53 protein-coding genes (1 of these 53 cut by a window edge) are annotated in these 56209 nt (G+C 51.3%); 32 read left to right on the top strand and 21 right to left on the bottom strand.

Going from position 1 to position 56209, the window contains the following annotated elements; genetic code table 11:
• Window positions 1-35 precede the first annotated feature (35 nt).
• Together radC and AADEFJLK_RS25820 are read right to left on the bottom strand one after the other, a co-directional pair.
• Window positions 36-710 carry a RadC family protein gene (gene radC / locus AADEFJLK_RS04310; protein WP_103973403.1) on the bottom strand — a complete coding sequence of 225 codons (675 nt, stop codon included), beginning with the start codon at window positions 708-710 and terminating at the stop codon, window positions 36-38.
• Window positions 711-929: 219 nt separating this feature from the next.
• On the bottom strand, window positions 930-3260 hold the full coding sequence (locus tag AADEFJLK_RS25820; protein WP_282957351.1) for a DNA translocase FtsK: 2331 nt from the start codon (window positions 3258-3260) through the stop codon (window positions 930-932).
• Window positions 3261-3458: 198 nt separating this feature from the next.
• Between AADEFJLK_RS25820 and trxB the strand changes: the two genes are divergently transcribed.
• The 4 genes from trxB (at window position 3459) to infA (ending at window position 6187) form a co-directional block, all read left to right on the top strand.
• Window positions 3459-4415 carry a thioredoxin-disulfide reductase gene (gene trxB / locus AADEFJLK_RS04300; protein WP_088618485.1) on the top strand — a complete coding sequence of 319 codons (957 nt, stop codon included), beginning with the start codon at window positions 3459-3461 and terminating at the stop codon, window positions 4413-4415.
• 70 nt (window positions 4416-4485) lie between these two features.
• Window positions 4486-5181 (top strand): leucyl/phenylalanyl-tRNA--protein transferase, encoded by a 696-nt coding sequence (aat, locus tag AADEFJLK_RS04295; RefSeq protein WP_088618484.1) that lies wholly within the window; start codon window positions 4486-4488, stop codon window positions 5179-5181.
• A complete protein-coding gene (locus AADEFJLK_RS04290) occupies window positions 5178-5897 on the top strand; it encodes an arginyltransferase (RefSeq protein WP_088618483.1) in 720 nt (239 codons plus the stop codon). The genes aat and AADEFJLK_RS04290 overlap by 4 nt, the downstream gene beginning before the upstream one ends.
• A 71-nt stretch (window positions 5898-5968) precedes the next feature.
• Entirely contained in the window at window positions 5969-6187 is a 219-nt protein-coding gene (gene infA / locus AADEFJLK_RS04285) for a translation initiation factor IF-1 (protein WP_019866271.1), read from the top strand.
• 32 nt (window positions 6188-6219) lie between these two features.
• On the opposite strand, the gene clpA is transcribed toward infA, so the two are convergent.
• Both clpA and clpS read right to left on the bottom strand, forming a co-directional pair.
• Entirely contained in the window at window positions 6220-8490 is a 2271-nt protein-coding gene (gene clpA, locus AADEFJLK_RS04280) for an ATP-dependent Clp protease ATP-binding subunit ClpA (protein WP_103973401.1), read from the bottom strand.
• A 9-nt stretch (window positions 8491-8499) separates the two neighbouring features.
• A complete protein-coding gene (gene clpS / locus AADEFJLK_RS04275; RefSeq protein WP_088618481.1) occupies window positions 8500-8820 on the bottom strand; it encodes an ATP-dependent Clp protease adapter ClpS in 321 nt (106 codons plus the stop codon).
• A gap of 249 nt (window positions 8821-9069) precedes the next feature.
• On the opposite strand from clpS, the gene AADEFJLK_RS04270 reads away from it, so the two are divergent.
• From AADEFJLK_RS04270 to purB, 6 genes are read left to right on the top strand one after another with little or no spacing between them, the layout of a single operon-like run.
• The gene (locus AADEFJLK_RS04270; RefSeq protein WP_103973400.1) at window positions 9070-9531 is read left to right on the top strand and encodes an NUDIX hydrolase; all 462 of its coding nucleotides are present in this window, start codon (window positions 9070-9072) and stop codon (window positions 9529-9531) included.
• Window positions 9524-10624 (top strand): tRNA 2-thiouridine(34) synthase MnmA, encoded by a 1101-nt coding sequence (mnmA, locus tag AADEFJLK_RS04265; protein WP_103973399.1) that lies wholly within the window; start codon window positions 9524-9526, stop codon window positions 10622-10624. Before AADEFJLK_RS04270 ends, mnmA begins: the two co-directional genes overlap by 8 nt.
• Window positions 10614-11036, top strand: a complete 423-nt coding sequence (locus AADEFJLK_RS04260; RefSeq protein ID WP_103973398.1) for an SAM-dependent methyltransferase — start codon at window positions 10614-10616, stop codon at window positions 11034-11036. The genes mnmA and AADEFJLK_RS04260 overlap by 11 nt, the downstream gene beginning before the upstream one ends.
• Window positions 11033-12322, top strand: a complete 1290-nt coding sequence (locus tag AADEFJLK_RS04255; protein WP_103973397.1) for a KGGVGR-motif variant AAA ATPase — start codon at window positions 11033-11035, stop codon at window positions 12320-12322. The genes AADEFJLK_RS04260 and AADEFJLK_RS04255 overlap by 4 nt, the downstream gene beginning before the upstream one ends.
• A 4-nt stretch (window positions 12323-12326) precedes the next feature.
• On the top strand, window positions 12327-13775 hold the full coding sequence (locus AADEFJLK_RS04250) for a hypothetical protein (protein ID WP_103973396.1): 1449 nt from the start codon (window positions 12327-12329) through the stop codon (window positions 13773-13775).
• Between the two features lie 41 nt (window positions 13776-13816).
• Complete coding sequence (gene purB / locus AADEFJLK_RS04245) at window positions 13817-15181, top strand: adenylosuccinate lyase (RefSeq protein ID WP_103973395.1); 1365 nt, start codon at window positions 13817-13819, stop codon at window positions 15179-15181.
• 63 nt (window positions 15182-15244) lie between these two features.
• Here the strand turns inward: purB and AADEFJLK_RS04240 are convergent, their stop codons facing one another.
• Window positions 15245-15859 (bottom strand): thiol:disulfide interchange protein DsbA/DsbL, encoded by a 615-nt coding sequence (locus AADEFJLK_RS04240; RefSeq protein ID WP_103973394.1) that lies wholly within the window; start codon window positions 15857-15859, stop codon window positions 15245-15247.
• 39 nt (window positions 15860-15898) lie between these two features.
• On the bottom strand, window positions 15899-16570 hold the full coding sequence (locus tag AADEFJLK_RS04235; RefSeq protein ID WP_088621514.1) for a c-type cytochrome: 672 nt from the start codon (window positions 16568-16570) through the stop codon (window positions 15899-15901).
• A 179-nt stretch (window positions 16571-16749) separates the two neighbouring features.
• Here AADEFJLK_RS04235 and yihA point away from each other — a divergent pair, with 179 nt between their 5' ends.
• Window positions 16750-17397, top strand: a complete 648-nt coding sequence (gene yihA / locus AADEFJLK_RS04230; protein WP_103973393.1) for a ribosome biogenesis GTP-binding protein YihA/YsxC — start codon at window positions 16750-16752, stop codon at window positions 17395-17397.
• Between the two features lie 348 nt (window positions 17398-17745).
• Entirely contained in the window at window positions 17746-18501 is a 756-nt protein-coding gene (locus AADEFJLK_RS04225) for a hypothetical protein (protein ID WP_088618470.1), read from the top strand.
• Window positions 18502-18531: 30 nt separating this feature from the next.
• Here AADEFJLK_RS04225 and AADEFJLK_RS04220 read toward each other — a convergent pair whose 3' ends face one another.
• From AADEFJLK_RS04220 to ppx, 3 genes are all read right to left on the bottom strand, one after another.
• Window positions 18532-20325 carry an alpha-amylase family glycosyl hydrolase gene (locus AADEFJLK_RS04220; RefSeq protein ID WP_103973392.1) on the bottom strand — a complete coding sequence of 598 codons (1794 nt, stop codon included), beginning with the start codon at window positions 20323-20325 and terminating at the stop codon, window positions 18532-18534.
• 253 nt (window positions 20326-20578) lie between these two features.
• Window positions 20579-21841 carry a YfiM family lipoprotein gene (locus AADEFJLK_RS04215; protein WP_103973391.1) on the bottom strand — a complete coding sequence of 421 codons (1263 nt, stop codon included), beginning with the start codon at window positions 21839-21841 and terminating at the stop codon, window positions 20579-20581.
• A 5-nt stretch (window positions 21842-21846) separates the two neighbouring features.
• Window positions 21847-23367: an exopolyphosphatase gene (gene ppx, locus AADEFJLK_RS04210; RefSeq protein ID WP_088618468.1), complete on the bottom strand. Its 1521-nt coding sequence runs from the start codon at window positions 23365-23367 to the stop codon at window positions 21847-21849.
• Window positions 23368-23647: 280 nt separating this feature from the next.
• Between ppx and AADEFJLK_RS04205 the strand changes: the two genes are divergently transcribed.
• From AADEFJLK_RS04205 to rapA, 9 genes are all read left to right on the top strand, one after another.
• Entirely contained in the window at window positions 23648-24787 is a 1140-nt protein-coding gene (locus AADEFJLK_RS04205; protein ID WP_146054506.1) for a hypothetical protein, read from the top strand.
• On the top strand, window positions 24784-27495 hold the full coding sequence (locus tag AADEFJLK_RS04200) for an ATP-binding protein (protein WP_103973389.1): 2712 nt from the start codon (window positions 24784-24786) through the stop codon (window positions 27493-27495). The genes AADEFJLK_RS04205 and AADEFJLK_RS04200 overlap by 4 nt, the downstream gene beginning before the upstream one ends.
• Window positions 27496-27535: 40 nt before the next feature.
• Window positions 27536-27784 (top strand): hypothetical protein, encoded by a 249-nt coding sequence (locus AADEFJLK_RS04195; RefSeq protein WP_103973388.1) that lies wholly within the window; start codon window positions 27536-27538, stop codon window positions 27782-27784.
• A 109-nt stretch (window positions 27785-27893) separates the two neighbouring features.
• Window positions 27894-29108: a hypothetical protein gene (locus AADEFJLK_RS04190; RefSeq protein ID WP_103973387.1), complete on the top strand. Its 1215-nt coding sequence runs from the start codon at window positions 27894-27896 to the stop codon at window positions 29106-29108.
• Between the two features lie 162 nt (window positions 29109-29270).
• The gene (locus tag AADEFJLK_RS04185; protein WP_103973386.1) at window positions 29271-29474 is read left to right on the top strand and encodes a hypothetical protein; all 204 of its coding nucleotides are present in this window, start codon (window positions 29271-29273) and stop codon (window positions 29472-29474) included.
• An 8-nt stretch (window positions 29475-29482) separates the two neighbouring features.
• Window positions 29483-29869 carry a type II toxin-antitoxin system VapC family toxin gene (locus AADEFJLK_RS04180; RefSeq protein WP_198328549.1) on the top strand — a complete coding sequence of 129 codons (387 nt, stop codon included), beginning with the start codon at window positions 29483-29485 and terminating at the stop codon, window positions 29867-29869.
• Between the two features lie 228 nt (window positions 29870-30097).
• Window positions 30098-31027, top strand: coding sequence for an ABC transporter ATP-binding protein (locus tag AADEFJLK_RS04175; RefSeq protein WP_211299141.1), 930 nt, complete (start codon window positions 30098-30100; stop codon window positions 31025-31027).
• Window positions 31024-31788: an ABC transporter permease gene (locus AADEFJLK_RS04170; RefSeq protein ID WP_103973384.1), complete on the top strand. Its 765-nt coding sequence runs from the start codon at window positions 31024-31026 to the stop codon at window positions 31786-31788. Before AADEFJLK_RS04175 ends, AADEFJLK_RS04170 begins: the two co-directional genes overlap by 4 nt.
• Window positions 31789-31848: 60 nt before the next feature.
• Window positions 31849-34674: an RNA polymerase-associated protein RapA gene (gene rapA / locus AADEFJLK_RS04165; RefSeq protein WP_088619279.1), complete on the top strand. Its 2826-nt coding sequence runs from the start codon at window positions 31849-31851 to the stop codon at window positions 34672-34674.
• Window positions 34675-34743: 69 nt separating this feature from the next.
• Here the strand turns inward: rapA and AADEFJLK_RS04160 are convergent, their stop codons facing one another.
• A complete protein-coding gene (locus tag AADEFJLK_RS04160) occupies window positions 34744-36216 on the bottom strand; it encodes a RimK family ATP-grasp domain-containing protein (protein ID WP_103973383.1) in 1473 nt (490 codons plus the stop codon).
• Between the two features lie 263 nt (window positions 36217-36479).
• Between AADEFJLK_RS04160 and AADEFJLK_RS04155 the strand changes: the two genes are divergently transcribed.
• A complete protein-coding gene (locus tag AADEFJLK_RS04155) occupies window positions 36480-37571 on the top strand; it encodes a DUF2817 domain-containing protein (RefSeq protein ID WP_103973382.1) in 1092 nt (363 codons plus the stop codon).
• Complete coding sequence (locus AADEFJLK_RS04150) at window positions 37568-38713, top strand: GNAT family N-acetyltransferase/peptidase C39 family protein (RefSeq protein ID WP_103973381.1); 1146 nt, start codon at window positions 37568-37570, stop codon at window positions 38711-38713. The genes AADEFJLK_RS04155 and AADEFJLK_RS04150 overlap by 4 nt, the downstream gene beginning before the upstream one ends.
• 146 nt (window positions 38714-38859) lie before the next feature.
• Here the strand turns inward: AADEFJLK_RS04150 and AADEFJLK_RS04145 are convergent, their stop codons facing one another.
• From AADEFJLK_RS04145 to AADEFJLK_RS04115, 6 genes are all read right to left on the bottom strand, one after another.
• Window positions 38860-39462, bottom strand: coding sequence for a hypothetical protein (locus AADEFJLK_RS04145; protein WP_103973380.1), 603 nt, complete (start codon window positions 39460-39462; stop codon window positions 38860-38862).
• A 110-nt stretch (window positions 39463-39572) separates the two neighbouring features.
• A complete protein-coding gene (ald, locus tag AADEFJLK_RS04140) occupies window positions 39573-40670 on the bottom strand; it encodes an alanine dehydrogenase (protein ID WP_103973379.1) in 1098 nt (365 codons plus the stop codon).
• A gap of 265 nt (window positions 40671-40935) precedes the next feature.
• Window positions 40936-41214 (bottom strand): helix-turn-helix domain-containing protein, encoded by a 279-nt coding sequence (locus AADEFJLK_RS04135; protein WP_088619284.1) that lies wholly within the window; start codon window positions 41212-41214, stop codon window positions 40936-40938.
• A 1-nt stretch (window position 41215) separates the two neighbouring features.
• Entirely contained in the window at window positions 41216-42196 is a 981-nt protein-coding gene (gene dusB / locus AADEFJLK_RS04130) for a tRNA dihydrouridine synthase DusB (RefSeq protein WP_103973378.1), read from the bottom strand.
• A 244-nt stretch (window positions 42197-42440) separates the two neighbouring features.
• A complete protein-coding gene (locus AADEFJLK_RS04125; RefSeq protein ID WP_088619286.1) occupies window positions 42441-42986 on the bottom strand; it encodes a hypothetical protein in 546 nt (181 codons plus the stop codon).
• Between the two features lie 228 nt (window positions 42987-43214).
• Complete coding sequence (locus AADEFJLK_RS04115; RefSeq protein ID WP_103973377.1) at window positions 43215-44411, bottom strand: class I SAM-dependent rRNA methyltransferase; 1197 nt, start codon at window positions 44409-44411, stop codon at window positions 43215-43217.
• Window positions 44412-44462: 51 nt separating this feature from the next.
• On the opposite strand from AADEFJLK_RS04115, the gene AADEFJLK_RS25005 reads away from it, so the two are divergent.
• A complete protein-coding gene (locus tag AADEFJLK_RS25005; RefSeq protein ID WP_211299140.1) occupies window positions 44463-44741 on the top strand; it encodes a hypothetical protein in 279 nt (92 codons plus the stop codon).
• Here AADEFJLK_RS25005 and AADEFJLK_RS04105 read toward each other — a convergent pair.
• The 5 genes from AADEFJLK_RS04105 to aroQ all read right to left on the bottom strand — a co-directional run bounded on the left by AADEFJLK_RS04105 (window position 44738) and on the right by aroQ (window position 48835).
• On the bottom strand, window positions 44738-45412 hold the full coding sequence (locus tag AADEFJLK_RS04105) for a DUF3426 domain-containing protein (RefSeq protein WP_103973376.1): 675 nt from the start codon (window positions 45410-45412) through the stop codon (window positions 44738-44740). The genes AADEFJLK_RS25005 and AADEFJLK_RS04105 overlap by 4 nt on opposite strands.
• Before the next feature lie 9 nt (window positions 45413-45421).
• Complete coding sequence (prmA, locus tag AADEFJLK_RS04100) at window positions 45422-46300, bottom strand: 50S ribosomal protein L11 methyltransferase (RefSeq protein WP_103973375.1); 879 nt, start codon at window positions 46298-46300, stop codon at window positions 45422-45424.
• Window positions 46301-46574: 274 nt separating this feature from the next.
• The gene (gene accC, locus AADEFJLK_RS04095; protein WP_088619291.1) at window positions 46575-47918 is read right to left on the bottom strand and encodes an acetyl-CoA carboxylase biotin carboxylase subunit; all 1344 of its coding nucleotides are present in this window, start codon (window positions 47916-47918) and stop codon (window positions 46575-46577) included.
• Window positions 47919-47936: 18 nt separating this feature from the next.
• On the bottom strand, window positions 47937-48383 hold the full coding sequence (gene accB / locus AADEFJLK_RS04090) for an acetyl-CoA carboxylase biotin carboxyl carrier protein (RefSeq protein WP_103973374.1): 447 nt from the start codon (window positions 48381-48383) through the stop codon (window positions 47937-47939).
• A gap of 5 nt (window positions 48384-48388) precedes the next feature.
• Complete coding sequence (gene aroQ, locus AADEFJLK_RS04085; protein ID WP_088619293.1) at window positions 48389-48835, bottom strand: type II 3-dehydroquinate dehydratase; 447 nt, start codon at window positions 48833-48835, stop codon at window positions 48389-48391.
• A 185-nt stretch (window positions 48836-49020) separates the two neighbouring features.
• Between aroQ and ubiG the strand changes: the two genes are divergently transcribed.
• From ubiG to AADEFJLK_RS04045, 8 genes are all read left to right on the top strand, one after another.
• A complete protein-coding gene (ubiG, locus tag AADEFJLK_RS04080; RefSeq protein ID WP_198328553.1) occupies window positions 49021-49728 on the top strand; it encodes a bifunctional 2-polyprenyl-6-hydroxyphenol methylase/3-demethylubiquinol 3-O-methyltransferase UbiG in 708 nt (235 codons plus the stop codon).
• A gap of 6 nt (window positions 49729-49734) precedes the next feature.
• Window positions 49735-50415, top strand: a complete 681-nt coding sequence (locus AADEFJLK_RS04075; RefSeq protein ID WP_088619295.1) for an HAD family hydrolase — start codon at window positions 49735-49737, stop codon at window positions 50413-50415.
• Window positions 50406-51134: an SDR family NAD(P)-dependent oxidoreductase gene (locus AADEFJLK_RS04070; protein ID WP_103973373.1), complete on the top strand. Its 729-nt coding sequence runs from the start codon at window positions 50406-50408 to the stop codon at window positions 51132-51134. Before AADEFJLK_RS04075 ends, AADEFJLK_RS04070 begins: the two co-directional genes overlap by 10 nt.
• Before the next feature lie 25 nt (window positions 51135-51159).
• On the top strand, window positions 51160-51708 hold the full coding sequence (gene sufT, locus AADEFJLK_RS04065; protein WP_088619297.1) for a putative Fe-S cluster assembly protein SufT: 549 nt from the start codon (window positions 51160-51162) through the stop codon (window positions 51706-51708).
• A gap of 245 nt (window positions 51709-51953) precedes the next feature.
• On the top strand, window positions 51954-53705 hold the full coding sequence (locus tag AADEFJLK_RS04060) for a bifunctional diguanylate cyclase/phosphodiesterase (RefSeq protein ID WP_103973372.1): 1752 nt from the start codon (window positions 51954-51956) through the stop codon (window positions 53703-53705).
• A 215-nt stretch (window positions 53706-53920) separates the two neighbouring features.
• Window positions 53921-54940 carry a beta-N-acetylhexosaminidase gene (nagZ, locus tag AADEFJLK_RS04055; RefSeq protein ID WP_232463801.1) on the top strand — a complete coding sequence of 340 codons (1020 nt, stop codon included), beginning with the start codon at window positions 53921-53923 and terminating at the stop codon, window positions 54938-54940.
• Window positions 54941-54949: 9 nt separating this feature from the next.
• Window positions 54950-55501: a hypoxanthine-guanine phosphoribosyltransferase gene (locus AADEFJLK_RS04050; protein ID WP_088619299.1), complete on the top strand. Its 552-nt coding sequence runs from the start codon at window positions 54950-54952 to the stop codon at window positions 55499-55501.
• 4 nt (window positions 55502-55505) lie between these two features.
• Window positions 55506-56209 carry the 5' portion of an S-methyl-5'-thioinosine phosphorylase gene (locus tag AADEFJLK_RS04045; RefSeq protein ID WP_088619300.1) on the top strand. It continues 37 nt past the right edge of the window, so 704 of the gene's 741 nt are visible here — the first part of the coding sequence; its start codon is at window positions 55506-55508; its stop codon lies off the right edge, out of view.

The raw sequence follows: 56209 nt of genomic DNA, 5'->3' as shown, positions 1-56209 counted from the left end.
AAGCCGTGTTTTTGTCGGCGGTGTTGTCTTGATGTTCACAATAAGCCATGTTCGGCAAAGGAATACGGTTGCCCGTCGCCGACAATAAAATGGTCGAGTACGCGGATGTCGAACAGGCTTAAGGCTTGTTTCAGTTTATCGGTGATGTGTTTGTCGGCTTGGCTGGGTTCGGCGATGCCGGAGGGGTGGTTGTGGGCGAAGATAATGGCGGCGGCGTTGTGGTGTAGGGCGCGTTTGGCGACTTCCCTAGGGTAGACGCTGGCCCCGTCGATAGTGCCGCGAAACAGCTCTTCCAGTTGGATGACGCGGTGTTGGTTGTCGAGGAACAGGCAGGCGAAGACTTCGTAATTGTAGCCGCGCAGTTGGGCGCTGAGGTAGGCGCGGGTGATGTCGGGGCTGGTCAGGGCGTTGCCGCGTTGGAGGATTTCTTTAAAATGCCGTTTCGCCATTTCCAACACCGCTTGCAGTTGGGTGTATTTGGCGGGCCCTAGGCCGTTAGCTTGGCAGAACCGCGCTTGGTCGGCATCGAGCAGGGCTTTTAAGGAGCCAAAATCGGCGAGCAGGTCACGCGCTAAGTCTACCGCCGATTTGCCGGGTGTGCCGGTGCGTAGGAAAATGGCCAGCAGTTCGGCATCGGTGAGTGCGCCCGCGCCGCGTTGTAATAGTTTTTCACGGGGGCGGTCTTCTTCGTCCCAGTCTTTAATGGTCATGGTTTTTACCGTCGGTGGTTAAAACCATAAGCATAGAAGAATTTCTTTGGGTTTACTAGAGTGGTTGGTGATAATATTGCGCTTGAACCATGGCATTGCCAGTCGGTAAATTTAGGGTGGGGGTTGGCATCAATGAGGTTGGCCGATTGTTTGGAAAGGGCAGGGCAGGACGCAATATTGGCCTAGCCGTGGTTGGGCTAGGCCAATGTGCCAAGGGCTTTAGTCCCTAATAGGCAGGGGGGCCAACACCACGCGTGAGCCGTTGGATTCGGCGGCGCTGACGACACCGGCGGCTTCCATGTTTTCGATCAGGGTGGCGGCGCGGTTATAGCCGACCTTAAAGCGGCGTTGGACGCTGGAGATGGAGGCTTTGCGCGATTCGGTGACAAATTGCACCGCTTCGTCATAGAGCGGGTCGTTTTCGCCACTGCTGCTGCCGCCGCCGTTGCCCGCACCGCCAAAGCTTTCGTTGCCGTCGCCGACTTCTTTGGTGATGTCTTCTAGGTAGTTGGCGGGGCCGGTTTGTTTGAGGAACTCGACCACCCGATGCACTTCGTGGTCATCAACAAACGCGCCGTGGGCGCGGATGGGGATGCTGGTGCCGGACGGCAAGAACAGCATGTCGCCGTTGCCGAGCAGGGTTTCCGCGCCGCCTTGGTCAAGAATCGTGCGCGAGTCGATGCGCGAGGAGACTTGGAAGGAAATGCGGGTCGGCACGTTGGCTTTGATTAACCCGGTCAGAACATCAACGGACGGGCGTTGGGTGGCGAGGATCAGGTGAATTCCGGCAGCACGGGCTTTTTGCGCGAGGCGGGCGATGAGTTCTTCGACTTTTTTGCCGACGATCATCATCATGTCGGCCAACTCGTCGATGATGATGACGATGCTGGGCAAGGTGCTTAAGACGGGGTATTCGTCGTCATCGGCAAAGGCTTGTAGCGGTTGGTACATCGGGTCTTTGATAAATTCGCCGTGTTCGGCGGCTTCTTCGATCAGTTGGTTAAAGCCCGCCAGGTTTCTTACGCCGACTTTTGACATCAGCTTATAGCGCCGCTCCATTTCCCCGACCGCCCAACGTAGGGCGTTGCTGGCTTCTTTCATGTCGGTGACAACGGGGGTCAGCAGGTGCGGAATGTCGGCGTAAACCGACAGTTCGAGCATTTTCGGGTCGATCATGATCATGCGCACTTGCGCTGGGGTGGCTTTGTACAGCAAGCTTAAGATCATGGTGTTGATGGCGACGGACTTACCCGATCCGGTTGTCCCTGCGACTAGGGCATGGGGCATTTTGCCCAAGTCGGCGACCAAGGGCGCACCGGCGATGTCTTTGCCCATTGCTAAGGTCAATAGGGATTTGGCGTTGGCGAAATTGTTCGCCATTAATAAATCGCGCAGGTTGACCATTTCCCGTTCGCGGTTGGGGATTTCCAGACCCACCACCGATTTGCCGGGAATGATTTCGACGATACGCACGCTGGTGACGAGCAGGGCGCGTGCCAAGTCTTTGGATAAGGTGCTGATGCGGCTGACTTTAACGCCAGCGGCCGGTTGCAGTTCAAAGCGGGTGATGACGGGGCCCGGATGGAAGCCGACCACACTGACGGTGACGTTAAAATCGGCGAGGATTTCTTCGACCCGCCGCGACATGGCTTCCAGATCGCTTTGCGAATAGCTGACGACATGCGATTCGCGCTGGTCGAGCAGATCTAAGGAAGGCAAAATGCCTTCGCTCATGGAATACACCGGAATAGCAGGTTTTTGTACGAACCTGCTGGGTTTTTCTGCTTTAGGCGCGACTTTTTCGACGAGGTTTTCGAATGCTTGCGGTAAAGGTATGACGGTCTTAGCGGCGGTTTTTTCCGGTGCTTTCTTGGTCAATTTTGGCAGTGGCGGCATCAGCATGGCAGCCGTGCCTACCGCGTCAGGGGTAGGGGCTACGGTGGCGGGCTTAGGCTTAAATTGGCTCAGATAGCGGAAGGCCAGCCGCGCCAGCATAAAGGTTTGTTTGCCTATCCAGTCGATTACCGCCAGCCAAGACACTTCGGTGGCTAAGGTGATGCTGGCGAGCAGCAGGACGATCAGGAATAGGGTTGCCCCTGAGTTGCCCAGCAGGCGGTAGGCCAAGTCGCCGATTTCTTCGCCTAGGATGCCGCCCGTGTCGCGCGGCAAGTCAATGTGTACCCGCAGCACATACAGGTGCAGCAAAGCAGTGCCGGAGGTAAGGCCAGCCATCATGCCTAGGGCTTTGATCAGGGTTTTTTCATGGGTGATCTTTTTCGGGCGGAAAAAATGGTAGCTATGCCAGCCCATCAGGAGCGGGAACAGGTAAGCGCTCAGGCCGAAAAAACTCAGGCTAATATCCGCAAGCCAAGCCCCAATCACGCCGCAGGCATTGGCGGGGCGGTTATTGGCGGCGCTGTGTGTCCAGCCGCCGTCTTCCAGGCTAAAAGTCACCAGGGAGATTAAGAAAAACAAGGCGCAGGCAAACAGGCTTAGGATGACGATTTCGCGGAGGCCGCGAAAGGTTTTTTCTTCCATTACAGCAGACATAAGGTTGATTCGATAAGGTGAAATCGGCTAAGGGATGATTATAGTTGAATCGTGTTAAATTTTGCATTAATAACAGTCGGGAATTGTCGGGGCTTTTTGTGGTCTCCCCCAAGTTGGCGTTAGGCAACAATAACATTGTCGAAACGCGCTTTCCCCTGCATAATTTACTGACTATCCTTTTTTTGTAGAGAGTTGTCCATGAGTGATTCCAAACATTGTCGCCTGTTAATTTTAGGTTCCGGCCCTGCGGGGTATACGGCGGCGATTTATGCCGCCCGCGCCAATCTGCAACCAGTGATTATTACGGGTATGCAGCAAGGCGGGCAATTGACCACCACCACCGAGGTTGACAATTGGCCGGGTGATGTGGAAGGTTTGCAAGGGCCGGATCTGATGGAACGGATGCGCTTACATGCCGAGCGTTTTGCGACCGAGATTATTTTTGACCATATCCATACGGCGGATTTGTCGGCGAAACCGTTCACTTTAACAGGTGATACGGGCGTTTATACTTGCGATGCGCTGATTATCGCCACGGGTGCTTCGGCGCGTTATTTGGGGTTGGATTCTGAGGAAGCCTTTAAGGGTAAGGGCGTGTCGGCTTGTGCGACCTGCGACGGGTTTTTCTACCGCAATAAGCCTGTGGCGGTGATAGGCGGCGGGAATACGGCGGTTGAAGAAGCCTTGTATCTTGCCAACATCGCCTCAAAAGTCACGGTGGTGCATCGCCGCGATAAGTTCCGCTCAGAAAAAATCCTCTCTGATAAGTTACTGGAAAAAGCCAAAAATGGCAATGTCGAAATTATCTGGGGGCACACCCTAGATGAGGTGTTGGGCGATGATATGGGCGTGACGGGCTTGCGGGTCAAGTCAGTCGGCGACGGCAGCACCCAAGATGTCGATGTGCATGGGGTGTTTATCGCTATTGGCCATACGCCGAACACCGACATTTTTGCCGGGCAGTTGGAGATGGAGCATGGCTATATTAAAGTCCGTAGCGGCATCCAAGGCAACGCCACCGCGACCAGTGTCGAGGGTGTATTTGCGGCGGGCGATGTGATGGACTCTGTCTATAAGCAGGCGATCACGTCGGCGGGGGCGGGCTGTATGGCGGCCTTGGATGCAGAGAAGTATTTGGATGATCTGTTGGGTTGAATATCCTAGTCGTATTCATGCCGCTGGCACAACCGGTGTTTCTCGTTAGTGTAGATGAGGTGGCAGATCAATGAAGCTGACTATTCTTAATCCGAAAAATCCCGAGCAAGCGTTCCCGTCCGTAAAAAAAGCCTTAAAAGAGCCGGATGGTTTATTGGCGATTGGCGGCTGTTTGTCAAAAAAACGCTTGCTGAATGCCTATCGGCAGGGGATTTTTCCTTGGTATAACCCAGGCGAGCCGATTTTATGGTGGTCGCCTGACCCACGCTTGGTGCTGTTTCCTGATAAGCTGGTCATTTCGCGCAGTTTGCGTAAGACTTTGCGGCAAAATGTCTACACAGTGACCATAGACCGGGCGTTTGCGCAAGTTATGGACTGTTGCGCCCAACCGAGGGCGGGGCAGTCGGGTACTTGGATTACCGTCGACATTAAGCAAGCTTATAATGAGCTGTTCCGCTTAGGTATTGCCCATTCGGTGGAGGCTTGGCTGGACGGCGAGTTGGTCGGCGGCTTGTATGGCGTGGCGTTGGGGCAGGTGTTTTTTGGTGAGTCGATGTTCCATACGCGTACCGATGCCTCAAAGGTGGCTTTTGCGGTGTTGGTGGGCCATCTTAAGTCTTGGCAGTACCGGCTGATCGATTGCCAAGTCCATTCACAGCATTTGGTCAGTTTAGGGGCTGAAGAGATCTCGCGGGATGATTTTGTGCAATGGCTGGGGCGTTATTGTGACGGGGTCGCCAGCCCTTCTGCTTGGAGTGCGGTATGAGAACCTTACCTTTATTTTTGACTGAAGAGCATCCGTGCAGTTATCTGCCGGGGCAACTGGCGCGTTCGGTGTTTGTCCATCCTTCCTGCGCGATGACTGCCGAGATATATGGGCAACTGATGGCGCAAGGGTTCCGGCGTAGCGGCGACGATGTCTATAAGCCCAATTGTCAGCGTTGCGCCCAGTGTTTGTCGGTGCGTTTGCCGGTAGCGGAGTTTGTGCCCAGCCGTAGCCAGAAACGCTGTTGGCAGCGCAATCTGGCGACTCAAGTCAGCGTCAGGCCGGCGGTGTTTGTGCAGGCGCATTATGAATTGTATTTGCGTTATCAGGCGTTGCGCCATACCGAGGGTGATATGGCACGCTCCAGCCCTGAGGAGTATATGGCTTTTTTAGGCAGTTCGTGGTGCGATACCCGTTTTGTCGAGTTTGCTATCAACGGGCAGTTGGTGGCGGTGGCGGTGGTCGACCAGTTAGCATTGGGGTGGTCGGCGGTGTATACGTTTTTTGACCCGGATTTTGCCGAGTACAGCCCCGGCGTTTATGCGGTGTTATGGCAAATAGAACACGCCAAGCAGGCCGGGTTGGCGTTTTTGTACTTGGGGTTTTGGATTAAGGAATGTAAGAAAATGGCCTATAAAAGCCAGTACCAGCCTATGCAGATATTGCTTAATAAACAATGGACGGAGTATGGGGATGTCGGCTTGCTGACGGTTTGATGCGACACATTTTTATTGTTAACCTCCAGCTTATGTTATAATGGGCGTTTTTAAATAGAGAGGTTATAGCCATGGCTAAAGAAGATCAAATCGAAATGGAAGGCAAGGTCATCGACACGCTGCCTAATACCATGTTCCGTGTGCAACTGGAAAACGGTCATATCGTTACTGCACATATTTCCGGCAAAATGCGTAAGCATTACATCCGTATTTTGACGGGTGACAGCGTTAAGGTGGAAATGACCCCTTACGATTTGTCAAAAGGCCGTATTTCCTTCCGTATGCGCTAATCCTGCTTTGGGATCAGCGCATCCTAAGGTTTTTAGCTGTCTTCCGATACCATCAGTTCTTTGCCTTCTATGGCGAAGCCCAGTTGGTTATTTTCCATGTAAATGGTGACATGACCACCGTTCGCCAATTTGCCGAACAGTAAATCATTTGCCAAGGGTTTTTTAATTTTTTCCTGTATCAACCGCGCCATCGGTCTTGCCCCCATTTTGGGGTCGCAGCCATTTTCCGCCAGCCATAAACGCGCCTCGGTCTCTAGGGTCAGGGTGACTTGTTTGTCCGCCAATAAGGCTTCCAGTTCAAAGATAAATTTATCGACCACATGCCCGACGATGGCAATATCCAGCGGCTTGAATTGGATGATGGCATCTAAACGGTTACGGAACTCCGGCGAGAAGCTTTTTTCAATGACTTTTAGGCTATCGGTCGCATGGTCTTGGTGGGTGAAGCCAATGGATGCGCGGCTGCCTTCTTCCGCCCCCGCATTAGTCGTCATGACCAAGATGATGTTGCGGAAATCGGCTTTGCGGCCATTGTTGTCGGTCAGTGAGCCATGATCCATCACTTGCAATAACAGGTTAAACACATCAGGGTGGGCTTTTTCCAGTTCGTCCAGCAACAGCACGGCATGGGGGTGTTTGGTCACTTGCTCGGTCAGCAAACCGCCTTGGTCGAAGCCGATATAGCCCGGAGGTGCGCCGATCAGTCTGGATACGGTGTGCCGTTCCATGTATTCGGACATATCCAAGCGGATAAGCTCTACGCCCAGCACTTTTGCCAGTTGCCGGGTCACTTCAGTTTTGCCTACCCCCGTAGGGCCTGCAAACAGAAACGAACCGATGGTTTTTTGGCTGTCGCGCAAACCGGCGCGTGACAATTTGATGGCCGAGGCCAGGGCGGCAATGGCTTCATCTTGCCCAAACACCAGCATCTTGAGGTTTTTTTCCAAGTTCGCCAGTTTTTCGACATCGTTGGAAGACACCGATTTGGCGGGGACACGGGCGATTTTTGAGACGATTTCTTCAATTTCCGCAACGTCAATCAATTGCTTACGTTCGGCCTCGGCGGTCATCCGCTGTTTGGCTCCCGCTTCGTCAATGACATCAATCGCCTTGTCGGGCAAGTGGCGGTCGGTGATATAGCGGTCGGACAATTCGGCAGCCAGGCGCAGGGCATCGGGTGAATATTTTACGTCGTGATGTTCTTCAAAACGCGATTTCAGGCCTTTGAGGATTAAGATAGTGTCGGCGACCGAAGGTTCGGATACGTCGATTTTTTGGAAACGCCGCGCCAAGGCGTGGTCTTTTTCAAACACGCCGCGATATTCTTGGTAAGTGGTCGAGCCGATGCAACGCAAATGCCCAGCCGCCAACGCGGGCTTGATCAGATTGGAGGCATCCATGACTCCGCCGGATGCAGAACCCGCGCCGATGATGGTATGGATCTCGTCAATGAACAAAATCGAGTTGGGTTCTTTTTTCAGTTGGTTCATCAGTGCTTTCAGGCGTTTTTCAAAGTCGCCGCGATATTTAGTACCCGCCACTAAGGCGCCTAAATCCAGCGAGTAAATGACGCTTTTCAACAGCACGTCGGGCACATCTTCTTCGACAATCTTTTTCGCCAAGCCTTCGGCAATGGCGGTTTTGCCGACTCCCGCTTCGCCCACCAATAAGGGGTTGTTTTTGCGGCGGCGGCATAGGGTTTGGATGGTGCGCTCGATTTCCGGTTCGCGCCCGATTAAGGGATCAATCCGCCCCTTTAAGGCTTCTTCGTTCAGGTTAGTGGCGTACCTGTCCAACGGGGTGCCGGATTCGGCATCGGGGTTGTTGTCCTGGCTAGGGTCGGGGGCATTATTTTCGGGATGGTTTTGGTCAATTTTGGAAATGCCGTGCGAGAGGTAATTGACTACGTCCAGGCGGGAAATGTCCTGTTTATTGAGCAGGTACACCGCATGGGAGTCCTGTTCGCTGAACAGGGCGACAAACAGGTTGCCTCCGGTCACTTCTTTTTTATCGGAGGCTTGGACATGGAAGACCGCCCGTTGCAGCACCCGCTGGAAGCCTAAAGTCGGTTGGGTGTCGCGCTGGATGCCCGGCGGGATCAATGACATGGTTTCGTCAATGAATTTGGTCAATTGGCTCCTCATCAGCGCTATATTGCAGCCACAGGCCTTCATGATGGCTTCCGCCGAGGCGTTGTCAAGCAACGCCAGCAGCAGGTGTTCGACAGTGATAAATTCATGGCGTTTATCATGGGCATTTTTAAACGCATTATTTAACGTGATTTCAAGTTCTTTGCTTAACATAAACGCTCCTTACACGACTTCCATCGAACACAGCAACGGATGTTGGTGCTCGCGTGAATATTCATTGACGATAGTTACTTTTGTTTCAGCAACGTCCTTGGTATACGTTCCGCAAACACCGACCCCTTGCGTATGTATCTGCAACATCACTTGCGTTGCCAATTCTTCTGACATACCAAAAAAATCCATCAACACCTCTACGACAAAGTCCATCGGGGTAAAATCGTCATTCAGCAGAATGACTTTATAGAGCGGTGGCTTTTGCAATTTAGGTTTGGCTTCCTGGACTGCCAGGTCATTATCATTATCGAACGGATTTGAATCGGACATAGTAACCGGATAAATAAGACTCTATGTGTACTAACATAATGCTAAGTGTAGAGCATTTCAAGCGTCTATACATAACAAATTATTATCTGCCTTAGGATTGCGCAAGAATTCGGGCAATTGGCCCGAATCTTTACTAAGCCTTTGCCGGATATTTAGTGAAAATTTAGCGAAGATTTAGTGAATCTTTAGCAACATAGACCGCCTAAATCGAGTAATATATCCGCTTTTGTTGATATGGGAAGCCCCTAGATGGTTTGGAAGCCTCACGTTACCGTCGCCGCCATTATTGAGCAGGATCGGCGGTTTTTGTTGGTTGAAGAAGAAACCCCGTACGGCCTGCAATTTAACCAGCCAGCCGGACATTTTGAAGAAAATGAAGACCTGATCGCCGCCGTCAAGCGCGAGGTGAGGGAAGAGACCGCCTGGCAATTTGAGCCGGAGGCGATTGTTTCCCTACAACTTTGGCGCAGGAACCCACAGTCTACGACCTTTCTTCGGGTTCTTTTTACCGGGTCTTGCCATAGCCACGACCCGACACAGCCCTTGGATACGGGTATTGTCGCCACCCATTGGCTGACCCGTGACGAAATTGCCGCACAGGCGCACTGTCTGCGTAGCCCTTTAGTGTTACTGGGTGTCGATGAATACATGCAAGGCCAGCGCCACCCTTTAGCGTTATTAAAATCATTTCTCGATCTGGATCATGAGTAAAAACATTATCGTCGGTATGTCCGGCGGTGTCGATTCTTCGGTGACGGCATTGCTGTTGTTGGAGCAAGGCCATCAAGTTTCTGGTTTGTTTATGAAAAACTGGGAAGAAGACGACGGCACCGAATACTGCACGGCCATGCAAGACTTGGCGGATGCACAACAAGTGTGCGACCGTTTGGGCATCCCGTTAAAGACCGTCAACTTTGCCGCCGAATACTGGGACGAGGTGTTTGAGGTGTTTTTGGCGGAATTTGCCGCAGGCCGCACCCCCAATCCTGACATTTTGTGTAACAAACACGTCAAATTTAAGGCGTTTTTGGATTATGCCATAGACGATTTGGGGGCTGACCATATCGCCACGGGGCATTATGCCCGCGTCGCCGAACGCGACGGCGTGTTTCAGTTGCTTAAAGGCTTAGACCCGAATAAGGAGCAAAGTTACTTTCTCTATGCCATGGGGCAAAAAGCCTTGTCGCGCACCTTGTTTCCTATCGGACATTTGCATAAGCCGGAAATCCGCGCGTTGGCGAAAAAAGCCGGTTTTGAGAACCATAAGAAAAAAGACAGCACTGGGATTTGCTTTATCGGCGAGCGCAAGTTTAAGGAATTTTTGCAGCGTTATCTGCCTACCCAGCCGGGCGAGATGCGCACCCCCGAAGGCCAGTTGATCGGTAAGCATAACGGCCTGATGTATTACACACTGGGGCAACGTCAAGGTTTAGGTATAGGCGGCGTTAAAGACGCACCAGACGAGCCGTGGTATGTGCTGGACAAGGATTTGACCCATAACGTGCTGGTGGTAGGCCAAGGCCATTATCATCCCCTGATGCTGCATAATACCCTGGAAGCGGGCAATTTGGACTGGTGTAGCGGTGTGCCGCTATCCGAACCCCTGCGCTGCGCCGCGAAAACCCGCTACCGTCAAGCTGACCAAGCCTGTTATTTGCAACCGTTGCCGGACGGGCGGTGTAAGGTCGTGTTTGACGAGCCGCAACGGGCGATTACGCCGGGGCAGTCGGTGGTGTTCTATTTGGGCGAGGTTTGCTTGGGCGGGGGGATTATTGAGTCTAAGGCGAATACGGATGAAATCTGATTTTAAAGATGCTTATCAGCGGCATCAGCAAGATGCTAATGAATTATTCGACAAAAAACGCTATGCCAATGCCGATCATTTGTATGGGCTGGCGGCTGAATGTGCGTTAAAAGCGATAATGGTAAAATTGGAACCGACGCTTGTCGGTAAAGATGGGGATTTATTGCATAAGGGCGATAAAGTCCATATTGATAAGCTGTGGCAGCATTGTAGGCTTTTTCTTCAAAGTAGAAATGCGTCCTCTTATTTAGCGCATTTGTCAGGAGGAAACCCTTTTAACCAATGGTCGGTTAATGCCCGCTACGCCAATCAAAAGCTATTTACTAAAAATACTGTGTTGCCCCACAAAGACTCCGTTAATCATACCATCGCTAATTTAATGGCGAATGCGCGTGGGGATGGGCTGTTATGAATAAGGTCTTGTTTCATCAGGCATTAGATAATGCGATCCAGTTTATTAAAGACAACTACGCCTTATTAGGGCAAGACCCTATCGTATTGCGCGATATTTATGGGCGTATCAGTGTTATCTTACAAGCTAAAAAAACTAAAAAACATAAGGGCTTAGCCAAAGACTTGGGCAAGTTGTTAGGTAAATTCGCCTATTCGGAGGAGGAGATTTTTCTGTATGCGGCAGATTTATACGGCATCAGTAGCCTAATTAACTCCCCCGATAAAATCCGTGTTCCTAACGCCGCCTCCCCTATTTATTTATTGGATAGGCAGGTTACAGGCCAAGATTGGCTACGCGCACCCATACCAAGAAACGCCCACCCGTCTAAACGGGCCACCTTATTTGGCATTAAGGGCGGGGTAGGGCGTTCTAGTGCTTTGGCTATCTGGGCTTGGTTTTTGGCCGAACAAGGCAAAAAAGTCTTGATTGTGGATTTAGACCTTGAATCGCCGGGCATTGGGCAAATTTTGTTACCGCAAGGCAATTTGCCTGATTTTGGGGTTGTTGACTGGCTGGTAGAAGAAGCGGTAGGGCAAGCCGATGCCGAATTGTTGCGCGAGATGGTCGCCACCAGTCCCTTAGCTGAAAACTGCGAAGGGATGATTAGGGTGGTGACTGCCGCAGGTGGCAAAGAGCAGGATTATATTGCCAAGCTGTCACGGATTTATATGGATATTAACCAAAACGGTGAAATCGTCGATTTTGCCCATCGGCTTGCTTTGCTGTTAGAGCAGCTAGAGGCGCAGGAAACACCCGATATTGTTTTGCTCGATAGCCGTGCCGGTATCCATGATATTGCCGCTATCGCCATCACCCGTTTAACCGATATGGCGTTTTTGTTTGCGGTCAATACCCCGCAAACATGGCAAGCTTATCGCTATTTGTTTGCCCATTGGCAAAAGTGGGATGTCAATTTAGGTCAGTTTAGGGAAAATCTGAAAATAGTAGCGGGTATGGTGCCAGAATTGGGGCGGGCGGATTATTTGTCCCGTTGCCGTGAATCGGCGTATAACCTGTTTTTAGAGACTATCTACGAAGAAACCGGCGCCGAAGATTTAGATACGTTTAGCTTTGCTTTGGATGACAGTTCGGCGCCGCATTATCCGGTGGAAATTTTGTGGAATATGACTTTTCAGGAATTTAATCCACAAGCGGCTGATTATTTCAAAACCAATGGTGCGCAGTTAACGGCCTGTTATGGCAATTTTTTACAGACTGCCACCCAACTTGTTTTAGGCGAATGATTTTATGAGTGTTTTTCCCGTTGCAGCACTTCGGCAAGCTTTTTTAGCCTTGCCTAAACAGCCGCGCGAATCGGATAGCGAAGCGCTTGATATACGTTACTTCTATGCGCCGTTAAGTCACGCTAAAGCGTTGCATCCTGATAATATGCTAGTTGAAGGTGTTCATGGGGTGGGTAAAAGCGAATGGTTTTTGCAATTAAGCAATCCCGATCATCTTCAGGCAATAGCGGCTATTTTGCCCCGCTCTGGATTAGAAAATACTGAATGTAGTGTGGGTTTTGGGCAAGTCTCATCGCCAAATCATCCCAGTAAAAGAAGCTTGAGTAATTTGTTGGAATGTCATGATGCCCAAACTATTTGGGATACCGTTATTGCTTTGGGCATTTTAAATGAGTTTTATTATGTAGATGGCTGGTCAAAGGCGATTCAGAAGTATAAAAATGATGTTGATAATTATGATAACCGCTTGCGGCAACGTGATCACGAATTGGTTGACGAGAACAAAAAGCATATCGTGCTATTTGATGCCTTGGATTATGCCGCCGATGATTGGCAAATCTTAAAAACTTTATTGAAAGGCCTGTGTCAGGCGGCTTTGAAGTTCCGGGCGTTTCGGGCTATTCGCCTCAAAATTTTCGTTCGGCCTGATATGTTGGCAGACCCATCGGTCTTCGCATTCACAGGCGGGTCAAAAGTGATCAGTAGTAAATTGACCTTAGAATGGCAAAAAGTAGAATTGTTTAATTTATTATGGCAATACTTGGCTAATTCCCCAGAAGGCGGTGAAGCTTTCCGTACAGGCTGTGAGCAAGCGTTTGGGCAAAGCTGGCATCAGCATCCTGATGCTGATAGCTGGCTAATACCCGATGCTATGCGCCGGGATGAAGCCTTGCAACGGAAAATTTTCCACGCCTTGACGGGGGAATGGATGGGGGACAGTGCTAAGTCCGGTTATCCTTATGCGTGGTTGCCGACTCATTTGGAAGACGGTTTTGGCAAGGTAAGCCCATGCAGCTTTTTAGCAGCCTTACAGGCAGCGGCGGCTAGTGCTGAATTGCAGGAAGATGACTGTTACCCTTTGAATGCCCAAGCCTTGAAAAAAGGCGTGCAACAAGCATCGCAGATGCAAGTCAGGACATTAAATGAGCGTTATCACTGGATAAATGTCTTGTTAAAGGGAAAAGAACTCAGTTTTCCTTGTGATTTTGGTGATATTGAAAATTTATGGTGCTCCGATAATGCCATGTCAAAATTAAAGCAAATTATAAGAGAGTCAGATGCAATCCCTCCACCCAGTTATTCAGAGTCGGATTTTTCTGAGGAAGATCTAAAACAAGATTTGATTGCCTTGGGCATTTTTCAGCCTATGCACGATGGCAGAATCAACATGCCCGATGTCTATCGCGTCGGTTACGGTTTACGCCGGAAAGGCGGCGTTATGCCTGTTAAATAACCTCTTTTATCCCCACTACCTTTATTTTTACCTATAAAAACATGACAAATTTTAGTTTAACCGCCATTTCCCCCATCGACGGCCGCTATGCCGATAAAGTTGAAAAACTGCGTCCGGTGTTTAGCGAATATGGGCTGATACGTTACCGCGTGGAAGTGGAAGTCCGTTGGTTGCAGGCTTTGGCGCAACATCCTTTAATCATTGAAGTCAGTCCTTTTAGTGAGGCGGCTAACCAGTTATTGGATGACATTATCGGGCAGTTTTCCGAGGCGGACGCGCAGCGGGTTAAGGACATTGAAAAAACCACTAACCATGATGTTAAGGCCGTCGAATATTTGCTGAAAGAAAAAATCGCGGGCTGTGCTGAGTTGGAGCAGGTCAGTGAGTTTATCCATTTTGCCTGTACTTCCGAAGACATTAACAATCTGTCTTACGCGCTGATGCTGAAAGCGGGGCGGGAGATTATCGCCGCGCAAATCACCGATTGCATTAACGCCATCAAAACCGTCGCCACCGACACTGCCGACCAGCCGATGCTGGCGCGTACCCACGGGCAATCGGCGACCCCGACTACGGTGGGCAAGGAGTTTGCTAATGTCGCGGCGCGGATGCAACGCCAGTTGGCGCAACTGCAAGCGGTCGAGTTGTTAGGCAAGATTAACGGTGCGGTGGGTAACTATAACGCCCATAGCGTTGCTTATCCTGATGTCGATTGGGCGGTGTTTGCCCAGGATTTTGTCGAATCGTTAGGCTTGCAATTTAACCCCTATACCATCCAGATAGAGCCGCACGATTATATTGCCGAGTTCTTCCATGCCTTGGCGCGTTTTAACACGGTATTGCTGGATTTTGACCGTGATGTGTGGGGTTATATCTCCTTAGGCTATTTCAAGCAACGCACGGTGGCGGGCGAAGTCGGTTCTTCGACTATGCCGCATAAAGTCAATCCGATTGATTTTGAAAATTCCGAAGGCAATTTAGGCTTGGCGAATGCGTTGTTTGGCTTTTTGGCGGAAAAATTGCCGGTATCGCGTTGGCAGCGGGATTTGACCGATTCCACGGTGCTACGCAATATTGGGGTCGGCATTGCCCATACCAGCATTGCTATCCAAGCCAGCTTGAAAGGCATTTCTAAGCTGCAATTGAATGTCGAGGCCTTAGAAGCGGATTTGAACGCGAATTGGGAAGTGTTGGCGGAGCCTATCCAAACGGTGATGCGCCGTTATGGGATTGAAAAGCCTTATGAGAAGCTGAAAGAACTGACGCGTGGCCATCGCATTACGCCGGAGCAAATGCAAGTGTTCATCAGCCAGTTGGATATGCCTGATGAGGCCAAAGCGGCGTTGTTGGCATTGACGCCGCGCGGTTATACGGGCTATGCGCAGCAATTGGCCAAAGGCCTGTAAATAAAAAAGCCGCCGCCTTTTAAGTGCAGGCGGCGGCTTTCTCGGATAAGTGCGGTTAGGCGCTTATTTCGCGCTTTCTTGTTTAATCAAGGTATCCATCACTTCCAGCATTTTTTCGTGGCTACCTGCAATAGGGCCGCTAGTGACATATTTGCCGTTGATGACCACTGTGGGCACGCCGGTGATGCCGTAACGGGCGGCGGTGACGGGCGCTTGGCGCATTTTGGAATCGACCGCGAAAGATTTGTACGCGTCATGGAATTGCGCGGCATCGACACCGTGGGCGACGAAAAACGCCGCTTGCTCTTCTTCGGTATCCAGCTTTTGTTTTTTGTTTTGGATGGCATCGAACAAATCGGTGTGGACTTTATCGACCACACCTAAGGATTCGGCGACAAAATACGCTTTGGCATGTTTGCCCCACTGTTCGCTAAACACCGCAGGTTGGCGGATAAATTCGACGTTTTTCGGCAGTTTTTTCAGCCATTTTGCCAATTCAGGCTCAAACGCATAGCAATGCGGGCAACCGTACCAGAAAAACTCAATCACTTCGACTTTGTCGGGATGTTGGGTCGGCTGGGCGGGCGAGAGGGTTTCATAACCGACAGACTCTGCCTGTGATGCTGAACAGAACAGCAACAAGGTTAACAGGCTGGCTTGGGCAAGTTTTTTTAGCATAGGTCAGAGGCTCCGTAAGAGTGTAGGAAAGGGCGAAAGTTATTTCATCATGGAAATATAATAGGCGACGGCTTTGATTTCTTCGTCGGTCATTTTTTTGGCGATCATGTGCATGATGTTTTCGGGGTTGTTGCTACGCGCATCGGATTTAAAATCGGTCAGGGCTTTAATCAGATAATCGGCATGTTGGGATTTGACCAGCGGGAAGCCAGCAGGCTTGTTGCCTTTGCCTTGGGGGTCGTGGCAGGCGATGCATGCGGACACTTCGCGGGTCAGGTCGCCGTTGCGGTATAAGTCGCCACCTTGTTTGATTAAGGCGATGACCTTTTCTTCGGGTTTTATGGCCGCTTGGTCGGCAGTGTCATCGTCGTCATTTAAAATCGGCAGGGGGTTGTCGCTGATTTTGTGTTCGGCGTAATAAGCGGCAATGTCGGCCATATCGTCATCCGACAAGCCTGCCGCTATGCCTGACATCATAGGGTCTTTGCGCGTGCCGTTTTTAAATGCCTGTAACTGTTTTACCAGATAAGACGGATGCTGCTGGGCAAGCTTCGGGAATGTTGCTACCATGCTGTTACCCTGCTCCCCGTGGCAGCCGGCACAAGTCGCCGATTTGCTTTTTCCGGCTTCCGCTGTGCCTTCAGCCTGTGATACGCCAGATGCGCCAGTGAGCGCCAGAGCCAGTGATAGTGCCAGCCATTGTTTTTTCATCAGGTTTTCCCCTTCGGAATAAATTAATTGGTTGCCGATGTGTACCCGCCGCCCCGCTTGCTGCACAGGTGGCTTTAGGCGTGGCGGCGGCACCAGTTCGTTATAATAGCCTTTAAGATGGTGCAGGCTGTGTTATCCATCAAATTCTACCCTAATTACTACGCTTAAGCGAGGCAACGATGAATCCAATTTACCACCAAGCCAAATTTATAAACAGTTCTCCGCATCTTAAGGACACGCCTGCCGACGAGGGGTTGGAAATTGCTTTTGCTGGCCGTTCCAATGCCGGAAAGTCCAGTGCGATCAATACGCTGACCCGCCACACTGGCTTAGCGAGGATCAGTAAGACCCCAGGGCGCACCCAAATGCTCAATTTTTTTGAGATTAGCGAACAATTGCGCTTTGTCGATTTGCCCGGTTACGGTTATGCGAAAGTGCCTTTGGCGGTCAAACAAGACTGGCATAAGCTGATGGAAACGTATCTGACCAGCCGCAAATCTTTGTGCGCGATTGTTTTGGTGATGGATATCCGCCATCCGTTGACCGAATTCGATTGGCAAATGGTCGAATGGTGCGAGCATAGCCAATTGCCTTTGCATATTTTACTGACTAAAGCCGATAAGCTGACCTACGGGGCGGGTAAAAATACCTTATTGCAGGTGCGCCGTGAATTGAAAGACATGACTGTACCTTTGACCATCCAATTGTTTTCGGCATTAAAAAAAGTGGGTGTCGATGAAGTGCACCAGGCTTTAGACCAGTTGTTTAATCCTGAACAGCAAGTTGCGGAAACGGTTGAGATGGCTACCGAAGCGCAAGAGGTTTAACAAGCCTTGGACGTTTCTGGCGGGCAAAAGAAAGCCCCAGAGTCTGGAGAAAAACCCTGGGGCTTGAGGGGAAACCAGCCGTTTAACAAAGGGGGGAATACGGCTGGCTGGTCGCCGTGAAAGGCGAACAGGATTAAGACGCTATGCCAAAAAAAAAGTTCCGGCACTGCGAATTTTTTTGTGAATTTTTTTGCTAGTGCAAGGATGGGTTGTCAAAAGCTTTTCTTGCGCTTATATTGCCACGTCTAATAACAGAGGTTTTACCTTTTGGGGTAGCTATAGGGTGAAGCTCTTTTACCCAGCACCAATCATAAGAAAGCCATTATCTTATACTAATCAATTAACTGCATGAATACAGGTATTTTCACCCATATTGCGCATTCCTATTTTAAGGCGGCGGGGAATAATTGGCTGTATTTGGGGCAGGCGGCTTGGGCGTTAAAACCTCTTGTTCTGCCGTTGGCTGTGGTTTATTCGGTCGTTTTAACGGCAATAGGGCTGTTTTTTTATTTGGGGATTGTCTTAGACTGGCTGGGCAAGCTTACCGATGCTTGTCGGCATCTGATTATCGGTATGATGAAAACCCATAGCGATTATATTGACAGCGGCCTGTTCTCGTTTTTGTTCCGGCCTATCCTGTTAGTGGTTTTGTCGCCTTTGCTGATTGTGTTCTTGGTTATACCCAAACTGTCCAGCGATTCGATGGACAGTTTCATTACCAATGAATCCAGCGGCGCGTTAGACGGTTCTGGTGCGTTTAAAATGGTCAACAGCATTTTTTGCCACGCGGTCAGGCGGCTTTATAATTATGTCGCCGACACTTATTTGCTGTTAAAGCCGATAGCGGCTGTAGTGGCGATTGTCTACTCCTTAGTGCTGTTAGCATTGGGCTTTGGTTTCGCTTTATTGATCCCTTTGGATTGGCTCAGTCACTTGGTTGAGGTCATCCGCCAATCGACTGCCCGTACCGCCTATCGTTTGCAGCAAGGGGTCAATAGCCATTTTCTCGGCTTTCTTTTGGTTTCGCCGTTGCTGATCTTGCTGGCGCCGCTATTTTTGCTATTGCTGATTATCCCTAAGATCACGTCGCAGATGGTGGTTTAAGCGGGGTAGGCGATGGCTAGCTCCGCTTTATCATATCCGCAAAATCTGTATTTCCATCGCTTGTAAAGTTACCCGCACCGCATTAATCGGGCCTTTGCCTGTCGGGCCGTCCACTTCCGAGACTGTCACTGCCCCGAAGCGGGCGACAGGGTTGGGCGCTTGGGGGTGCGGTTTATTGCTGTAGCAAACTGTCATCTGGTCGCCGGTTCTGCTCAGCGACATATCGACAATGGCATAGACGTTAACCGTTTGGGTGGTGCTGGTGTTAGCGATAACAAGGATTTCCCGGTCGTTAAGGATACGTGACCAAGCCAATACCCCATTCGGTAATGCCGACACCGCAAAGTTTTTCCCATCCCCGGAAATGGGCCGGAAATAAAAGCGGCCATAGCGTAGGGCGGGCAAGCTGGCGCGTACTGCCGCCAATTTTTTCAGCTCGGTGTAAAACAAGCCGTTTTGCGGAAATTGCGGGGCGATCCCCCATAAGGCTTCGCGGACGGCGGCATCAGAGCCTACCCCGTGCAAACCTTGCTCGGTGCCGTAATAAACGCAGGGGATACCCGGCAGCGCGTAGAGACAGGCTAAGCCTAGGGTGGCTTGGTCATTATAGCGGTCGGGGTTGTTGGGGTTGGCGTAGCGTAGGCGTTCTTTCACATCGTGGTTGTCGAGGAAGGTGACGAAATAGCGGGTGGCATCGCCGTGGGAGCTTAAGATAAATTGCTCGCTTTGTTTGCGCCATTGGTACATCGCCGTGACAGTGCTGGGTGCTTGACTGCCTTTGATAACGGGTTTAAGGGTATTGAACAGCGGATAATCTAGCGCGGCATCGACACCTATCAGGCTGTTGGCATCGTTGCCCATTTTCGTGTTGCGGCCAATAAAGCGGGCGATATCGTTTTCGGCGTTACCGTCCCACACTTCGCCAAAGGTAAAGAAATTTTTCTTACCGATGGCCAGGGCAAACTCGCGCACGGCATTGCCGAACGTCAGGGCGAAATCGGCAGGCAGGTAGCGTAAGGTGTCTATCCTAAAGCCGTCTATGTCATAACGGGCGATGACATATTGATAGGCGCGGATTAAATAGTTTTGTAGCTCAGGGTTGTCGGTCATCAGTTGCTTGAGTGCGGAAAAATCCCCTAGGGTATCCGGCCCCTTCGGGTCGGGGCCGCCTTGCCGACGGAAATAAGCGTTGTTTTGCAGTTCCGTAGGCCAAACAAACGCATCAGCCGATGGGTTAGCGATGGTGGCGACATCGCTGTAATTGGCTTGGGGTATGCCTTTGGCATCGCGCCATTGGATAGGCAAAGGGGTATCGGAATGCGGGGCGGTGGTGTTGCCGTTATAGGCGAAGACGTTGCCGGTATGGTTAAGGACAATATCGAAAATGACATACAGCCCCGCTTGGTGTGCGGCATCGACTAGGGCGCGTAATTCGTCGTCGGCTTGGCCCCAGTTGTCGGCAAAGCGGGGTTCGGCGCGGAGAAAATCGTGGATACCGTAGCCATGATAGCTAGTATCGGAAAAAGGCAGGTTTTTCAGTACCGGGCTTAACCAAATCGCCCCCATACCCAAATTTTTGATGTAGTCGAGGCGTTGGCGGATGCCCCTAAACGTGCCGCCTTGGAAGCAGTCATAATGGGGGTCGTCGTAAGGGGCATGGGCAGGTGGGGCGGACGGGTTGTTAAAACGGTCAACCAGCAAAAAATAAATGCTGTGGTCGCGCCAGTCGGCAGGTGACGGGAATGGCCCGTTAGTTTGCCCTGAAGCGCGGCAGGCTTGGTCAAATACGGCTTGGACTTCGGCTGAAAAAAGCGATGTATACATAGTGGCTCCTGGGTTTGTTTGCGCCGCACGATGCGAAGCTGCCGACTATATAAAAATTACGCCACTGAGGAAATTAACTATTACCGCCCAAACTGTGAATAGGCCACAAAATAGCTAATGAGTTTTTATGTTATTGAAAATAAATAATAAAAATAAGCGATAAATCCAGTGCTGACAGATATTGGCGGGGCTTTTTTAACGCTTTTTCGGTCTGTTAGCCCAAACTGGCGGCATCAGCCGCTGGTTTGGCGGCTTAATCTGGTTTATACAGCGGGATTGCCGCGATGCGTTCGTCAATTTCTTGTGATAGGCGTTGGTAGGCGGGGCTGCTGGTCGAACCGTAACGGGATTTAAATTCGCTTTCGTTCATGTGTTCCGGCAAATCGGTGGGGTCGGGCATGATGTCATTGTAGCCCTTGATTTCCGATAGGGCTTTTTGGAATTTGCGGGCTTGTTCCGGTGAGGCGGTGGCGAGTTCGCCGAAACGGGTGCCGGCCTTATCCGCCGCCAAGTCGACAAAGCTAAAGCCGCTACCGCCGTCGGCATCGCTCAGTTCCTTTTCTTCGCCGACAACTTTAGAGACTTGCCCGTTCATGGAGGCGGTCAGGGTCGCCGAGCCGATGAAATGTTGCGCCAGATCGCTACGTTTGTACATAAATGCCGCGTAATAAGGGGTGCTGGCGTTGGCTGAGGTCAGGAAGCGGTGGGTCTCTTGTTTGTTGATATAGTCGTTCAGGGCGATGATCGCGAGCTTGTTTTCGTCAATGGCGTTGTTCAGGTCAGAGCGCTGGTAGGCGAGGGTAAATAAAGGCTTGAGCAAATCGGCAAAAGACAGCCGCCATTTCGGGTCGTGTCCCGCGACAATTTCGCCGAGCTTTTTCTGGTAATCGTTAAACGCGCTGGTACTGGCTTCTGGGGAGAGCAGTTGCCGCGCTTGGATGAGGGTCTTGAGGTCAGAAAAATAAGTGACGGTGATTTTGTCCGGGTCAATTTTTACCGCCTGGATCTGGCGCGTGGCGAGGAGAAAATAGGCGTTTAAAGCTGAATGGCGGATGCCGTAATCAATCAGATAGGCGGCAATGCTGGAGGGCAGCAGCAGTTTTCCCGCCTTAAATTTGGTGACGGTGGGCAAGGGGCCGTCGTCGGCATTACCCAACCTGATCGTAATGTTAAGGTATTTGCCCAGCGGGTTTTCCGGCAAGGTGGCTGTGACGATAAATTTTAGTTTGTTGGCTTTTAAGGAAATTTCTACCGCGCTTTTGCTGTAGCGGTTCAGCAGGTAATTAGCGGCGAGGTTGAGGTCTTCTTTTGACAGGACTAAGGTGCCGATTTCGTCGGGGCTGGTTTTTGAGCCTTCACGGAGGATTTTGCGGGCGCGGAGTATGTCTTCATGGCCTAGTGTCCAGCCCAATTGTACATCGGGGTGGTCGCTGACCCCGAACAGGATAATAATCACACCTATTGCCAGCAGCGTGCCCAGGCAATACAGCGGTAAGCGCAATAGGTGTTTTATCATGTCGGTCAGGAAAACGTCAGGGTGAAGCCCGCGTCTTTTAAATAGTCCGCTTCCTGCGCCAAGTCGGCATGGGTCAGCGGCGCTTGCGCCAACCAGCCGCTAGGGAATTTCAGGGACATTTTATTTTTGCCCAGATTGATTTTAAACGGCGGCAAGTCTTCGTCGTGGCGGTTGCGCCGCAACAGCACGGCAAGCCTTAAAATCAGGGTCAGATACGGGGCATATTCGTTCCACGGGGTGGGCAGGTTGAGGAAGCGGGCAAAGGAAAATTTGCGCCTATGCGAGCGGATAATGGCCGCCAAGACTGTTTGGTCTTGCTTGGAAAAACCCGCCAAGTCGCCATTTTCGATAACGTAAGCGCTGTGTTTATGGTATTGGCTGTGGGCGATGTCCTGGCCGATTTCGTGCAGATCGGCGGCCCAATCCAAAAACTGGTGGCCGTTTTCATCGGTGATAAACGCTTGTTGCGCAGTGGCGGCGTTTTTACCCGATGTGACGTTGTCGAGGATGTACTTAACCGTCTGCTTAATCCGTAGCGCATGTTGGCGGTCGGTATGGTAGCGTTCGGCGATGTTCTGTGTGGTCGCGGCGCGGATGTCCTGGTCGTAAATCCGCCCTAACATGTCTTGGATCAAGCCTTCCCGCAACGCCCCTTCGGAAATGGTCATCTGTTCGATGTTCAGGCTTTTGAAGGTGGCGTAGGCAATCGCTAGGCCGCCCGGAAAGACCGGCAGGCGTTCGTCATCAATATCCGGTAAGTTGAGTTCGCTGATATGGGTGCATTGGCATAAATGCTCGGCCAGCAATTCCAATCCGGCACGGGTAATGCCGTTGTTGCTCCAGTTTTTTGCCTGTAGCACTTTGGCAAGTGACTTTAAGGTGCCTGACGCGCCGATGGCTTCATGCCAATGGCAAGGTTGGAAGCGGGTTTCGATAGGCTCCAGTTGCTGTTCGGCGAAAAGCACGGCTTTGTCGAAAGCGGCTTTTGACAGTTTGCCGTCCGGGAAAAACCAATTGCTTAGCGACACGCAGCCCATGTGCAGGCTTTCTTTGCTCAGCGGGTTTGCACCGCTGCCGATAATATATTCGGTACTGCCGCCACCAATGTCCATCACCAACCGGACATTACCTTGCGACCCTAAACTGAACGCCACGCCCTGATAAATCAGCCGTGCTTCTTCAATACCCGAAATGATATGGATGGGGTGGCTTAAGGCTTGTTCGGCCTTAGCGAGGAATTGCGGGGCATTTTTGGCCGCCCGCAGCGTGTTGGTGCCGACAATCCGTACACTTTCCGGCGGAAAGTTGCGGATGCGTTGCCCGAAGCGTTCCAAACAGGCCAAAGCCCGTTGTTGGGTGTCGGCATCTAAGATGTTATTTTTGTCCAGCCCCGAGGCCAGCCTGACCATTTCTTTCAATTGGTCTAAAGTGATCAGTTTGCCATTGCTTAAGCTGCAAACAATCATGTGGAAGCTGTTAGACCCTAGGTCTACAGCAGCGACAATTTCAGGTGGTTTTCTTTGCACAGGTTAATCCATTGGTTTGATCTGGGCTTGTTAATTTCTGACGGAATCACAAGGGGCGTGGGCGGACAAAAGGCTTAACCTAGCCGCCATAGCCGCTAATTTAACTTATTTACCCGTTGCCGTTAAGCGATAGTTTTTGGGGTGGGGGTTGGAGGGTATTTATTTTCGTGCGAAATAGGGTGTTTGAATAGTAGCAACAATTTTGTTGCGCAAATTATTTGTTGCGCAACAAAATTGTTGCTATACTGATACCCTCTTCACTTTAGATGGGATTATTGCTATGTCGTCACAAGAAGCTATGCAAGTCGTTATTGGCGCACCCGCCACGGGCAACAATTTTTTTCCGCGCCCACAGATTAGCCAGCAGCTCCGCCGTGCTTTGCAGGTTGAGCATGTGTTGTTTCTGGCACCCCGGCGGACGGGCAAAACCAGTGTCTTGCTGGATTTGCAAGCCCACGCCCCAGCCCGCACCCGGAGCGTATTTTTAAACCTGGAAGAGTTTAGCCATCCGGAACAATGGATTAACGCGATGGCGACGAAATTAAGCCAGATTAAAGATGCGGCTTGGAGGCAAAAGCTCAAAACAACCGGAAGCCTTCTGACGCGCTTAAAGATCAAGAACGTCGAAATAGCCGCTGTAGATTGGGCGACTAAAGGCCAAGAGCTGATGCAAGATTTACAACAGCTTAAAGACCCTATCTGGTTTTTGCTGGATGAATTCCCCATCATGATCGACCAAATTGCCAAAACCCATCATGTCGCCTTGGCAGAAGCGACCTTGCATTGGGCGCGTAACTTACGCCAGCAACCTAATAGCCCAGTGCGGCTATTATTGACAGGTTCCATCGGCTTGGACAGTGTTTTACGGCGGCACGGCATACGCGGGGTTGCCAATGATTTGCGCCGCGAAACCTTAAAGCCCCTACAGCCTGACGAAGCCTTACGCTTTACGCTAAAATTAGCGCAGGACAACGGCATCAATTTGCCCGAAGCCTTGGCGCAAGACTATTTGCAGCGCCTAGGCTTAGGGTTATGGCCGTTCTTTATCCAGTTATTGATTGCCGAACTGCAAGAAGCCGACCCGTTGCCTAGCACCTGTGCCGACATGGAGCAGATTTTCCAAACCCTCGCGCGGAGCAAGCGCAACCAATACGCCGCCAATATGTGGGATAGGTTACGCGACATTTTCAACTCCAACGAGCAAGCCGCCCGTGCGCTGCTCAAACTGGTCGCCGCGCAACCTGCGGGCATCGCCCTGCGGCAACTGCGCGGACAGTTGCCGCAACTGGAAGCCGATGATTTCGATTATGTCTTAGAGGTGCTGCAACATGACGGCTATCTGAGCGAAACTGAAAGCGGCAATATCTGTTTTTTCTCGCAGCTACTGCGGGATTTTTGGCTGTACAAGGGGCGGGTATGAGCGACAGCAAAGACCCCACCTTAAACCTTTATAACCCCGCCAGCCAAACTGCCGAGCAATTGCTGGCGGAATTTGTTGACCGCAAAGGTCTGTTGGCGCGGATACTCGCGATTATCCAAGGCAATACGCCTGAGCGTCCGCAACAGCATCTGATCTTAATCGGCCCGCGTGGTATGGGCAAAACCACGTTGCTCTGCGCTATTCAGCATTCGATAGAGCGTGACCCCGGCTTAAATGCCGAATGGTTGCCGATTGTGTTTCAGGAAGAGCAATACGGTATTGGCGATCTGGCGGATTTCTGGTTGGAATGCCTGCGCCATTTGCAGCATAGCAACCAAGCCGCTGACCAACTGTTGGCGGCTAATCCGGCGGATCTGGCCCAGCAAGCGCGGCAGGTGTTTTTTGACTTGCTGGCGAAGACGGGCAAACGCGCGGTATTGCTGATTGATAATCTCAACGATATTTTTACCGCCATAGATGACGGGCAAGCCTTGCACAGCTTACGGGCCTTATGGATGACCGACCCGCGCCTGATGGTGATTGGTGCCGCGCCCAGTTATTTTGCCGAAATCACCGCAGTGGACGAGGTGTTCCATGATTTCTTCCGCAGCTTTTCCTTAGAGCGTTTAAGCCAAGCGGAGTTTGAGGATTTTTTACGCCGTTATGCCGATATTCAGGGCGATGATGGTGTGCTGAAGATTATGGCCAACGCGCCGGAGCGGGTTGCGGCCTTGCGCATCCTCACCGGCGGCAACCCGCGCTTGCTTAAGCTCGGTTATCGGGTGTTGCGCGATGGCCTGGATGGCGATTTGCGCCATGATTTGGAGCGGATGCTGGATGAGGCCACGCCATTTTTTAAGCACCGCATTGACGCGCTTTCTAAAGAAGCCCGGCGTACTTTTGATGCTATTGCCCGCCGCTGGGATCCGGTGACGGTGGATGACATCCGCCAGGAACTGCGCAAGCCGTCTAATAATATCAGTGTGCAGATTAAACGTCTGATTGACGAGGGCTTTGTCGAGGAAGCTTTTGGCAGTGCCAAGAAAAAAAGCTATCAGGTCAGTGAGCGTTTTTATAACGTCTATTATCTGATGCGCCATAGTAGGGAAGGGCGGCGGCGTTTGCGTTGGCTGGTGGGGTTTATGCAGACGTTTTATAGCCGTAAGGATTATAAGCACTGGGCGCAAAGGCTGGAGGGGGAGTTGTCCGGCTCTATGGATGGCGTAATGCGTAGCGAGAAGCTGGCGCATTTGCAGGCCTTATGTGCGGCAGCGGATGATGATAGCCGCTGTGATGTTTTTGAAGCGTTGGTGCGTGATGCCATTGCCAAAGATGACCGTCGGGCGTTGGATGAAGAAATTAACGATGGCGATCCGGTGGAGAAATTTGGTTTCCGGTATTTAATGGCTGAGATGTTGTGGTGGTTGGATAAGGAGCAAAGGCAAGCCTTGGGCTTTAAGCCCAATGAGGAGAATTGGTACAAACGCTTGCGTGTAAGCTTAATTGACGCAAACTTGATGCCTAGGGTAGAGGAAAAAATAGCGGATTTACAAAACGGGTTTACAGATTCTGCAAGGTATGCCAACGCATTAGGTGGAGTATTTTTATACTTACTAGGTAACTATGGGGATGCCGAAGCTGCGTACTGCAAAGCTTTGGAGCTTGATGCCGACTCTGTTAATGTTTGGGGTAGCTTAGGTAACGCACTTAACAGTCAACGTCGTTACCCAGAAGCCGAAGCGGCATACCGCAAAGCTTTGGAGCTTGATGCCGATTCTGTTTGTGCGTGGAATAATTTGGGCAACGCGCTTAACGGCCAGTTGCATTATTCAGATGCCGAAGCCGCGTATCGTAAAGCTTTGGAGTTTGATGCTGACTCTGTTCCTGCGTGGAGTAATTTGGGCAACGCGCTTAACGAGCAAGGCCGTTACTCGGAAGCAGAATCTGCGGTGCGTAAAGCTTTGGAGCTTGATGCCGACTCTGTTAATGTTTGGGGTAGCTTAGGTAACGCACTTAACAGTCAACGTCGTTACCCAGAAGCCGAAGCGGCGTATCGCAAGGCTCTGGAGCTTGATGCCGACTCTGTTAAAGCATGGAATAATTTGGGCAGCACGCTTGAGCGTCAAGGTCGTTACCCAGAAGCCGAAGCGGCGTATCGCAAGGCTCTGGAGCTTGATGCCGACTCTGTTAAAGCATGGAATAATTTGGGCAGCACGCTTGAGCGTCAAGGTCGTTATCCAGAAGCTGAAGCTGCTTATCGTAAAACTTTGGAATTGGATTCTAATCATGGTTATGCCCATAATAACTTAGCAGGGCTTTATCTTATGGATATGCACTTGCTGGAGGCAGGTGTCGCCGAATTATTGCAGGGTTTGCAATTAGATCCCTGCAATAGATATGGGTGTTATGTCCTCAGCCAATATTGGCAAGCTGCCTTAGCCCCAGCGGTCAATAAAATCATCGCTAATAGCACAGGCGCGGATAATCTTTGCGCTGCGTTAACCGAGGAGCTTATCGCCCAAGCCGCCACTGGTGCAAAAGAAGCGGTGTTGGCGGCTTTGCTGGCTTTAGAGGAAGAAGGGCAAGCTATTTTTGAGCCCTTGCTGTTGGCTTTGCAGGCGATGGGTGACCGCACGGTGCTGTACCGTATCGCCCGCGAAAAACGCGATGTGGTACTGGATGTGATGGCGCGGATTGATGGACTATGATGTTGGTTATGGCTGTTTAACTTGGCAGAGGAGAATAGAAATGGTTTTTTTAGCGATAACGCCCCAAGGGCTTGCGGAAGCTATCCGGCTTGCCAAAGCCGAAGGCCAGCCGGTTTGGTGCAGTGCTGACGCTATGCCTGAGGCCGTTTGTGCGGCGGGGCTGTCACGGTTTGATTATCCGCTTTTTGGCGAGTCGCCCGACGTTATTGCCGATGCTTTAGCGACGGTTGCCGAACATTACCCGAATGAATCTATTTGGCTGGAGCAGGTCATACCGGATAACGGGTAATACCAATATTGTTCTTCTCCTTAAAAACAGTGGCTCCCGTCAATTGCCCACGCTTTTAACTGGCCTTTGCAGGGTTGGCGAAAGGCATTTTCTCTATTTAAGGTGTCTTATGAAAATGAAAACAATCGGTCTGGCTTCGCTGTTGGGGGGCTGTGCCATTATGTCGGGGTGTTTGGCCAATTCAGGCGGGGTCAGTGAGGCGGTGGCGGATACGGGTGACGGCATTATGGTCGATGCCCATTGTTTTGACGAGGGCGGGCCGTTTTTGTACCAAGACAATGCCGACAAATATACGTTTTTTTCTGGGTCTAAGGGCGAAACGGCTTATAAGCCCGGCCAGTGTGTGTTTGGGCAATGGAATAAGACGGAGTTTATCAATCCGACCCATAAAATGCCTGCGGCTTTGCAGGGTGAAGATGATCCGGTCTTTAAAAACCCGGAATCTGTGCTGTATTCATCGCCCGATAAAGCCAGGGCGGAATCCCGGTTTCGGATTTATCGGGATGCGAAAAATGGCCGGAAAGGCGAGTATGTTTATGAGCTGATGAGTGCGAACGGTTTTGGCGATGCGGGCGGCGGTACGGCTTTAGGGTTGCAAGCACCGTTGCCTGACAATAACCGAAGCCCCGATCCGTATCTTATGGACCAACCGGTTTGGTATAATATCCGCCTAAAGCTCAAGCAGTTGTCGTTAACCTATAATGATGACTCCCCGCACCATAGAAAATTAGTCGATGGCTTTTTTAATAGCGGCATCACCTTCCATTATTTGGTCAGGGACGGTAAGGGCAAGGTCACAAAAAGATACCCGCTGTTTCTGCAAATCAGGCACGCAACCGCGAGTGTGGTTGGTAGCCAGCAGATGGTGGGGAATAATTTCTCTGTGACCAATAAGGGGCATGGCAACCAGCCGTCTGGGTTTTTGTGGGGTGGGGTTTTGGAACCCGATAAATATATCACCGCTGTGGAGCCTGCTAATGCGGGTCTTACGGCCTATCGGTTTAAGTTAAATGATTATCTGTGTAATGCCGCGCGTAAAATAGCCGATAAGCTGCAATGGACGGGTGAGGAGAGGGCGAAGGTGTTGGATTTGCATAATTGGGAGGTGCGCAGTAACTATATGGGACTGGAAACCGCCAATGGCACCAAAGACCCGGCACAGGCCGCTAGGTTGAGTAAGGTGGCTGGGCAAGCGATAAAAGTCGGTACGGCTTATGGCGACATTAAAATGACGGTGCAAATTGCCGAGCCGCATGTTTTTAAGAATAAGGCCGTACATTTGAATGCCGGTTATTGTGCCAGTTCGCCATTTATTGACGATTAGGCTTTTACGGATGGCTTGGGCAGAGGGCAAATTGACTGGGAGTGATTGGGTGTTTTTGTGCTGTTGCCGGGCTTGAAAGGCAATTGGTCGCCCAAGCCCATTTTTGATAAAATTCTTAGCTTTTTACTAGCTAAGGCGAAGTGATGAGGGGGAGCGGGTATTATGAATAGGGCAGAAATTGAACAGGCTGTATTAAAGGAAATGCACACACTGCCTTTAGATAAAGTGGAGGCTACGTTAAGCTTTGTTTTGTCTTTAAAGGCGAAGCCCGTTAATAAAAGGCCATTAGGTCTATTAAAAGGCAAAGTGGCTTTTGCTATTGAAAAAGATTTCAAATTGACAGATGAAGACTTTTTGCGCTCATGAGAGGCTATTTGCTTGATACACATAGCTTTTTATGGTCAATATGGGAGCCTGAAAAATTAGGTTCACAGGCCGTTGCTGTAATAGAAAATGCGGATAATGAGGTTTTTGTCAGCTGCATTTCGTTTTGGGAAGTTTCTTTAAAATATGCCTTGGGCAAGTTGAGTTTAGGGTGTAACCCTGATACGTTACTTAAATTGGCTGATGATATGGGCTTTACAACAATACCGTTAACGCCGAAGGAAGCTGCTCTGTTTTATCAATTACCGAAACTTGCACACAAAGATCCTTTTGATAGGATGTTAATTTGGCAAGCTGTCGCAAATGATTGGGTATTAATTTCTAAAGATAGCCAGTTTGATGCTTACGGATCTTCTGGCTTAAAAACTATTTGGTAAGTTACTGTTGCGGTTTATCTGGCCGCGAAGCCTGTCTGTAGCTGTACGCTTTCTCCCCCGTGCGTTATTTTCTAAGCCCCACCCAATTTCTGATAGAATCATAAGATTTAATTGGCTGTCACCACGGCTGTTTGCCGCTTATCTGCCGCCGTGCCGTTAAGTGCGGGCGGGTTTTACTAACGGGCGGGCATATCCGGCCTGGTCATCGGAATAATAGCAACTTTATTGATGAAAGCATTATCTATTCGTAACCTTAAAAAAACCTATGGCAATGGGTTTCAGGCCTTAAAAGGCATAGACTTGGATGTCGAAGCGGGGGATTTTTTCGCTTTGCTAGGCCCTAATGGGGCGGGTAAGTCCACAGCGATAGGCATTATCAGTTCGCTGGTCAATGCCAGCAGCGGTTCGGTGAGCATTTTTGGCCATGATTTGGAGAAAGAGCGTCCGCAAGCGAAAAGCTGCATCGGCCTGGTGCCGCAGGAGATTAATTTTAACCAGTTCGACACGGTACAAAGCATTTTGCTGAACCAGGCGGGCTATTATGGTACACCGCGTAAACTGGCCTTGCAGCGTACCGAGCAGTGCCTTAAGCAGATGGATTTGTGGGATAAGCGTGACACGGTGTCACGGCGCTTGTCGGGCGGCATGAAGCGTCGGGTGATGATTGCCCGGGCGATGGTGCATGCGCCGAAGCTGCTGATTTTGGACGAGCCGACGGCGGGGGTGGATATTGAAATCCGCCGCTCAATGTGGAAAATGATGGAAGAGGTCAACCAACAAGGCACGACCATTATTCTGACTACGCATTATCTGGAAGAGGCGGAAAGTTTGTGCCGTAATATCGCCATTATCGATCAAGGCCATATTGTTGAGCATTCGGATATGAAAAGCTTGCTGGCGCGGCTGAATGTCGACCATTTTGTCTTGGATTTGGCGGAGCCTATGGCGGCTGCGCCCGTGCTGGCCGGTTTTAAGGCGGAGTGGGTTTCGGAGAAGGTGTTGGAAGTGGCTGTGCCGAAAGAAAGCGGTCTGAACGAGTTGTTCCGGCAGTTAAGCGAGCAGCAGATTCAGGTGTTGAGCCTGAAAAATAAAACCAACCGTCTGGAGCAGTTGTTTATGGATTTGGTGGATGCAAAAAATGCCGGAGGGGCTGCATGAATACTTGGATTCCGTTCCGCACTATTGTCGTTAAAGAAATTTACCGTTTTGTGCGTATTTGGCCGCAAACGCTGTTACCGCCCGCTATTACAACGACGCTGTATTTTTTGATTTTCGGTAAGCTGATGGGCGACCGGATCGGCCTGATTAACGGCGCCCCTTATATGGATTATATTGTGCCGGGGGTGATTTTGATGTCGGTCATCAGCCATGCCTATTCGAATGTGGTGTCGTCATTTTATTCGACCAAGTTCCAGCGTAATATCGAAGAGTTGATTGTCGCGCCGGTGCCGAACTGGGTGATCTTGTTGGGCTATGTCAGCGGCGGCATTATGCGCGGTTTGTTGGTCGGTACGGTAGTCGGCCTGATCGCCATGTTATTTGCCGATATTACAATTCACAGTATAGTGATTACGTTGGCGATGGCGTTTATGACCGCGACCTTATTTGCTTTGGCGGGCTTTATCAATGCGGTGATGGCGGAGAGTTTTGATGATATTTCGATTATCCCTAACTTTGTCCTGACCCCGTTAAGCTATTTGGGCGGGGTGTTTTATTCCGTATCGATGTTGCCGGGGATATGGAAAACCATTTCTATGGGCAACCCGATTTTGTATATGGTCAATGCCTTTCGGTACGGCTTTATTGGCGTGTCCGACATTGATGTGCGGCTGTCTTTTTTGATGACGGGCGGGGTTATCTTGGTGTTGGCCTTGACTAGCCTTATCTTGTTGCGCAAGGGGACGGGGATTAAGCAGTAGGGCAGGGCGTAACGTTAGCGCTTAACAGTTTTTGTTTAACTATTTAGATACAGTAATTTAATGGAATCATTTATACCCGGACAACGTTGGATCAGTAACACCGAATCGGAATTAGGTTTGGGGTTAATCCTTGATGTCAGTTTTAACCGCGTCACTGTGCTGTATTTGGCTTCTGACGAGCGGCGCATTTATGCGCGTGATAATGCCCCCCTGACCCGAGTGGTGTTTTCGGTCGGCGACACCATCGAATCGGTGGATGAAGATAAGCTGACGGTAACGGAGGTCATTGAGAACAATGGCCTGATGACATACATCGGCAAAACCGCCGATGGCGAGGCGATGCAGTTTGAAGAAGTGGAACTGAACCACCGCATCCAGTTTAACAAACCGCAAGACCGTTTGTTTATCGGCCAAATCGATCCGAACGATTGGTTTTCGTTACGTTACGAGACGTGGCAGCGCTTGCGCCAGCACCAACAATCCCCAGTTAAGGGCTTGTTAGGTAGCCGCGCGTCGTTAATCCCGCACCAAGTGTTTATTGCCCATGAATCCGCCAACCGCATCGCCCCAAGGATTATGCTCGCCGATGAAGTCGGTTTGGGTAAGACCATTGAGGCGGGGCTGATTTTGCATCATCGCCTGATTAATGGCTTAAGCCAGCGGGTGCTGATTATTGTGCCGGAAAGTTTGTTGCACCAATGGCTGGTGGAAATGCTCAGACGCTTTAATCTGCGTTTTAGTTTGTTTGACGAAGCCCGCTGTTTGGGCGAGTTGGGCGATGACGGTATGGACGAAGACGATGCCGACAAAGCGGTCCTGAGCGGCAACCCATTCGTCAATGAGCAACTGGTTTTGTGTAGCCAACAGTTTTTTGCCCAGCATCCGTTGCGGCAACAGCAAGCTTTACAAGCGGGTTGGGATATGGTCATTGTCGATGAGGCGCACCATTTGGCATGGAGCGAACAGGCGGCCAGTTCGGAATATTTGTTTGTTGAGCAATTAGCGTTGGCTACGCCCAGCTTGATTTTGCTGACGGCGACCCCGGAGCAATTAGGTAAGGAAAGCCATTTCGCCCGCTTAAGATTGCTGGATCCTGACCGTTTTTATAGCTTTGCGGCATTTTTGGCCGAAGAAAAACAGTTTGAGCCAGTCGCCGATGCCGCGAAAATCCTGCTGGCCGATAAGCCGTTGGCTGAGGCAGACTCGGCCTTGTTGGCGGGGTTGCTGAAAGACGATAATGTCGGCACCTTGTTGAAAAATCTCGCGGATAGCGAAAAATCTGCCGCCGCCCGCGCGGCGCTGATTAAAATCCTCCTCGACCATCACGGCACGGGGCGGATTTTGTTCCGCAATTCCCGGCAAACCGTACAAGGTTTCCCTGAGCGCGAACGTCACGGTTATCCATTGGAAGGTGACGAAAACACGGCGGACTTGCAAAAAGATCCGCGCTATTTATGGCTGGTGAATACGTTAATCTCCGCAACATCGGCATTGCGCGACCAAAAAGCCTTGTTGATTTGTAAACACGCGCAAACGGCAGTTGATTTGGAATTGACATTGCGGGTGCGTGGCGGTATCGCCTCGGCGGTGTTCCATGAAGGCATGTCGATTATCGAGCGTGACCGCGCTGCCGCTTATTTTGCCGATCAGGACAGTGCCGCGCGGTTGTTGATCTGCTCGGAAATCGGCAGTGAAGGCCGTAACTTCCAGTTCGTCCACCATTTGATTCTCTGGGATTTGCCGACCAACCCCGATTTGCTGCAACAACGCATAGGCCGTCTTGACCGTATCGGCCAGCAGCATGTCATTCAAATCCATATTCCCTACTTAGAACATTCGCGACAAGCGCTGTTGTACCGTTGGTATGACGAGGGCATGAATGCGTTCCGTGCCAATTGCTCGGCCGCGCGTCCGGTCGCCGATGTGCTGGCGGATGAATTGGAGGCGATGTTGTTTCAGGATGAGGCGCAGATTGAGGCCTTTATCGCCAAAACCCAGGCTTTAGGCCGGGAAATTGCCGAGCAACTGCATAATGGCCGCGACCAGTTGTTGGAATTAAATTCCTTCCGTAAAGACGAAGCCGAGCTATGGGTGGAGCAGCTTAAGCGTTACGAAAAAGAGGCTTTGCTGTGGCCTTATATGGAGGCGGTATTTGAATGCTACGGGGTCGATACCGAATTCCATTCGCCGGATTGCTTTATTGTCCGCCCTAGCGACCATCTGCGCATCGCCCATTTTCCGGGCTTAGATGAAGACGGCGTGACCGTCACCGTCAAACGCGCGTGTGCGCTGGCGCGTGAGGATATGCAGTTTTTAACCTGGGAACACCCGATGGTGACGGCGGCTATGGATTTGGTGTTGTCCAGCGAGACCGGCAATGCCGTGGTCAGCGTCGTTAAGCACCGCGATTTGCGGCCTGGACAATTTTTATTGGAATGCCTGTTTATCGTCGAATGCAGCGCCCCGGCGCAACTGCAAATAGGCCGTTTCTTGCCGCCCACGCCGATACGCATTTTAATCGACCAGCACCAGCAGGATTTGACCGAGGTCTTTAGTCATCAGCAATTGCCGGAAACGGGCAAGGCCTTTGATAAGCAACAAATCGCGGCGTTCTTGAATAGCCAACGCAAGCCGTTGAGCAAGCTGCTGTATAACGCCGAAGAATTGGCGCGGGTGCGGATGCAGGCCTTAACGGCGGAAGCTAACACCACCATGTTGGAATCGTTGTCTGCCGAAGTGAAGCGCATGGCGAGGCTGAAAAAGGTCAACCCTAGCATTAAGGCCGAAGAGATTGAGCAATTGAAGGATTTGACCATGCTGGCGCATGAGAGCATCCAGGCTGCGCAATTGCGTTTGGATGCAGTGCGGTTTGTGATTGCCAGTTAAAACTAGGCTGGTTTAAAAATAGTCAGTAGGTGTGTTATGTTCGTGTTAAAAAAACGGTTGCACGCCTACTTATATTCCCTTGCTGCGGTTCTCCATGCGCCGTAAAAATTCCGTCATTATCAGTCGATACAGGTTGTCGCCCAGGTATTGGTCTTCAATGCCGCTGTCGATGCTGGGGTTGTCGTTGACTTCTATCACATAGCCTTTGCCGTTCTTCTCCTTCACATCTACCCCGTATAAACCGTCGCCTATGTGTTGGGTGGCTTTTAAGGCCGCATCCAGCACGGCTTTGGGCACTTCAAAGGTGGCCATGGTCTGAAAATCGCCGCTATCCGTCCGGTTTGTCCCGTGCCGATAAATTTGCCAATGGTTCTTCACCATGTAATAGCGGCAAGCGTATAAGGCTTTGTTGTTAAAAACGCCGATCCGCCAGTCAAAATCTGTGTACAGGAACTCTTGGGCCAGCAGGAGTGCCGATTGTTGGAATAATTCGGCGACTTTGTGGTTCAGTTCTTGGCGGTTGTTGACTTTTTCAATGCCCCGCGAGAACGAGCCGTCGGGGATTTTAATGACCACGGGGAACCCGGCTTCCGCTTCCAATTTATCCAAATGGTCGGCATTGCCTTTGTGCAAGATCCAGGTTTTCGGCGAGGGGACCCGGTGGGTGCGGAACAAATCCGCCAGATAGACTTTATTGGTGCAGCGCAGCATGGAGGTGGGGTCATCAATCACCATCAGGCCTTCGGCTTCGGCTTTTTTGGCAAAGCGGTAGGTGTAATGGTCTATGGACGTGGTTTCGCGGATGAACAGGCCGTCAAATTCCGGCAGGCGGGCAAAATCCTGCTTGTCTATCAGTTCCACGTCAATGCCCAGTTCGGTGCCTATTTTGATGAATTTTTTCAGTGCCGCGCGGTTGCTGGGCGGGATTTTTTCTTCGGGGTTAACGAGCATTGCCAAGTCGTACCGGGCAATTTTCCGCGCCCGGCCTTTGCGCCAGACTTTTTTGCTGAACTTATCCAGGGCTTCGGCGAACACGGTTTGCTGGGCATCGTCCAGGTCGAGGTAGGAGATGGCTTTTAAATTAGTCACTTCCCATTGCTGGCCAAAATGCAGCGTGGCTTCCAGTACCGGGAAGGGGAAGCGGTCGAACAGGAGTCGGGCCAATTCCTGTAAGGCTGGGTCGGGTGTGGTGCCGAAATAGCTGAGTAAGGTGAGGGCGTTATCTTTGCTTTGGCCTTTGAAGGCGCGTGCCAAGGGTTGCGACAAGTCATCCAGTTGCAATCGGTACAGGGCATTTTTGCCTAAGTCATTTAGGGCTTTGACCGATGGGATGACATGATGGCTACGCGCTTCGGCCAATAATGAGCAGTAATAGCCATCGGACAGGTAGCTGTAGCTGGCGCACAGGTTAATGATGCGGACGCGTTCTTCTGCGGGGCCTTGCCCGGTTGCCAGATAGTTTTCAAAGGTGATAACCTGATCACTGGGATAGTAGGGGTTCCAGTCGGAAAGGTCGTCAACGACCAGTAGGGTGCGCGCCATAGCAAAGGGGTGTCCTTGGAAGTGAGTGGCTATAATTTTGGAACCAAGCGGTTTTTTTCACAAGCGGTTTCTTGGCTTGGAGAAACCTATTTTTGAAACAGTGCATATAAAGGGCTGGCGAGTCTGGCGGGTTTAGTTTACGGTAGTAAGCTGAACATCGGGTGAAGACTTTAGCGATGAATTTATAACCCTTCATTTTTCTGGCCTAGCCTCTTCCGTTTCCGCTTTCAGTCGTGTCACCATAAATTAAGGTAAGGTGTAGTATGTCATCCCATTTTCCTTTTACGGCCATTGATACCTCGCTGTTTTCAGACAGGTATGCAGTCGGCAGGCAGCGTTGGTTGGCGCAAGTGGCGCAACTGCCCGGCCATTATCGGCATATATCTTACCCTTGTGCCGGGTTGGGGCCGGAAGGCGAGGCCTTGCTGACCGATACGGTATGGATAGGGGCTGAAGATGCCACTAAGGTGCTGGTGTTGATTGCCGGGACGCATGGTGTTGAAGGTTTCGCTGGGAATGCCGTTGAAATTGACCTATTGCGCCTGATGGCGCAAGAGCAGATCGTTATTACGGCTAACGCTGCCGTATTGATGGTCCATGCCTTAACGCCGTGGGGCTATGCTTGGCGGCGGCGTTGTGATGCCGATGGCGTGGACCTTAACCGTAATGTGGTCGATTTTGCCCAGCCTTTACCCGAAAATCCCGGCTATGAGCAGCTAAGGCCAGTGTTATTTCTGTTTGATATCCGGCAGCGTCAAGCCGCGTTTGCCGACTTTACCCGCCAGTACGGGCGCGAGGCTTTTGAAAGCGCCATCAGTGCCGGACAGTATACCGACCCTGCCGGGCCGTTCTATGGTGGCCGTGCGCCTGCCCATGGCAGGTTGGTCACTGAGGCCTTGCTTAGTCAGTATGCGTTGCCCCAACGTGATTTGGCGGTGATTGATTTGCACACGGGTTTAGGACCCTTCGGTTACGGCGAAATTATTTGCGACCATACGCCTGATAGTGCGGGGGCCGCTGTGGCAAGCCGTTGGTATGGCGGTTCGGTCACCTTGCCTTTGCTTGGTACGTCGACATCTGTACCCAAACTGGGCTTGTTGGATTTTGCTTGGCATCGCATTATGAATGCACACAGTTGCTATGTGACCTTGGAATTCGGCACTTACCGGACGCTGGAGCTGTTTGAGGTGTTATTGCAAGACCATTTGCTGTGGGCGCAGGCCGATAATATACCCGCGCGTATTGCGCATAGCCAATTGATGCTCGAGCATTTCTGTCCGAATGATGTGGCTTGGCAAGAAATGGTGCTGGTGCGGGCGCGGCAAGTGTTTACCCAAGCGTTGCGGGGGTTATGAACTTGGCCGCCGTGATCCGCGCCGCCTTGCCCGATGATCTGGAAGAACTGGTCAGGCTGGAAAATGCCAGCTTTACCACAGACCGGTTAAGCCGCCGCAGTTTCCGCCATTGGCTCAGCACCGACCAGCGGGTCTTGCTGGTGGCGGAGGTCGGCAGTAGCTTGGCGGGGTATATCCTTATAATTCAGCATCCGGGGACCCGTCTTGCCCGCATTTATTCTATTGCGGTCGCCGCCCCGCATCGGGGGTTGGGGATTGCCAAGGCGTTGATGTTAGCCGGGGAGCAGGCCGCGCGTGATAATGGCAGGCTGTATTTACGTTTGGAAGTCAGCGCCGATAATCTGGCGGCCATCAAGCTCTACGAAACATTGGGGTTCCAAAAATTTGGCATCTACCGGGATTACTACCAAGACCATAAGGATGCTTTGCGTTACCAGAAACGTATCCGCCGTTATGGCGACACCTTACAGCACCGTACCGTCCATTGGCTGAGGCAAACCACGCCGTTTACTTGTGGGCCGGCGGCGTTAATGATGGCGATGCACGGGCTGGATAAAAGCTATTTGCCGTCACGCGAGGAAGAGATCAGTTTATGGCGTGAAGCCACGACCATTTATATGACCTCAGGTCATGGCGGTTGCCATCCGATTGGTTTGGCTTTGGCGGCAAAGCGGCGGCATTTTGCGGTTGAAGTGTGGATTAACCAAACCGGGCCGCTTTTTATTGACGGTGTCCGCAATGAGGCAAAAAAACAGCTGGTTGAGTTGGTCGACACCTGCTTTAAACGTGAGGCCGCCGGACAGGGTATCCCTATCCATTACGCCAATATCACTCAGAATGAACTGATTAGGGTATTTCAGGCCGGGGCGATACCGTTAATCTTGATCAGCACCTTTTTGATGGACCGCAAAAAAGCCCCGCATTGGCTGGTCATGAGCGGTTTTGATGACGATTGCCTGTATATGCACGATTCCGACCCCGACGACGGGCGGCAAACCGAAATTGACTGCCAATTTATTCCCATTACGCGTGAGGATTTTGACCGGATGTCCTGTTTTGGCAAAAATAGGTTGCGGACGGTAGTGGTTATTTGGCCGGATGGGGGGCCTTATATAGAGTCAACCGTTAAGCTAGCGACATAATTAAAGGCATAGGCTAAGAAGTTGGCCTTGAAACCAGATTGGTCTGTATCTTAATTAGTGACGTTATCTATAAAATCTGATTGTATCGGTTTTTGAACACCTCCAATAATCCGGTACAATCAGAAATAGGCATGGATTCGCTCGGCTTACTTTTCTTGCAAATATGACTCTAAAGAAAAAATTTCTGTTTGTCCTAAATACATTGATGTAAGTTTACCCTTTGTATCGCATTCATTAGAATTTACATAATATACAAAACTAAAAATAACCAATAAATCACCTTCTGTATTGTTTTGTAATAATTTATTTTCTATGAGGCTGTTTTTTAGTACGCTATCTATGCTTAAATTCCGCTTTATTTTTTCTCCAGGCTTTAGAAAAATATCACACATATTTGCTGTTTTTTTGCCATCAATGGCATAGCTTTTATAAGCTTTCGATACTTGTTGATGCTGAACAGTAATATGGGTTCTAAACATTTCATTCGTAGCAGAAAAACTTGTTATCTTCAAATTTCGATTAGTATCATTGAATAATTCAAAATCTACAGCATATATTGCGCCAGAATTATGTTTTTTAACTTTCATATTCAATTTTAATATCCCTAATTTATCAGAATCCGAATCAAAGGCTTTTACTTCACAAACATTGTTTTTAATAATAGTTTCGTTCCGTATATTTGATGTCGCGTATGCAAAATTAAAGAATGTAAAAAAAACAATAAGCAATATGTATATTTTTTTAATCATAACAACGGCCACTTTTATATAAAATAACTTCGGCAAGTCTTTGTGAGGCGGTTTCCTCCTCTTGTGGCGTGGGCATCAAGGGCGGGCAAGATGCCCGCGCTCCCGTTGTTTTAGCCCTGGTAATAAGCCAGCATCCCTAAGGCCTCGGCGACGGCTTGGCAGGTGATTTTGCCGTTGTGGACATTGATGGCCTTGGCGAGGGCGGGGTCGGCCAGTAAGGCTGCGGTGTCGGCGATGTTGGCAATTTTCTGGATGTAGGGCAAGGTGGCATCCATCAGCGCGAGCGTTGAGGTTTGCGGATAGGCACCCGGCATATTGGTGACGCAGTAATGGATAACGCCGTGCTTAATAAAGACCGGCTCGGAGTGGGTGGTCGGTCTGGAGGTTTCGATACAGCCACCTTGGTCGATGCTGACATCGACCAGCACCGAACCGGGCTGCATGGCTTTTACCATCGCCTCGCTGATGACTTTAGGGGCATTGGCTCCCCGGCATAAAACCGCGCCGATAACCAAATCGGCATCGCTAAGGTGTTGGGCGAGCACCGCCGGGCTGGAGAGGAAAAATTCGGCCTCCGGTAAGACGGTGGCTTTGACCTTGGCCATAAAAGCGGTGTCTATCCCCGCCACCCAGACTTGCGCCCCCATGCCGTAGGCGGTTTGGGCGGCATGTTGTCCGACCACGCCATCACCAATGACGACCACCTTGCCGTGGCGTTTACCTAGCACCTTGCCAAGTTGTACGCCCTTGCCGCCGTTAAATTGAGCCAGGTAATAGCTACCCATTAAAGCGGCCATATTGCCCGCCACCGCGCTCATAGGGGCTAGGATAGGCAAGCGTCCAGCACTGTCTTCTAGCGTTTCGTAGGCAATGGCGGTAGTGCCTTTGCTGAGCAGTTCTTCGGTCAGCCGAGGGTCTACCCCCGCCAAATGAAAAAAGGTAAACACCCGTTGCTTGTCCAGATAAGGATATTCGCAGGCCATAGGCTCCTTCACTTTCACCACCAGTTCGGTAGCCCAAGCTTCGGCGGCGCTCACTAACTGCGCTCCGGCCTGTTGATATTGGCTATTGCTGAATCCTGAGTGCAGGCCCGCATCCTGTTCGACCAGTAAGATATGGCCTTGGGCGCATAAGCTTTGTACGCCTGCCGGACTGATCGCCACTCTGCCTTCTTGATTTTTGATTTCTTTGGGGACACCAATTTTCATCGCTTTTCCTCTGCTGTCGCTTGCTTAAGTGAGTTGCTGGTTAGGGGCGGCGCACCGCCTTTGTTTTGATCGTGTCCGTGGGTGGCTGGGTGGCGGAATATAAAAGGCGTTAAGCCTTTGCCGCTGTAGGGATAGTTATAAGAAAGCGGGTGGGCGTTTGGCAAAGCGTAATAGCTGCTTCCGGTTACTGCCGCCGCAGTTGCGCGTAGGGTTGCCGCCAGTGTCCTTATCTTAAGGGCAGTGGGGCGGTGCTGGCAAGTGCGGTTTAGGAAATGCCGTAATGTTCCAGTTTTTTGCGCAGGGTGCTGCGGCTTAAACCGAGTATTTTCGCGGCTTTAGTTTGGTTGTGTCCGGCATGGGCGAGAGCTGCCTCCAGCAAGGGTTTTTCCACTTCACCCATGACCATGGTATGCAGGTTAACGGCATCATGGTCTTTGAGTTGGGCAAAATACAGCTCCAAGGTTTGGGTCACATAAGCTGATAAGGGTACGGGCGTAATGTTGTCGGTGTTGATGGATCCGGCAGGCTGTTTAAATGCTTCCATATTATGCGGCACGGGCGTTAGTCAGATAATGAAAAAAGGCGTTGATTTGCGCGATTTGTTCGGCGGGCAGTTGCGCCTGATTGATGGCGGTGCGGGTGTCCCCAGATAGGCCTAGTGCCTGGCAGTACCATGCGATATGTTTGCGGGCTATTCTAACACCACTGTTATCCCCATAGAAGCGGTACAACGCTTCTATATGCCCGATAAGGGTTTGCTGGATACAAGCTAGGCTCGGTTTGGGCAAGTATGTGCCGGTGGTGAGGAAATGGCTGGTTTGGGCAAAAATCCACGGGTTACCTTGGGCGGCGCGGCCTATCATAACGGCATCCGCGCCAGTACTGGCCAATACTTGGCGGGCTTTTTCCGGCGAGTCGATGTCGCCATTGGCTATAACGGGTATGCGTATGGCCTGTTTGACTTGGCGTATGGTCTCATATTCGGCGGTTCCGGCAAATTTACAGGCACGCGTGCGCCCATGTAGGGTGAGGGCGGCTATGCCGGCGTTTTCGGCGATCTGGGCGATGGCCAAGGCGTTGCGGTTTTGTAAGTCCCAGCCCGTGCGGATTTTTAGGGTGACGGGGATGGTGACGGCCGACACGACGGCGTTGAGGATTTGTTTTACCAGTTCTTCATTTTTTAGCAAGGCAGAACCTGCGGCAACCGAACAGACTTTTTTAGCGGGGCAGCCCATATTAATGTCGATGATGTCAGCGCCGCGTTCGGCGTTAAAGCGGGCGGCATCGGCCATGTCTTGTGGGTTGGTTCCTAGAATCTGCACTGAGCGTATTCCGTTTTCACCGCGTTGGTCGGCTTTTAGGACGGTGCGTTGGTGGTGGCGCAAGGCGGGGTTGGAGGCGACCATTTCCGAGACGGCAAGTCCTGCGCCCCAGTCCCTGCATAGATTGCGGAACGGGCGGTCGGTGATGCCTGCCATGGGGGCGAGGATCACGGGGCTGGTAAGCGGGTAAGGGCCTATGTGCATGGCGGTTTATAGCTGTGGGTAATACGGTGGAAGGGCGCGTATCATAGCTTAAAACGCCGAAGGATTCAGCAATTATGACGGGCTAGGCGGATAGGGTGTAATTAGATGGCGGGGTTGGGCGTGAATGGTGCGTTTATATTGGCTTAACGGCCTTATCCCCCCGGCTTGCACCGCTTTTTAGCAGTGGAAGCCGGGGGGATTTTAAACGCTTAGGGCAGGCTGGTTTTGCCTTATCCCAACGGTTTTACGGATTGCTTGGGCCGTTGTGGTCGGCTGAATCGTTCCAAATGGGGTTGTTGCGGTCTTCGTCGGTCAGCTTGGCGTTGTCGTCGGGGTAGATATGCCAGAAAGATTGGTCGATTTTGGCGTTGCTGTAAGTGTCTTTTTTCTCATGGCCGAACGGGCACCACCAGTTTTCGACGATTTTCACCATATAGGCGTGCCATTCAAATAAGGCGACGCTGTAGGGGCAGTACCAGGTGCAGTTGAGTATCCAGAACAGCCGGTATTGTGACAGGCTACCGAGAAACGATGGTTTCATGGTGATTTGGTTTTTTAGGGTGTAGCGGTGGCTGGCGCGGTCGGGGATGAAGTCAGACCATTTTTTCAGGTTTTTCGCGCCGATAAACAGCAGGTGGTAATAGGTCAGATAAGCGCTTAAGATGACGAACGGCAAGGTCAGGATAGGCAGATAGACCAGTACCATGCCGACGGCGCGTTGCCAGACGGGCATGTTGTCGTGGTGTTTGCCGATTTCGACGCGGCCGGCGCAGGATTCGCAAGCTTTCATTTAGGGTGTCTCCTCATTATCAGTCGTGGTTACATTTTTTATAGTTGTGATTTCGTTATCGGGGTGCATAAGCCCGAATAGGCTTAGGCAGCCCCCGCAACAAAATTTTTTGTTACCGTTGCTATCGGTTAGGGTAAATCCTTTCAGGTATACGGGCTGTCCGCACAGGGCGCAAGGGTCTGTTTCCATAGTGGCAAGTTGCCTCAATGCGTTTACGCTTTAATGGCTTTACAAGCTGGATGATACTGAACAAAAAAACGTTTTTAGGTAGTCTGTTTCGGGTATGGCCGGATCAATCGGGTGGTCTGGACCTTGACCTAGGCTGGCGAAAAAGGTCAGATGGCGGTCGATATGCCGCCCCGATGAACGTAAAATTTCCTGCAAATTATCACGGCTTAAGTGGAAAGAGCAAGAGGCGGATACGAGTATGCCGTTTTTTCCCAGCACTTGTAAGGCCAGATGGTTGAGGCGGCGGTAGGCTTCGTAACCTTGTTTAAAATCTTTTTTGCGTTTGATTAGGGCGGGCGGGTCAAGGACGATAATGTCGTAGAGTTCGTTATCCAGCCGTGCCTGCTTTAAAAACTCAAACACGTCGCTACGCACAAACTGCATCCGTTTCGCCACGCCGTTGAGTCTGGCACTTTCTGCCGCCAGTGTCAACGCACCTTCCGAGGCATCGACGCAAGTCACTTCGGCAGCGCCCGCTTGCGCCGCCGGAATGCCCCATGCCCCGGTGTAAGAGAATAAGTCCAGTACGCGCAAGCCTTTCGCCATGCTTGCCAATTGGGCGCGGCTGTTGCGGTGGTCGTAAAACCAGCCGGTTTTCTGCCCATCAACGATATTGATGTTAAAGTGTGCGCCGTTTTCTTCAATGGTCAGGGTGTCCGGCAGCTCGCCGTAGGCAATTTCCGACTCCAAAGACAAGCCTTCCAATTCGCGTTGGCCGTTGTCGTTTTTTAAGACGATGGCGGTTGGGGTGAACAGTTCGACCAGTGCGTCGAGTAGGGCCGTTTTACGTTGCTCGATACCTGCGGTGGTGATTTGTACCGAAAAGACGCTGCCGAAGCGGTCGATGACCACACCCGGCAAGCCGTCGCTTTCGCCGAATACTAGCCGATAATAGGGTTGGGCAAAGGCTTTTTCGCGTAATGCTAGGGCGGTGCTGAGGCGGTCTTTAAAAAAGTTTTGCCCGCATTTCAGATTGGCTTTGCGCGACAGCAGCCGGGCGCAGATCAGGGTGTTGGGGTTGACGTAAGCCGTACCCATGGCTTTGCCGTCGGCACTGTGGATTTGCGCCAAGTCCCCAGGGGTAAATGCTTCTAAAGGCGAACGTTGGGTGTCGATTTCGTTGCTGAACACCCATAAATGGCCTTTGCGCAGGCGTTGGTCTTCGTGTTTTTTTAGATAAAGTACAGGATGTGCCATATTAATAACTGATGTTACGCAGACATTTTCTGCGATTTAAAAAAACAAATAATGAGTCGCTATCGCGACGGTTTTTTAATCGGGTTCTCGCACCCGAAGGCGAGATACTTTCTTTTGCTCCGCCAAAAGAAAGTATCCAAAGAAAAGGCGGCCCGGTTGCCGCTTGATCCTGCGCTTCTCGGTTTTGTCGTCGGGGGTCGGCAGAGTGGGCTCCTGCCCACCTGCCGACGCGCGGCATCCCTGCCGCGCCCCTTCGGGCTGATCCCGACAAAACCTGCGATGCTCGGCGCGGCAAACGGGAGAAAGATGTTACTGCGTAACATCAGTTAATACGTCAAATCAAATGTATAGCCGCCCACGGTTTGGGTGGTCGGGGCGATATGTAGGCTCAGTTCCACGGTGGCATCGGGCCGTATCAGTGCGTTTTGTGGGTTGAGCAGGTAATCTTCGGGTTTAAAGCGGCGCTGGGCGACGGCGTTGCCGCCATAATCTTGCAGCGTCAGGACAATGGTCGGGTAAGCTTGGGAAAAAGCCGCTTGGTTGTTGACTAGGGCTTTAAACAAATAGCCGTGGCTAGCCAAAGGTTCCAGTACATTGTGTATAACCGCCAATTCGGCGGCGTTACGGTAAGGCGGTAGCGGGCATCTTAGGGGCTGGCATAAACGGCGTACGGTAGCATTATTGCTGATGGCATGGCTGTGAAAATAGCCCAGTTGCCCGATGAGCAGCAGTACGCCTCCGTAAACACCCGACCGCCAGTGCGGGCTGGCGATGGCGGTCGGTTTTTCCCAGGGCAAAACGCTGGGTGTGTCCGTTGCCGATGTCGGCTCTTGGGGCGGTGCGGGTTCCGTCTCTGGCGCGGCCATTGCCCTCGCGCTTAATTGTTCTAAGGCATCAAAATGGCTGGCGCAGTGCGGGCAATAAGTGATGGCGCGGGTGATGCGCAATTGTTCTACCGTCAGCGTCTGTTCTGCCAAGCAATTAGGGCAACGGGTAAACATCGCGGCAGGTCAGCGTTTGCCGCCGTCCAGCCTTAGCCAGTCCTCTTGTTGCCGGGGCGGGTTAAAGGCGATGGCCTGTTGGTAAGCCGCCATGACCGCGTCGCCTTGGTCATGCAAAATCCCTGATAAGACCAATTGCCCACCCGCCGCCACTAAAGCGCTAATAGGCGTGGCCAGATCAATCAGCGGTTTGGCCAAGATATTGGCCAACACCACATCGGCCAGTACAGGCGTGAACTGTTCGGGCAGATAGCCGCTTATTTGCGCTTGGACGTTATTTTTTGCGGCATTGTCTTGGGTTGCGGTCAGTGCTTGCGGGTCAATGTCGACTGCGTAAGCGTGTTTGGCGCCCAGTAACACAGCCGCCACCGCCAGAATGCCGGAACCGCAGCCATAATCAATGACGGTTTTGCCCGTCAGGTCATGGCTGGCCAGCCATTCCAGGCATAATGCGGTAGTTGGGTGCGTGCCTGTGCCAAACGCCAAACCGGGGTCTAGGGTCAGGCAGACGGTTCCGGGTTCGTGCTGTTCTTGCCCTGTCGGGCAGACCCAAAGCCGGTCGGCGAATTTCATCGGGTGATAAAATTCCATCCACGCCCGTTCCCAGACTTGGTCGGCAATTTCTTCGTATTGCCAATCGAACAAGTCTTGCGGCGAAAATTGCTGGTAGGCGGTCGCTTTTAACTGTTCCGGTTCGGCATCGAGCTCATATAGGGCGATCACTTGGGTGCGCGTCCAGATTTTGGTCTCACCGATGGCCGGCTCGTAAACCGGCTCGTCTTCGGCATCCATATAAGTGACCGACACTGCGCCTAACTGGTCGAAAAAATCGGCAAGCTTAGGGGCTAGGTGTTCGTGGGTGATAACGGTGAGTTGATGCCAGGCCATAGTGGGTGGGGGGTGAGGGTGGACGGGGTGGAAATCGGTAGCCTACAAGTTGGCTACCCATCACAGAGGGTGTATTCCCATGCGGTCTCTGTCAGGGGGATTTTTACGGGCTATCTATTTCTCTGAGGTATCCGGTCGGAACTGGAGTATATACTCTGAACAGTCAAGTTTTCGGTTAATCCTAAAAATCGAAAACTTGACCGTTTGAAGTATAGATGGACAAGTGCTGGCACGCATCTAAGGCCAACGCTTATCCGTCCTACGGGCTTATAAATTAATAAAGCCCCAACTTCTTTTCCAAATAATGGATGTTTTGTCCACCTGCGGCAAAGGCGCTGTCGTTCATGATGTCTTGTTGCAGCGGGATGTTGGTTTTGATGCCGTCAATAATGATTTCGCTTAAGGCGGTGTTCATGCGGGCAATCGCGCTGCTACGGGTTTCGCCGTGGGCAATCAGCTTGCCGATCATCGAGTCATAATAGGGCGGCACTTTGTAACCGTTGTAAATATGGGTTTCGCAACGGATACCGGGGCCACCCGGCATGTGGAATTGCTCAATTTTGCCAGGGCAGGGCATGAAAGTTTGCGGGTCTTCGGCGTTGAGGCGGCATTCAATTGCGTGGCCTTGGATTTTGACTTGGTCTTGGGTAATGGACAGGCGTTCGCCTGCGGCAATGCGCAACTGCTCTTTGACAATATCAAAACCGGTGACCATTTCCGTGACCGGATGCTCAACTTGGACGCGGGTATTCATTTCGATGAAGTAAAACTCGCCTTTTTCGTATAAGAATTCGAAGGTGCCGGCACCGAGATAGCCGATGTCGATACAGGCTTTGGCGCAACGTTCGCCAATAAGCCGACGTTGTTCTTCGGTAATGCCGGGAGCCGGGGCTTCTTCAACGACTTTTTGGTGGCGGCGCTGCATGGAGCAGTCGCGCTCGCCTAAGTGGATGGCGTTGCCGTAGGAGTCGGCCATGACCTGAAATTCGATATGGCGGGGGTCTTCAAGAAACTTTTCCATGTACACGGTCGGGTTGCCGAACGCGCTGCCGGCTTCGGCTTTGGTCATGGCAATGGCGTTGATCAGCGCGGCTTCGGTGTGGACGGTACGCATCCCGCGTCCGCCGCCGCCGCCAGCGGCTTTAATGATGACCGGATAGCCGATTTCTTGCGCCAGCTTAAGGTTCTTTTTATTGTCGTCGGAAAGCGGGTCGTTGTTACCTGGGACGCAAGGGATGCCCGCTGCCAGCATGGCGTTTTTGGCGGAGATTTTGTCGCCCATCATACGGATGGTGTCGGCATTGGGACCGATGAAGACAAAGCCGCTTTGTTTGACTTTTTCGGCGAAATCGGCGTTTTCCGATAGAAACCCGTAGCCTGGATGGATGGCTTCGGCATCGGTGACTTCGGCAGCGCTGATAATCGCCGGAATGTTCAGGTAACTGTCGGCGGAGGCGGCGGGGCCTATGCATACCGATTCGTCGGCTAGGCGGACGTGTTTTAAATCGCGGTCAGCTTCGGAGTGGACAGCGACCACTTTAACGCCCAGTTCCCTACAGGCGCGTAAGATACGCAGGGCTATCTCGCCGCGGTTGGCAATAACAATTTTATCGAACATATCTTCTTTTTTCCCGTGTTATTCAATGATGAATAAAGGCTGTCCGTATTCGACAGGTTCGGCGTTATCCACTAAGATTTGCTTGATGACACCGCTGTGGTCGGCTTCAATTTGGTTAAGAATTTTCATCGCTTCGATAATGCACAATGTGTCGCCGGTTTGGACAGTTTGGCCAATTTCGACAAACACTTTGGTGCCAGGTGAGGCGGAACGGTAAAATGTGCCGACCATTGGCGATTTGACGACATGGCCGCTGACCGCCGTTTCTTCGGCAGGGGCGATTACAGGGACGGCAGGGGCGGGAACTGGGCTGGCCGGGAGCATTTGTTGCGGGTAGGCAATCTGGGTAGGTGCGGCGGAATAGCGGCTGATGCGGATGCTTTCTTCGCCTTCTTGCACTTCCAGTTCGGCGATGCCCGATTTTTCGACCAACTCGATCAGTTTTTGAATTTTTTTAATATCCATTGTTTTTATTGTCTCTCGGCTAATAGTTGATGCGCGGCCTGCAAGGCCAATGCGTATCCGGTTGCTCCCAGTCCACAAATAACGCCTTTGGCAATATCTGAAAAATAGGAATGTTTTCTAAAAGGCTCACGTGCATATACGTTGGAGAGGTGAACCTCTATAAAAGGGATTTGCGTTGCCAGCAGCGCGTCACGGAGCGCGACGCTGGTATGGGTAAAGGCGGCTGGGTTGATGATGATAAAATCAACGCCGTCACGGTAGGCCTGGTGGATAAGCCCGATGAGTTCATGTTCGGCGTTGCTTTGGTAAAACGGCAAGCGATGGCCAAGCCCGTCGGCCTGCTCTGTTAAGGAGGCCTGGATATCCGCCAAGGTTTTGTTTCCGTAATGGCTAGGTTCGCGCAGTCCCAAAAGGTTGAGGTTGGGGCCATTTAGTACGGTGATGGTTGCCATTAAAGTAGGTGCTGGTTGACGGGGTTAGTGGGTCATTTAGCCCTACAATTTTACCGTTTTAGCAGATTTTGTCCATCTATTGTTTTTTGCCTAAAATAGCCCACCGCAAGAAAAACATCGCGTAAAATGACGAATAACCTAGCAATAGAGTAAACTAATGACAATTGATTATAGCGTTTGGCACAATGATGACAACAGATAACGTACACTTACATGAAATCCATAAATTCGGCGCTATGGCCGAGCGTTGGTGGGATCCGCAAGGCGAATTTAAAACCTTGCATGACATTAACCCCTTGCGGCTGGCGTTTATCCAACGCTATGCCAATCTGGCGGGCCAGCGCATCGTTGATATCGGTTGCGGCGGCGGCATTTTAACTGAAGCGTTGGCGCAACACGGCGCCCATGCTCTCGGCATCGACTTGAGCGAGGAGTTGGTGGATATTGCTGATTTGCATGGCTTGGAGTCCGGCAGTACCGCCAGATACCAAAAAATCAGCGCCGAAGCTTTGGCCGAACAGGAGCCGGCCGGATTTGACCATCTGACTTGCATGGAAATGCTTGAACATGTCCCTGATCCGGGTTCAATTATCACGGCGTGTAGCCGCTTGGTAAAGCCGGGCGGCAAGGTGTTTTTTTCGACATTAAACCGCCAGCCTAAGGCTTATCTGTTAGCCATTTTGGCGGCGGAGCATCTGCTGCAAATGGTGCCTAAGGGAACGCACGATTATAAGACTTTCATTAAGCCGTCTGAGTTATGCCAGACGGCACGGACAGCGGGTTTAAGTTTGCAGGGTATGGTCGGTATCGGCTATAACCCGCTGAATAAGCAATTTAGTTTGGGTAAAGACATCGGCGTGAATTATATCGCCGTTTTTGAGCGTACCGGGTAAACCGTTATGGCGACTGATTTTAAGCTCGCTTGTGTGCTGTTTGATTTGGACGGCACTTTAGTGGACACGGCGCCCGATTTGCTGGCTTGCCTTAACCAGGCTTTCCGTCAGCACGGTTTTGCCACGGTTGATCCGGTGGCGGTCAGGCCGTTCATCTCCTACGGTGCGGCGGCGATGATTAAAGATTGCCTAGGCGATAGCGCCACGGCGGCTGAGCAAGAGGCGTTGTTAAACACGATGCTGGAGTGCTACCAAAACAACATCGCCGAATACAGCGTATTTTTTAGCGGTATGGCCGAGACTTTAGCGGCACTGGAAGCGCGTGGCCTCAAGTGGGGAGTGGTGACTAACAAGCGCGAACGCTTCACGTTACCGTTAATGGCGGCCTTGCAATTGGCAGGACGTGCGGCCTGTATCGTCAGCGGCGATACCACGGCCCACCCTAAGCCCCATGCCGAACCGATGCTGGAAGCGTGCCGCCGGGCGGCCGTGCAACCGTGGGAGTGCGTTTATGTCGGTGATGCCCATCATGATATTGTCGCGGGTAAAAATGCCCAAATGAAGACGCTGGCGGCGGTTTATGGTTATCTCAAACCGGATGACAGGCCGGAAACATGGGGAGCCGACGCGCTAATTAGTGCTCCGACAGAACTTTTAACTTGGATAGATACCGCTTTATGTTACTGAACGATAATGTTATTTTGATCACAGGTGCGGGCGGCGGCTTAGGTTCGACAGCGGCTTTGGCTTTAGCCAAGCACGGTGCGCATATCATTTTGCTGGACAAGCACATCCCCAAACTGGAAGCGGTTTATGATGCCATTACTGATGCGGGCGGACCGGAGCCGATTATGTATCCGTTTGATTTGGCCGGGGCGAATGAAAGCGACTATCAGGAGTTGGCGGATAGGATTGAGGAAAAATATGGGGCTTTGCAGGGCTTGCTGCATTCGGCGGTCGAGTTCAGCCATTTTACGCCGCTGTCACAAATCAGCACCAAGGATTGGTGGCAAAGCCTGCATGTCAATCTGAACGCGCCTTTTTTGCTGTGCCGGATGTTATTGCCGTTATTGGAAAAAAGCCCGCACGCTTCGGTAGTAATGACCTCCGATTCTTCGGCCCGCACTGCACCGGCCTATTCGGGCGCTTACGGCGTGGCCAAGATCGCTTTGGAAGGTTTTGCGAAAATTCTGGCCGAGGAATTGGAATCCGCCAATACCGTCAGGGTCAATACGCTGATTCCGGGGCCGGTCAATTCGCCGCTCAGAAAGCGGGCGTATCCTGCCGAGGATAAAAGCCGTCTGCCGGCCATGGAGTCGTTGGCGGCGGTTTACCTATACCTGTTTAGTGCGCAGAGCCTTGGGGTGACAGGGCAAACGATTGATGCGCGTACGTTCCATTTATAAAAATACGACTGAATAAGAAGCGACTATGACAGATAAAGAAAGCGTTGTTTTAACCCGTGATGTCGATATTGTCACCATCCCCGACGGTACCACCGGGATGTTACGGCAAGGCATGATGGTCACTGTCCATCAGGCCTTGGGCGATAGCTTTACCGTCATCACCGACTATGGGCACATGGTGCGTATTGCCGGAGGCGATGCCGATGCCTTAGGGCGGCAGCCGCAGCGGTTGCAAACCTTGGTGTCGGAGGACAGTGCCGAGGCGATCGAACAAAATTGCTGGGAAGTGATGCGTACGGTGTATGACCCGGAAATTCCGGTTAATATCGTCGAATTGGGTCTGGTCTATTATTGTAAGGTCACGCCCATGACGGACGGCCATTATGCCGTTGAGGTCATTATGACCCTGACGGCGCCAGGTTGCGGCATGGGGCCGGTGATCCAAGGCGACGTCGAGCGGGGTATCCGTGCTTTGCCCGGTGTCGGCAGCGTTAATGTCGAAGTTGTCCTAGATCCGCCCTGGTCGCGTGACATGATGTCGGAAGTGGCTAAATTGCAGTTGGGTTTGTATTGAAAAATAGGCCGCCCTGCGTAGCTCTTCAGATTTAAATCGTGGAGAGATTATTTTTAAGGTAGCTCTTATTTACTTGAGGAAAAATAAGTGCTAAAGTTTTTATATGCCGGGTGTTTTAAGGGGGGGCTTTGTCGGTAAGTGTGACGCAGTTGGCAGATCCCATGAAATTCTTGGTGATTTCTTGCTATTGCCGCCAACAAATTCTATCCTTAGCGCCTTTAGGCATTTACAATTAAAAACAGCAGATGTCCGCCTTACATGACGAATTAGTCAAGATCCTTGAGAATGAGCACCTGACACCTTATTTTCAGCCTATCGTTTCTGTTACGCACCAAAAAATTATCGGTTATGAGGCGCTGATACGCGGCCCATCGGGTAGCCCGTTGTATACGCCTTTTGTGCTGTTCGCCACGGCGGATCAAGTTAATTTAAGCGGTAAGTTGGAATATTTGTCGCGTGAAATTAGCCTAAGGCATTATGCCGATTTGAATTTGCCGGAAAAGCTGTTTATTAATGTTAGCCCCAATGTCTTGTTACATCCGGATTTTAAGGAGGCGATTACCCGCCATTTCCATGCCCACCTGGGGCTTAAGCCGGCTTCGGTAGTGATCGAAATTACCGAGCATCAGGTTACCGATAATTATGAACGGATGCGCAACGTGATCCGGCACTGCCGTGACATGGGGTTTCAGATTGCCCTGGATGATTTGGGGGCCGGTTATTCGGGGCTGAGATTATGGACGGAAGTGCGGCCTGATTATGTCAAAATCGACAAGCATTTTATTGAAGGCCTGCACAATGATGCCGTCAAAACCCATTTTGTCCGCTCCATCCAAACTATTGCCAGTTCCATGCACTGCCAAGTGATTGCTGAAGGGGTCGAGACCACCGATGAGTTTAGGGCGCTGGAGCGTTTGGGTATCCGCTATATGCAGGGGTTTTATTTTGCCAAACCAGCTTCCGTGCCTTTAGGGGCGTTGGATGCGGCGTTATTTCAGATGACCGGAAGCCGGCGCGTCTCAATCCAACCTTTGCGGATGGTGGCGGTCGCACAGATTACCCAACATCTCAGCGCCTTGCCGTCTGGCACTTCAGTGGCTGATGTGCTGGACTGGTTTCAGCATAATCCAGAATTGAATTTTTTGCCGATAGTCGATGGCGTACAAGCGGTGGGGGTTCTGTTGCGCGAGCGGTTTTTTGCCAAACTGTTTTCTAGCCGGTATGGTTTAGAGTTATATGGCAAAAAAAGTGTCCGGTCGTTTCTCGATAAGCCGCCGTTAAGTTTTGATCAATATACTCCTGTGGAAATTGTCAGTCAGCAGCTTACCTCGAATGCCGACCATGATAAGGTGTTTATTGTCACGCATAACGGTGAGTATGCCGGTATCGGCACGGTTTGGGATTTGTTGGAAGAAATTACCCGCCAACAAATCCACCATGCCCAACATGCCAATCCGCTAACATTATTGCCGGGTAGTGTGCCGATTAATGATTATATTAACCGTTTGTTGGCGGAACAGCAGGCTTTTGCGGTGGGTTATTTTGACTTGGACAATTTCAAGCCTTTTAACGATGTCTATGGCTACAATGCGGGTGACGGTATTATCAAAGCGGTCGCCGATACGTTACAACGCGCGGTGAGTAGCCGTTGTGGGTTGGTAGGTCATATTGGCGGCGATGATTTTATTGTCGTGTTCACGGGTGAAGATTGGCTGGGTTGTTGCGAAGAGATGTTGGCCAGTTTTGCCGAACAAGTGCCGCACCATTACCGTGCCGACGATGTTAAGGCAGGGGGGATCTATGCCGAAGACCGCGCCGGTGCCGGCTGTTTTTTCCCGCTGATCAGTTTGTCGGTAGGCGTTGTTGCCCCCAATATGACAGAGCGCTGCCAATCTCATGTCGAAGTTGCCGACTTGGCCGCCGTTGCTAAAAAGTCCGCCAAACAAATAACGGGAAATAGCTGTTTTGTTAGCCGCGGCCAGAAGGTTTTGCAATAAAAGCATTTGCCGCTGGTTATGTTGAACCTTTCAGCTTCTTGCAGGTAGTATTAAGGATGCAAAGAAACTTATCGCTATGAGGTTGCCTTCCATCGATAATGTGCTTAAAACTATGGCTTTCTAATATGTTTAGGTAGGCGATAAAACTTCACCGCCTATCTTGATATGGATAGGCTTGATACGACAAACATAATCTAATCTGTTAAACAATAACTATGAAAGAACCTCTCCCTATCGGGGCGGTCATGCTCGACCTTGCCGGCTTGGCCTTAACCGCACACGAACACGATTTGCTTGGGCATCCCAATGTCGGTGCGGTGATTTTATTCGCGCGTAATTTTCAAGATGCCGACCAAGTGGCCGCGCTTATAAGGGCTATCCGGGCGGCGCGGCGCGGGGATATTTTGATCGCGGTCGATCAAGAAGGCGGTCGGGTACAGCGGTTTCGGGACGGTTTTACCCGCTTGCCGCCAGTAGCCCGTTTTGCCGAAAATAAAGCCTTGGCGCAATCGGCAGGCTGGCTGATGGCGGCGGAATTGCGGGCTGTCGATGTGGATTTTAGTTTCGCACCGGTGCTGGATGTTGATTGCGGCATCAGCACCATTATCGGCGATCGGGCTTTCTCCCGCGATCCTTTGGAAGTCGTCGAGTTGGCCGGGCTGTTTCGCCAAGGCATGAAAGTGGCGGGCATGGCGGCGACCGGCAAACATTTTCCGGGTCACGGGGCGGTAGCGGCCGATTCGCATCTGGCCTTACCCGTTGATGAGCGGGACTTGGAAACTATCCGTATGCAAGATTTGCAGCCGTTCCGGCAATTGATTGCGGCAGGTATGGAGGCGGTGATGATGGCGCATATCGTCTATCCTAATGTCGATCCCTTGGCCGCAGGCTTTTCGCCGTTTTGGATAAAACAAATCTTACGCCAAGAACTGGCCTTTAATGGGGTCGTCTTTAGCGACGACTTAAGCATGGAAGGGGCCGCTTCGGTAGGGGGCTTCCCCGAACGCGCCCGCCTTGCCCAGGCGGCGGGTTGCGATATGATTTTGGTGTGCAATAACCCTAGCGCCGCCGAACAAGTCTTGGAGACATTGCCGGTCACCGATGACCCTGTCCGTGAGCAACGCTTATTACGGATGAAAGGCAAGCCGTTAATGGGCCGTGAACAACTGCACCAAGCGCAAAAATGGCAGATCATTAGTGGCCTTATTAAACAGTTTACCGAACAATTATCATAACTATCGCTCATGCTTAACGACATTCAATTTATCCAAGACCATGCCGAGCTACTGCACAGCCAACAAGAAGTCGAAGCGGCATTAGATGCTATGGCGGCGCAAATCAACCGCCAATTGGCCGGCACTAACCCTTTGGTGTTGTGTGTGATGAATGGCGGTGTGGTGGTGGCGGGACAGTTGCTGACCCGTCTGACCATGCCTCTGAATGTCGATGCCATTAATGCGAGCCGCTACCGGAACCAGACTTCCGGCGGTACGGTTGAATGGGTGCTGAAACCGCGCTTGCCTTTGCAAGGCCGCACTGTGTTGCTTATTGATGATATTCTGGATGAGGGTATTACCTTGGCGGCAATCCATGCCTTTTGTTTGGGACAGGGTGCAGTGGCAGTCTATTGCGCGGTCTTGGCCGATAAACTGTTAGGGCGTGCCAAACCGATTCGGGCGGATTTTGTCGGCCTTGAGGTTGTTGACCGCTATGTGTTCGGTTACGGTATGGATTATAAGGGCTATTTGCGCAATGCCCCCGGCATTTACGCTTGCCCAACAGACAATCAGGAGTAGATGTATGACGAAATTGGCTTTTATCGGCGGCACAGGCCTGACCCAGCTCAGCGGTTTTAATATCAGTCGGCGTGAAACCTTAAAAACCCCTTACGGCAATCCTTCCGCCGAGTTTCTTATTGGTGAGTTTAATGGTCATCCGGTGATTTTTTTGGCGCGGCACGGTAATCCGCACACCCTTGCCCCGCATAAAATCAATTATCGGGCGAATATCTGGGGCTTAAAGCAATTGGGTGTTGAGGATATTGTCGCGGTTGCCGCTGTCGGTGGCATTACCGAAGCGATGGTACCGGCGCATATCGCCTTTCCTGACCAACTCATTGATTATACTTATAACCGGATCCAGACATTTTTTGAAGACGAAAATTATCCGGTCACCCATATCGATTTTACTTTCCCGTACAGCCCCAGTTTGCGTAATGCCCTGATCGGCGCGGCCGCCCAGGCCGGTATCGCCATTAGTCCGCAGGCAACGTATGGCTGTACCCAAGGCCCGCGTTTGGAGACTATTGCCGAAATTGCCCGTATGGAGCGTGACGGTTGCGATGTAGTGGGCATGACCGGAATGCCGGAAGCGGCGTTAGCCAGGGAATTGGGGATGAATTATGCCTCGGTGTCAGTGATTGCCAATTGGGCGGCGGGGAAAAGTGCGGGTGAAATCACCATGGCGGAGATTGAGCAAAATCTGCATCTGGGTATGGCCAATAC

It is taken from the genome of Methylovulum psychrotolerans, assembly GCF_002923755.1.
Lineage (GTDB): Bacteria > Pseudomonadota > Gammaproteobacteria > Methylococcales > Methylomonadaceae > Methylovulum > Methylovulum psychrotolerans.
Note: the sequence above shows the minus strand (reverse complement) of the source record. Positions and strands in the feature narration are given on the sequence as shown.

What these genes read in the sequence shown, in the direction of transcription:
- AADEFJLK_RS04260 (WP_103973398.1), top strand. Translation starts at nt 10,614, where the DNA reads ATGAAATCTGATTTTAAAGATGCTTATCAGCGGCATCAGCAAGATGCT.
- prmA (WP_103973375.1), bottom strand. Translation starts at nt 46,300, where the DNA reads ATGGCCTGGCATCAACTCACCGTTATCACCCACGAACACCTAGCCCCT.
- AADEFJLK_RS04200 (WP_103973389.1), top strand. Translation starts at nt 24,784, where the DNA reads ATGAGCGACAGCAAAGACCCCACCTTAAACCTTTATAACCCCGCCAGC.
- clpS (WP_088618481.1), bottom strand. Translation starts at nt 8,820, where the DNA reads ATGTCCGATTCAAATCCGTTCGATAATGATAATGACCTGGCAGTCCAG.
- AADEFJLK_RS04190 (WP_103973387.1), top strand. Translation starts at nt 27,894, where the DNA reads ATGAAAATGAAAACAATCGGTCTGGCTTCGCTGTTGGGGGGCTGTGCC.
- AADEFJLK_RS04115 (WP_103973377.1), bottom strand. Translation starts at nt 44,411, where the DNA reads ATGGCACATCCTGTACTTTATCTAAAAAAACACGAAGACCAACGCCTG.
- AADEFJLK_RS04290 (WP_088618483.1), top strand. Translation starts at nt 5,178, where the DNA reads ATGAGAACCTTACCTTTATTTTTGACTGAAGAGCATCCGTGCAGTTAT.
- rapA (WP_088619279.1), top strand. Translation starts at nt 31,849, where the DNA reads ATGGAATCATTTATACCCGGACAACGTTGGATCAGTAACACCGAATCG.
- AADEFJLK_RS04195 (WP_103973388.1), top strand. Translation starts at nt 27,536, where the DNA reads ATGGTTTTTTTAGCGATAACGCCCCAAGGGCTTGCGGAAGCTATCCGG.
- AADEFJLK_RS25005 (WP_211299140.1), top strand. Translation starts at nt 44,463, where the DNA reads ATGAGTCGCTATCGCGACGGTTTTTTAATCGGGTTCTCGCACCCGAAG.
- yihA (WP_103973393.1), top strand. Translation starts at nt 16,750, where the DNA reads ATGAATCCAATTTACCACCAAGCCAAATTTATAAACAGTTCTCCGCAT.
- radC (WP_103973403.1), bottom strand. Translation starts at nt 710, where the DNA reads ATGACCATTAAAGACTGGGACGAAGAAGACCGCCCCCGTGAAAAACTA.
- mnmA (WP_103973399.1), top strand. Translation starts at nt 9,524, where the DNA reads ATGAGTAAAAACATTATCGTCGGTATGTCCGGCGGTGTCGATTCTTCG.
- trxB (WP_088618485.1), top strand. Translation starts at nt 3,459, where the DNA reads ATGAGTGATTCCAAACATTGTCGCCTGTTAATTTTAGGTTCCGGCCCT.
- AADEFJLK_RS04255 (WP_103973397.1), top strand. Translation starts at nt 11,033, where the DNA reads ATGAATAAGGTCTTGTTTCATCAGGCATTAGATAATGCGATCCAGTTT.
- accB (WP_103973374.1), bottom strand. Translation starts at nt 48,383, where the DNA reads ATGGATATTAAAAAAATTCAAAAACTGATCGAGTTGGTCGAAAAATCG.
- AADEFJLK_RS04220 (WP_103973392.1), bottom strand. Translation starts at nt 20,325, where the DNA reads ATGTATACATCGCTTTTTTCAGCCGAAGTCCAAGCCGTATTTGACCAA.
- ubiG (WP_198328553.1), top strand. Translation starts at nt 49,021, where the DNA reads ATGATGACAACAGATAACGTACACTTACATGAAATCCATAAATTCGGC.
- AADEFJLK_RS04150 (WP_103973381.1), top strand. Translation starts at nt 37,568, where the DNA reads ATGAACTTGGCCGCCGTGATCCGCGCCGCCTTGCCCGATGATCTGGAA.
- AADEFJLK_RS04145 (WP_103973380.1), bottom strand. Translation starts at nt 39,462, where the DNA reads ATGATTAAAAAAATATACATATTGCTTATTGTTTTTTTTACATTCTTT.
- aat (WP_088618484.1), top strand. Translation starts at nt 4,486, where the DNA reads ATGAAGCTGACTATTCTTAATCCGAAAAATCCCGAGCAAGCGTTCCCG.
- infA (WP_019866271.1), top strand. Translation starts at nt 5,969, where the DNA reads ATGGCTAAAGAAGATCAAATCGAAATGGAAGGCAAGGTCATCGACACG.
- AADEFJLK_RS04235 (WP_088621514.1), bottom strand. Translation starts at nt 16,570, where the DNA reads ATGAAAAAACAATGGCTGGCACTATCACTGGCTCTGGCGCTCACTGGC.
- sufT (WP_088619297.1), top strand. Translation starts at nt 51,160, where the DNA reads ATGACAGATAAAGAAAGCGTTGTTTTAACCCGTGATGTCGATATTGTC.
- accC (WP_088619291.1), bottom strand. Translation starts at nt 47,918, where the DNA reads ATGTTCGATAAAATTGTTATTGCCAACCGCGGCGAGATAGCCCTGCGT.
- AADEFJLK_RS04105 (WP_103973376.1), bottom strand. Translation starts at nt 45,412, where the DNA reads ATGTTTACCCGTTGCCCTAATTGCTTGGCAGAACAGACGCTGACGGTA.
- clpA (WP_103973401.1), bottom strand. Translation starts at nt 8,490, where the DNA reads ATGTTAAGCAAAGAACTTGAAATCACGTTAAATAATGCGTTTAAAAAT.
- purB (WP_103973395.1), top strand. Translation starts at nt 13,817, where the DNA reads ATGACAAATTTTAGTTTAACCGCCATTTCCCCCATCGACGGCCGCTAT.
- AADEFJLK_RS04185 (WP_103973386.1), top strand. Translation starts at nt 29,271, where the DNA reads ATGAATAGGGCAGAAATTGAACAGGCTGTATTAAAGGAAATGCACACA.
- AADEFJLK_RS04270 (WP_103973400.1), top strand. Translation starts at nt 9,070, where the DNA reads ATGGTTTGGAAGCCTCACGTTACCGTCGCCGCCATTATTGAGCAGGAT.
- AADEFJLK_RS04240 (WP_103973394.1), bottom strand. Translation starts at nt 15,859, where the DNA reads ATGCTAAAAAAACTTGCCCAAGCCAGCCTGTTAACCTTGTTGCTGTTC.
- AADEFJLK_RS04155 (WP_103973382.1), top strand. Translation starts at nt 36,480, where the DNA reads ATGTCATCCCATTTTCCTTTTACGGCCATTGATACCTCGCTGTTTTCA.
- AADEFJLK_RS04170 (WP_103973384.1), top strand. Translation starts at nt 31,024, where the DNA reads ATGAATACTTGGATTCCGTTCCGCACTATTGTCGTTAAAGAAATTTAC.
- AADEFJLK_RS04215 (WP_103973391.1), bottom strand. Translation starts at nt 21,841, where the DNA reads ATGATAAAACACCTATTGCGCTTACCGCTGTATTGCCTGGGCACGCTG.
- aroQ (WP_088619293.1), bottom strand. Translation starts at nt 48,835, where the DNA reads ATGGCAACCATCACCGTACTAAATGGCCCCAACCTCAACCTTTTGGGA.
- AADEFJLK_RS04060 (WP_103973372.1), top strand. Translation starts at nt 51,954, where the DNA reads ATGTCCGCCTTACATGACGAATTAGTCAAGATCCTTGAGAATGAGCAC.
- ald (WP_103973379.1), bottom strand. Translation starts at nt 40,670, where the DNA reads ATGAAAATTGGTGTCCCCAAAGAAATCAAAAATCAAGAAGGCAGAGTG.
- nagZ (WP_232463801.1), top strand. Translation starts at nt 53,921, where the DNA reads ATGAAAGAACCTCTCCCTATCGGGGCGGTCATGCTCGACCTTGCCGGC.
- AADEFJLK_RS04225 (WP_088618470.1), top strand. Translation starts at nt 17,746, where the DNA reads ATGAATACAGGTATTTTCACCCATATTGCGCATTCCTATTTTAAGGCG.
- dusB (WP_103973378.1), bottom strand. Translation starts at nt 42,196, where the DNA reads ATGCACATAGGCCCTTACCCGCTTACCAGCCCCGTGATCCTCGCCCCC.
- AADEFJLK_RS25820 (WP_282957351.1), bottom strand. Translation starts at nt 3,260, where the DNA reads ATGTCTGCTGTAATGGAAGAAAAAACCTTTCGCGGCCTCCGCGAAATC.
- AADEFJLK_RS04135 (WP_088619284.1), bottom strand. Translation starts at nt 41,214, where the DNA reads ATGGAAGCATTTAAACAGCCTGCCGGATCCATCAACACCGACAACATT.
- AADEFJLK_RS04125 (WP_088619286.1), bottom strand. Translation starts at nt 42,986, where the DNA reads ATGAAAGCTTGCGAATCCTGCGCCGGCCGCGTCGAAATCGGCAAACAC.
- AADEFJLK_RS04075 (WP_088619295.1), top strand. Translation starts at nt 49,735, where the DNA reads ATGGCGACTGATTTTAAGCTCGCTTGTGTGCTGTTTGATTTGGACGGC.
- AADEFJLK_RS04250 (WP_103973396.1), top strand. Translation starts at nt 12,327, where the DNA reads ATGAGTGTTTTTCCCGTTGCAGCACTTCGGCAAGCTTTTTTAGCCTTG.
- AADEFJLK_RS04070 (WP_103973373.1), top strand. Translation starts at nt 50,406, where the DNA reads ATGTTACTGAACGATAATGTTATTTTGATCACAGGTGCGGGCGGCGGC.
- AADEFJLK_RS04175 (WP_211299141.1), top strand. Translation starts at nt 30,098, where the DNA reads ATGAAAGCATTATCTATTCGTAACCTTAAAAAAACCTATGGCAATGGG.
- AADEFJLK_RS04050 (WP_088619299.1), top strand. Translation starts at nt 54,950, where the DNA reads ATGCTTAACGACATTCAATTTATCCAAGACCATGCCGAGCTACTGCAC.
- AADEFJLK_RS04160 (WP_103973383.1), bottom strand. Translation starts at nt 36,216, where the DNA reads ATGGCGCGCACCCTACTGGTCGTTGACGACCTTTCCGACTGGAACCCC.
- AADEFJLK_RS04205 (WP_146054506.1), top strand. Translation starts at nt 23,648, where the DNA reads ATGTCGTCACAAGAAGCTATGCAAGTCGTTATTGGCGCACCCGCCACG.